This is a genomic window from Bacteroides sp. RCH18, from assembly GCF_058231005.1.
In genome coordinates, this window is the sequence record NZ_JBIPTC010000001.1 from 3,229,599 (window position 1) to 3,287,269 (window position 57,671).

Below are 57,671 nucleotides of genomic sequence, written 5' to 3' on the forward strand. Positions count from 1 at the left end.
GCATATCCGTGTACCGGGAAGCGACATTGACTATGTGGTCAACTCCGCCGCCTCCCTCGCACGAAAGGTAGAACCCATCGAAGGTACAAAGTTCTGTAGCCCCGAACCGGGTTTCTCCGTTTGCTCTATCGACAAGAAGGAGCTTAACCTGCGTATGATAGATAAAAAAGGAAATGTACTTTATACAGTAACCCGAAAAAAATAAGTTCTCTATTAAAGAAAGAAATTCTACTCTCAGAAAAAACACACACGACAAAGGGCGTCTCCTTCGCGATGAAGGGGGCGCCCTGATTTATTATAGTACTCCTTTGCCCCGACAGATGCAAAGAATAATATAAGTTCATTAAGTAATGAACTTATATTATTCTGATTGGTTACTCTGATTAGCAGTATCCGCAGGGTTACTCTTGCTTAGATCATCCTTGGGAGTCGTCGTTGCATTCCCGTCACGGACAGCCATGTAATGCGGAGACATAATCTCGATTCCCGCTTCATTAAACTTATCCTGAATAGTCTGATGTAAATCAGAATAAATCTGAGACATCTTATGCGCCTCCTTGATATAAGCATTGATCTGATACACCGGATACCAGTCGCTCAACGAGGTCTCCAGCACGAACGGGCGCGGGTCATCCACTACTCCGGGCGTATTCAACGCAGCATCAATCAGTATCTGATTGACCTGCCGCCAGGGGACATCATAACCGATGGATACCTCCGAATGGATAATCAAGCCATACTCCCGTGCCGATGTACTATAATTCACGGTATGTGAAGACATAATAAAAGAGTTAGGCACCGTCACCACCTCATTTTTCGGAGTGCGGATACGGGTGACAAGGGGTGTTTTCTCTATGATATCGCCGGTAGTATCGTTCAGTTTAATCCGGTCGCCCATTTTGAACGGGCGCATATAAGTAATCACCAGTCCGGCAATAATATTTCCGATAACGGTACTTGATCCGAGAGAGACAATCAATCCGACAAAGACCGAAATCCCTTGGAATACCCCTGAATCAGAACCCGGCAGATAAGGGTAAATCATCGCAATCATAAATGCGTAGAGCAGGAACCGGACGATGTGGAAGGTCGGCATTGCCCAATCCGGGTAAAAGCCGTTGAATTTAAGACGCCCCGCTTCTATCTCACGAGCTAGATAAAGTACCAGACGCACCAGATACCTCACCGCGTACCAGATAACAATAATTGTAAACAGATTGGGAATATAGTCTATAATATCCACAAAGATTTTCCGAATCGGATTCCAGATATAACCCAGCAAGCGGTATGCCAGTCCTTCGGTCTGCGGGAAGATGATAAAAATCAAAGGGACAGTAATCAACAGTTGTATCCCCATAAGGATATAACGTCCGATGCCTGCCAAGAAGACTAACAGATTGGCTTGTTTTTGAGCATCCAGCAACTCATATCCCTGGATAGACACAGGCTTTATCTTCGTATCTTTCAGACGCAGGATGCGTACTTTCAGTTTGCGAAATGCCCAGTTAGTCAGACGGAAAAGGAGATACTGACCGACAATCACCAACAGAAAATAAAGGATACGCTTCGCCATTCGCCAGATACTGTGCTCCGCTTTCATCTCATGCAGTTTGGTGATTACATTCTGCCGCCTCTCTTTGGCAAGGGAGTCACGGGAGACTCCTTCCCACAAAGCATCCTGATCTGTAAGAGATAACAATACTTTATTGCCATACATCAGGTCGGAAACAATATCCGAATGGTCGATGGAAACGGAATCGGGACGGAGATTAAAACGCTTTCCTATCTCTTCAATAGCGGCACCGGTCATCTGTGCCCGCTGCTGGGGAGTGTATCCGCCCCGTTTTGTAAAAAGATAAAACAGGGTATCCCCTTCGGCAACTACCGGTATTCCTTTCGTGAATTGACGCAGTGAGTCGATACGCTGCCGTTGCTGGGAGAATTTCACCGAATCGGCGGACAGCATCTGAAGCCTCATCTGCTCCATCTCCATACGCATATTGGCTTCATTGAGCCGCGCTTCTTCCAATGATTTCTGCAGATTTGCCACACGGGCAGAATCAGAATCCCGATGCAAAGAGACTGGATGCGTTGCTACTGTATCTCCGGCGAAAATCTTCTTGACTGCCTGCTCCAGTTGCGCCTGTACATTCACTGCAAGGGAAGCCATTATGAGCAGCAATGCAAACCGTTTTATTTTTTTCATATCCATATAGAATGATTCCAAGTTAGGTGAATTAACTTTAATTTCACTTTTTAATAAACATGGCAAACATACGGATTGTTTTTGACATAACAATTCCCTAAATGATTATCTTTGCCCCAAAAGAGAAAAATTATGAATATACTATTACTTATCGGAGGATTAATTCTCATTTTACTAGGAGCTAACGGACTGACAGACGGTGCCGCTTCCGTAGCCAAACGTTTCCGCATACCTTCCATCGTTATCGGACTGACCATTGTCGCTTTCGGCACGTCCGCTCCGGAACTGACGGTGAGTGTCGCTTCAGCCCTGAAAGGAAGCGCGGACATTGCCATAGGTAATGTAGTAGGAAGTAACATATTCAATACGCTGATGATCGTGGGATGTACGGCACTGTTAGCTCCGATTGTCATCACCCGGAATACCTTACGAAAAGAGATACCGCTCTGTATCCTTTCGTCTGTGGTGTTGCTGATATGCGCTAATGACATATTCCTCGATAATGCCACAGAAAATATACTGAACAGAGTAGACGGTCTGCTTTTACTCTGCTTCTTCGCCATCTTCATGGGGTATACGTTTGCCATCGCTTTTCCCAAATCTTCCGCTGTACCGGAACCGGCAGCACCGGAGGACACGGCACCGGAAGAAGAGATCAAACTACTTTCGTGGTGGAAATCCATTCTCTATATCATTGGTGGACTGGCGGCACTCATCTATGGAGGTCAGCTGTTCGTCAACGGAGCTACAGGGATTGCCCGCAGCATGGGAGTCAGCGAATCCATTATCGGATTAACGCTGGTAGCCGGAGGAACTTCCCTGCCTGAGCTTGCCACTTCCATCGTAGCTGCGCTAAAAAAGAATCCGGAAATGGCTATCGGAAATGTAATCGGCAGTAATCTCTTCAATATCTTCTTTGTATTGGGATGCAGCGCCAGTATCACGCCCCTCCATCTTAGCGGAATTACAAACTTCGACCTGTTTACACTGGTAGGTTCCAGTATTCTGCTCTGGCTGTTCGGGCTGTTCTTTGCCAAGCGGACCATTACGCGGATAGAAGGAAGTATTATGATACTTTGCTATGTGGCATATACGGTGGTGCTGATTTATAATTCTTGATAAGGTAATCCATACCCAACAATAAAAGGCTTCCGGTAATCATACCCGAAGCCTTTCACTTTTATCATAGAAACAAATCATTTATTCCACTTCAACCGCAGTCAATACATTCACACCATACTTTCCATCCTTAGAAATCCACCAGTCCGTATCTCCATTGGCACAATGGATGGCATAACGAGGATTATATCTGAGTCTCTCCGATCCGTCCGGTATCCACAGACCTAACTTATAAGTTCCGGCAGTCAGCGAGGCAGGAAGTTCAAGAGATACATCCACTGTATGCGTCAGCGAAGTATAGGTAGAATCCTTTGGTTCGAATGGTTGCCAATTCTTTGGATTGGCATCGGCCGGAAATTCCGTAACCTCTCCTGCATCATCAATCAATACGAAATAAACAGGATGTTCACCAAATACGGTGGCAAAACCTCTGTTCTTCAAGCTCAGTTTCAAGACGTTCTCCTTTCCACTCACGAATTTGGAAGGAAGCTGAAGTGATTGCAGCTCAATCCGGTAACCCAGATGATCGCGTATATAATCGAACACATTGCGTTTTACCTTCGTTCCGTCTTTCTTCCGGAAATAGCTGTCGGACACTGGCATATGATGCTGGAGAAGAGAGTCTTCCGTTATCATCGTTTTCTTCCAGACCACCATAGAGTATTCGGGCGGATTATTCTCGTCGAACCGCTTGTTGGGATGTTGCTCCTTATAGTTATGTATGATGCTTAACGAAGTATAATGCTGGAGGAATAAACGTCTTGCCACTTGCAGACCGTCAATAATCCATCCGGCAGAAGGACTGTCCGGATCAGCGCCCACACTCCAGAATCCCCAGGGCAGTTCACCGTCTACCACGAGGTAAGGAGATTCCGCCACTATCTGATCAAACTTCGGTGTCCCTTCGTGCATATCGGCATCCCATCTGTCGGGGCGTATGACAATGAAGTCATCATGGAAAGAAAGTCTCTTATACAGTTCCGGTTTATCTTTCAGCAGATTCTTAAATTCCGGGAGTCTGACTTGTACATTTCTCTCGGCAGGAACCACAGAAAGCAGTTTTTCCAATACGGCAGCTTTTGTTTCTTTCGAGTTTTCCAGTCCCTGAACCGAACTGTGCCATTCGCCCCATGCGCCAATCATTCCGGCTTGTACGACCAGAATCAAGTCTTTATTTTTCTCCAGGAAAGGTTTTAATTGATCCAAGTGCGCCAGTATCTGTTCGCCGGTAGGACCGACAGGCGACCGTCCCATAAAATCGCGTTCGTAGGCAAAGCGCAATACGGCCTTTTTTCCTTGCTTTTGCAGTTCATCAAAATATGCCTGCATGGTCCGGAAGTTTTCTTCAGACAGTTCTTTATCTATTAAATAAGTCAGATAAAAGTAGCTCTGTGAGAGTGAAACACTATCTGCTACATATTTAGCAGACAATTCATTCAGTTCTTCGGTAGGAGTCTCTTTTTCGTGCAGCACATCCACCGCAGTTTCCAGCCGGAATCCTCTTCCCGGGTTGTATAATCCATTTTCTCCCTGCGGGTCATCTACACAGATTCCACGAAACTCCAGCGTCCGTTGACTATGACCGCATCCGCCTGCCAATAAAGCAAAGAGTGCAACTATCATGCTGCTACCTATCCAATTCCTTCTCATAGTAATAATTTTGTTTACCGGACAAATTTATAACAATTCCGATGACAAGCATTATTTACTGGACATTTTGTATAAGAAAGTATCAGTATCGGATAAATAACGCAAAATTTGATGCTTTCGGTACGATTTTGAACCAAATGCGCTAAAAATACTCAAGACACAATTAGGAATAAAAGATAGATGATAGACTAAGGTGATAGGAATGAATAAAATTTGGGGGCGGTTACCTTGCTATTTTAAAACAGATGCATAAAATTTTTAGTTAAATATTTGCTTATATGTTTTATATAGTCTTATTTTGCGAAATATTTTTTAAAAAACTTAAAATCGTAAACTTAAGTTGGTGCTGTGTAGTTATGAAGAGGGTAAGAATTACATGTCATTTATTATTACTTTTTCTATTTATCCTACCAATACAGGCCATGAAAGTGTCAGAAGACACTTTGAAGGATACTTTGTATGTGCAAATAAGGTTTCAGCAAGGATATTCCTCTGTTGACACCTTGTTTAGTGACAATAAGATACATTTGGAACATCTGATTTCGTCATTGAACAATGCTGTCTCCGACTCATCGACTATTATAAAGTCTATCACTATAAAAGGCTGTGCCTCGCCCGAAGGTTATACTCCCATGAACCGTAAGCTCTCAGAAAAACGCGCTCAAAATGTGCGTACTTATATTATTGATAAGACTCTCCTGACAGCTTCTATAATCAAAGTAGCTCCTTCCGATGTGGATTGGGAGCTGCTGAGCAACATGATTGCCACTACCGAACAGCCGTGGCGCGACGAAGCGATTGCAATCATAGCCAACACCCCTATCTGGATTTTTGACAAAGATAAACGCATCATTGATGGCCGCAAAAACCGTTTATGTATGCTGCGGGGTGGACGTGCATGGAAATATATGAAGGAGAAGTTCTTTCCGGACTTGCGAAACGCACGGTTCCGCATCATATGCGAACGGGAGATATTATTGGCGAAAACTACGGACCAAGACTCGGTTACCCAGATTCCTGATACCATCGTAGAAGTTCATGTTCCGGTGTCCTCTTCCGAGGTGCTTTCCACTACAACAATACCACCGACGGAGAAAGAACACCGACGAATGAGAGCCTTGTTGAAAACCAACATGCTTTATGATATCGCCGCCATTCCTAACATTGGGATAGAAGTCGCCATCGGTCAGCGATGGTCGGTTGGAGCCAATTGGATGTATGCGTGGTGGAGCAATGACGCGAAGCATCGTTATTGGCGTGTTTACGGCGGTGATGTGGAATTGCGTACCCGTCTGGGACGTGTTCCCCGTGCTTCCGTGTCTCCTTTTGCCGGGCATCATCTGGGAGTATACGCCTCAATGGTGACTTACGATTTGCAGTTTGGCAATCGCACCGGAGTAATCGGCGATAAATATAACTACGCCGCAGGCGTCAGCTATGGCTATTCGCTACCCATTACGCACCGGCTTAATCTCGACTTTACGGCAGGCGTGGGCTATGCGTGGGGAAAATATAAAAAACATCATCCCATGGACGGCCATGATGTGTGGATGTCTACCCACAGATTAAAACGTTTCGGCCCTACACGTTTGGAAATAGGATTGCAGTGGCTCCTTGGCAAAGGCAATCACAACGCAAGGAAAGGAGGACGGAAATGAAATCGCTTTCACACCTGATAGTCGGTATACTGATGGCGGCTACCATCTTCTTGTCGGCCGCTTGCGAGCATCGCGATTTGTGTTACGACCATTCTCATTGGACCGATCTCAAAGTGGAGTTTGACTGGAGCGAGGCGCCCGACGCCACTCCGCATACGATGGTGGTTTATCTCTTTCCCCGCGATGGCAGTTTGCCGCGACGTTATGAAATTACCGATGTGAAGAATGGGACGAAAGTACGTGTGCCGTCAGGCGAGTTTGACGCTGTCACTTTCAACGGCGATACCGAGACTCTTAAAGAACAGGGAACCACTTATGCCAACTTCGTGGTGACCACCGCCAACGAGTCATTGCTAGCTCCGATGGAGCGTGACATTACCAATGTGCCGCCACCGCGTCCTGATGGTACTGAAAACGATCCGGTGAAGCAGACTCCCGATAAAGTGTGGAGTGGAAGTGTCGAAAACATATCGATAGTTCCCCTCGAAACGCCCCGACCGTTGAGGTTTACGCCCAAAGAAGCTACGGTGACGTACACTATCGTCTTGAAAGATGCCAAGAACGTCAATACAGGTATTGGCGTGAGCGTAGCCCTTACCGCTATGGCTGAAAGCTATTCGCCGTGGGCAGACGTGGCTGTGGGACGTGATGTCACTGTACCGATAGGACTTTCCGTAATCGACGATACCACGCTAAAAGGGGAGGTGACGGTTTTCGGTCATTGCCCGGTGATGAAGTCGGAGCGGCGGCACATCCTGACGGTATATACCTCAAAGATGAAGTATTACGAATACGATGTGACAGACCAGCTGCACGAAGCTCCCGATCCACACTATATCACCATTATCATTGAGGGCATAGAGTTGCCTGCTCCCGATGGAACAGGCATGACGCCGTCCGTGCCAGATTGGGACGATGTGGTTAATAACGACTTGGACATGGGTTGATACGGAATAAGCAAGAATGGTTTCTAAAAAATAACCTAAACAAAAGAATCATTTAAAAATAAAATATTAATTTAAATCTATCAAAGATGAACGTTTACTACAAAACATTGGCATTGGGATTTGGCTCAGTCCTTCTTGCCGCTTCTTGTTCAAACGATGAGATAGAACAAGTTAATCGAGGGCCGGAAATTACCTTTAACACTGCTGTGACTCGTGCTGCGGTGGAAACTTCTAGTACTCTTAGTGAATTCAAGGTATGGGCACAGGCTGATGGTTATACAGATACTAAGATTATTGATGGGCAGGTAGCCAAAAAAGTCACCGGTAAGAATTATTTTGAGATTGGCGACCCCGTATTTTGGCCGTCTGATGTCGCACAGATTAATTTCTGGGCAATTTCTCCTGCAACAATGAGCATTGCTGTAGACAAGCAAAATCCAACCATAGAGGATTTCACTCCTGCTGCAGAGCCTCAAGATCAGAAAGACTTGATTGTGGCCTATGAGGAGGCTTTTCGTTCGAATGGAACCAGTGTCAGTTTAAAGTTCAATCATGCCCTTTCACAGATTGTCGTTAAGGCCAAGAGAGGTGAGGTGCATAAAGGTGACAATGGATTGGACGAAACTAAGAAAGTCGATATAAAAGGTGCGTGGATTGTCAATGTGCAGCCCACCGGAACACTCGCTTTCAGCAAAAATGCGGGTGAGAGCAAGCATTATATGAGTTGGGAAGTGTCCGGTGACAAAACTCACTATGGAGGTGAATTCGAGAGTGTTGTGAATTTGACGGGACATGATGCTAAACCTGTATTAGCGATAAAATCAACGGAAACTGACGGTAAACCTGCCAATGGCAATAATTTGATGCTAGTGCCGCAGAAACTTGATGAATGGGATTTGAACAGCCAGACCGATAAGACTGCTAACGCTAAGAAAGGTGCCTATATTTTATTCCTCTGCCGCGTAACTACAGAGCATAAGGGAAGTACACACACGGGCACAAATAGTACCGGGGATGTGCAGGAAGGAGAAGGTAGTCATACACACCAGTTATTCCCTTTTACGGGCAAGTATAATGAAAATGAGTATGGTTTCTCCTGTATTCCTATCGATTCTAATTGGGAACCCGGAAAACTCTACATCTATACGCTTGAATTCTGTGGTCCTAAGAGTGGTGCCGGCGTATATCCTCCGCAAGATGATGTTAACAATATTTGGAAGGCATTGGGTGAAAAACCGAATTATATAACTGCCATTTCTACCATTCCTGGTGCTGATGGTAAAACGAAAACCGTTGGCGATCCTGTGCTTGACCTGCCTATTCGCTTCACGGTAGATGTGACAGAGTGGGACGATGTTTGGTCCAAAGAAGATGATAAAAATCACGATGGTCAAGACATCGAAATGAAATAATCGTAACACGCCTATTTAAGTGTTGCTGCCGTTTCTCCGGCAGAAAAAGGAAATAATATAATAAACCGGAAGACAGGTAACAAGTTGATGAGCTTATTGCCGTTTCTTCCGGTTTTATACCTAAAAAATCGTGATTATGCGACATTCTCGTATATTTCGTTCATCCTTTGAACATATGGTTTGTCTGTTTGTGGGCGCTGCGGCTTGTACTGTATCGTCCTGCACAGATGACACTTTCGATAAGTACGGACAGCAGGGAGCTTCAGGCATGCTTGCGTTCGATGTGGTGGCACCAGACAGTTGGACCAATGGCTTGGCGGCGGCAAACTCTGCCAACAAAGACATAAGCATCCGGAAAATAACACAGTCCGAAGGAGATGCCCCCCTTTATTTGGTTACCGAAATAGCAGAAGCAGCTGTGGATACGGCAGCTCACCGTGTAATGACCCGTGGCACGACGATAACCGGAGAAACCATTGAAAAGTATAGCTTCGGACTTTCCGCCATCTGTTATACCGGCGATTGGCCCGGAGAGGGTGAAGAAAACAAGTGGACCACCAACTTTGCCCATAACATAGAGGTGAACTATGCCCAAAATGCGTGGAATTTGAAGAAACCTCTACACTGGACCGGCTCGGGACGTATCAAGTTCTTTGCCTACTCCCCTTACTCTGCCGCTTCAGGTTCTTCTGACAACGCAAACAACGACACCATCATACATTCCAAACCGGATGCTACCGGTGTTCCCACACTGACCTACACCGTTCCTGAGGACGTAACCAAGCAGAAGGACCTTCTGTATGCCGTCGCTGATTGTGGCGGAGACGGCACAGGAGATATCCAGAAAGGTGCAGTACATCTACAGTTCAAGCATGCGCTGACCGCTGTCACCATACAAACAGGTAAAAACATGCTTGCCGGAAAAGTCACCGGCATAACGATTTCCGGAGTGCATGGAAAAGCAACTTGTCAGATAGGAACGGGAAACTGGATTCCCGATGGCGACGACCCCAATAGCAGTTTCAGCATAAACTATGATGAAGACGTAGAATTGGGTTGGAACGGAGATGACCTGATGACCAACCCCGACATTGTGCTGAATAAGGACGAAGAAGGATACACGTTCATGATGATTCCTCAAGCACTCACGGATAAAGCTATTCTGACAATATCCTTTACAGACAGTATTACGGAAATGAATCGTACTCTTACTGCCAAACTGAAAGATTTTACGAAAGACAAGACATGGGCGGCAGGAAAAAGATATACTTACTCTGTCAATTCCACCGGCATCGTGATAAAGCCGTTTATTGAGATGACCATCAATAAGACGTTATATCCTAATGGCGGTTATAGAGGGGGAGACTTTATAAACCTTAACGAAGAAAATCTGTACACGCCAATGTCAGATACGGAAAAACTGGTATATCTTCCGGTCAGCGGCTTTCTGAATGACGTAAACATTACTGCATACACCCATGTGGTGCAGGCCGGTGCGGCAGATGAAACGAAAGAACAGTATCGAAAGCTTGATTTTGAGATTCAATGGTCTTTTAACGGCACGGATTGGATATCGGAGAAGGGGCAAAAAGACTCCCATGATAACCCAATGGGATGGTGTCCTATTTCTACCCCCAAAACCATTGCAGACAATACCGACTGGAAATCTCCCGTAAGCGGAAGCATACTTCTGCCTGCTCAAGATCAATTTGCATACATGCAGGATTTCTTGTATGGAAAGCGGCCGTCTATAGAAGGTAGGACGTTGCCTGGTACAGTTACCCCTGCAGGAAAAGGGACGGAAACAGCCCCATTCAATTTGGTCACTGATAATAGCGTAAAATTTAAGGAAAGTGCCAACTGCTATATTGTGAATGATCACGGCTATTATACATTTCCGACTTACTATGGAAATACTTATAATGTGACCAGTACTTCATCTTACAAATATCAAGGCGATAGAGATAAAATTCCGGCAGCTGTTGATAGCCTTGTACTCAAGGATTTTGTAGACTATAACAACGATAAGATTGGTCAGGGTAGTATTAGTGGTATAACTGATGCCGTACTACTCTGGCAAGACAGTCCGGACCTGGTTACAGATGTGAAGTATAGTAACGGCAATGTATTTTTCCGTGTACCCAAAGAAACCATCAACCAAGGCAATGCCGTGATTGCCGTGCGCAACAACAAAAATATTTTATGGAGCTGGCATATATGGGTCACCCATCGCCAATGGGATGAAAACTCATGGATACAATTGTCAAGTATCAATGAATTCCAAAAGCCGTTTATCATAGCGCCTTGCAACCTTGGTTATTGCGAACCGCATAAAGGAGAACCTGAGAGAAGTATATTTATGCGTTTTGTCGCTGATCCCAAACTGGTAGGTGGAAATGGAGTTATACTGAATGAACAGCTAACAATCAACGGAGCATTAAGGAAATCTTCGGAGCCAAAAGAAGAAGCCGTCATTACGTTTACTCAACCCAAAATTGCAGCATCTGTAGCTGGCGACAATACATATTATCAATGGGGACGTAAGGATGCTATGCTACCGGGTATTCACAATGATGATACTTATAACAATGGTCTGGCTGATACTCACAAGCTTCGGTCAGAACTTGACATGGTGAATAAAATGTTCTATTCAACTGATAATTTTCGTTTCACTTCAGGAGAAACTGCGAGAAGTATCGGAGAAAGCATACAGTTTCCATATGAGTTTTTTATGCATCAGCGACCACATAACGATAACAATGTTGACGACAACTATAAACGACGTCACTGGCATAATGGATCAAATGTTTCTTATAGACTAAAAACCATTATGAATTATTGGAATACAGAATTGATTCAAAGTGGAAATGCAAACTACCTCAGTTATGACAAGAAGGATGATCCGGACTACAAGAAAGGCCCTAATGATAAATATGTTGTCAAAACAATATATGACCCCTCACCAGCTGGATTTAAAATTCCGCCTATTAAGGCTTTTGCTGATTTGTTTGATAATGTAAAGTTGGAAAAAATAGATCAAACAACTAAAGGCACACCAAATGCAACTGTAGTATCCCAGCCATTTGTAGGATGGACAGTTAATATTGGCGAAACAATGTTTTATTTCCCCGCTACCGGAGTACGTGATATGGGAATAGAAGACAAGAAAATAGACTATGGCACATTTCCAGGCTTCTCTTCAATAACATATATAGCAACATCTGGGTTTCACAAAAACGATGCTACTGCCACCAGCTCAAGTTGTTTGATATTCGCTATTGATAAAAGAACGAGTAATTTTCAAAATTGTACCGTTCCTATTGATGGAACCAACAACGCATACGGTTTCACCGTCCGTCCTATCCGCGATGGTCAAAAAGGAAACTAAAGCAGCCACGAAGAGTCTCCGACAAGGAGTGACTGTCTCTTTTTATAAAGCCACAGCTTTCCCAAAAGAGGGTGTCAAAAACCGGTAGTAACTGAATTCTCCTCCTTCAGGAAGCTACCCTTTATACACAAGTCTTAGCTGATTGGCTCATACAGTTCAAACTGTGTATAAAATCTATCCAGTCCATTCTTAAAGGTAATATATCCTGGAATGGACTGGCTCTTGTATGCACTCCATGTTCCTAACCTTGCAATAATCCATGCTGTCCATGCCATTATTTGTCTTTCTGTTCCGAAACAATATGCAATGCCATCTTCCTCAAAACAGAGATGTTTTGTGATGCGAACCCTTTCTTTGCTCTGCACGCATCTTTCTTAAAAGTAACCTCCAAATGCCAATGTAACTGGTTCTCGGTTGCCCTAATCGGATAAATAACGCAAAAGTATTAGTTAATGCTAAGATTGTATTTGCCCTGCTATCGGAATAATTCTACCTTTGCCATACGCTTCGGCTATGGCTCCTTAGCTGAAGATTTAATCTTAAAAATAAGGCAATACATGAAAAGACTTCATTGGATCTTACTATTAATGATTCTGCTGATCCCGACAGAAAGTATCAGCGCCAAAAAGAACACAGAGAAAAGCGACAGAGAAATCTGGTGCGACGTAATGTACCGGATGGCAGCTCCTGTATTGAGCAACATGAGCGAAGGCCTGCTGAAACAGAATATGCTCGTAGAATTAAGTCCGACATGGGACGGACGCGACAAGAACGTCACTTATATGGAATGTTTCGGGCGTCTGATGGCGGGACTGGCACCGTGGCTGTCATTGCCCGATGATGATACTCCGGAAGGACTCCAACGCAAACAACTGCGGGAATGGGCGTTGAAAAGCTACGTTCATGCAGTAGATCCCGCTTCCCCCGATTATCTGTTATGGCGTCAGGAGAATCAGACCTTGGTGGATGCCGCCTTCCTGGCAGAAAGTTTCCTGAGAAGTTATGATGCCTTATGGATGCCATTGGACAGTATCACCAAGCAGCGGTATATCGCCGAATTTACGGATCTCAGACGGGTCGATCCTTCCTATAGCAACTGGCTGTTGTTCAGCGCCACCGTCGAGTCCTTCCTTCGGAAAGCTGGCGCGCCCAGTGACACTTACCGCATCAGTTCCTCTCTGCGCAAGATAGAAGAATGGTACATAGGTGATGGCTGGTATTCGGACGGACCTCGTTTCGCATTCGACTATTACAATAGTTTCGTCATACATCCTATGTATATAGAAGCACTGGAAGTAATTACCGGAGCCGGCAAACGTGAGAAGATAGGAAATATGCCCGGCTGCAACTTCCATGAAGCGATCAGACGTGCCCAACGATTCGGAGTAATCCTCGAACGCCTCATCTCTCCGGAAGGTACACTGCCTGTTTTCGGACGTTCTATCACTTACCGTACCGGGTCTTTGCAGACATTAGCCCTGCTTGCGTGGCGCAACTGGCTTCCCGAAGAATTATCAAACGGACAGGTCCGCACAGCCATGACGGCTGTCATCCGACGTATGTTCGGAGACGGCCGCAACTTCAATGCGGCAGGCTTTCTGACACTGGGATTCAACGGTTCCCAGCCCGGTATTTCCGATTATTACACTAATAACGGCAGCTTGTATATGGCATCGCTTGCTTTCCTCCCGCTAGGTCTGTCTGCCGATGATCCCTTCTGGACGAATGCTTCACAATCCTGGACTTCGAAAAAAGCATGGGAAGGAGAAGAGTTTCCGAAAGATCATTCTTATCATAAAGAATAAGTGAGAATCAACGTCTTATAATAGTTTCCAGTCGCACTGGAAACTATTGTCCATTCACACCGGAAACTGTTTTATCACAGCCAACTCTTGACTTTTCCTTTTTTATTTTGTATCTTTGAAGGTAGTAAAAAGAAGAAAAGCAATATGAAACGTATAAAATATAAGACATAACAGCAGTCAATAAGGCATCTGTTTCCATCTATAAAGGAATGGGAAAGGGAGAAAATCAGCACTGATTTTCTCCCTTTTTGTTTATATAATTCCAAGGTTATTCAGAAATTCTCCCAAAATAGTTTTTAATAAACTTGGATACCGTTTATAATAAACCTTTCAACTATTTATTAAAAACGCTCAAACGGTTTATTATAAAACTGTAAGGATATTATCGCAGCTAAGCTGAAAGAATATTCATAGTTGGGCAGGACAGTCATTAAAATGGTCAATATTATAGACAAATAATCAAGGATAGAATTTGACAGCCAAAGAATCAATGCCAGGCAAAAGACAGAAATTCAAAAGAAATACCATAAAAGTATTAGTATCTGCTAATATTATATTTGTCTCCCCCTCAAAATAATCCTACCTTTGCTCATCATTAGTTATGCCCTTGGATTAAATAACGAATAAAACATTAACCCTATAAATAACAATATCATGAATAAACAAACCTTTTTAACACTACTTGCTACATTCGCACTCCTCTTCAGTTTCACTTTCTCCTGCCATGCCAAAGGAAAAGACAAAGCTAAACATGTTGTTTTCATCGGTTTGGACGGTTGGGGAGCCTACAGCCTTCCCAAAGCAGATATGCCGAACGTAAAGAAACTGATGGAGGACGGAGCTTACACACTGAAAAAGCGTTCTGCCCTCCCCTCTTCCAGCGCCATCAACTGGGCATCCATGTTCATGGGAGCGGGACCGGAACTTCACGGATACACCGAATGGGGATCTAAAACACCGGAACTTCCCTCGCGTGTATTAAATAAGAATGGTATCTTCCCTACTGTTTTTCAATTACTGCGTGATGCCCGCCCGGAAGCGGAAATCGGCTGCCTGTATGAATGGGAAGGAATTAAATATTTAGTAGATACGCTGTCTTTAAGTTATCACTATCATGTTGCCGACTGCAACAAGACTCCGAAAGAACTGGGCAATATGGCTTCTTCTTATATTAAGGAGAAACACCCCGCTCTTGTTGCCATCTGCTACGACGGCCCCGACCACACCGGACACACTGCCGGACACGACACACCGGAATATTATGAGAAACTTAAAGAACTGGATATGTATGTCGGCCAAATCGTTCAGGCGGTAAAAGACGCGGGACTGCTGGATGATACTATTTTCATATTAACTTCCGATCATGGAGGTATCGATAAAGGTCATGGCGGAAAAACAATGCAAGAAATGGAAACTGCTTTCATCATATCCGGCAAGAATATTAAAAAAGGACTCCGGTTTGACGATGTAAGCATGATGCAATACGATGTGGCGTCCACTATCGCCCGCATCTTTCATTTAGAACAACCACAAGTTTGGATAGGTAGACCCATGGAGATTGTTTTCAAATAATCATTCAGGATGATTAATAGGATAAGAAAAGGAGAAGCTAACTATATTAGTTTCTCCTTTTTTGATTTATCTTTCCACGCTCATAAATAGCGGATTACAAATACTTTTATTACAATAATATAGATTACATCTCCATAGCTGTTAATTGTCAAATAATACCTGCATCAAAACACATATGATATAAACAAGACTCTAACAGAATTCCCACATAACTAAAACATGCATAAAAAAGTATCAGAATGAGATAAAATAATACTTGTTTCCCGTAGCATTATCGCCTACTTTTGCATCATCAGTTATTGGTTGAAGTTTCCATGGATCAAGCAACAATTGAACAGAGTTTATAATCTAATACAATAAATTATGAGAAGAAAAATTTATTTTCTACTATTCTTTTTTCTTTGTCTGATTAGCATTCCACTAGCAGCCCAGGATATTGAAATAAAAGGAATGGTAACAGAAGCTACAACAAATGAACCCTTACCCGGAGTTACAGTCAGAGTGAAAGGTAAAGACACCGGCACAGTAACAGACATGGATGGTAAATACTCCATCAAAGCAAATAAAGGGAATATACTGGTATTCTCAACAATAGGTATGAAACAAATAGAAAGAGCGATCACGTCCGGAACTCCAATCAATGTATCTATGGAAGAAGACAATATCGCTCTCGAACAAGTAGTAGTGATCGGTTATGGTACAGTGAAGAAAAGTCATCTTTCGGGAGCTGTAGGCTCGGTCAGTGCAAAAGAGCTTAACGGTCAGGTTGCTTCTAACGCAGCCACAGCCTTACAAGGGAAAATACCCGGAGTATCAGTAGCCAGCTCCAGTGGTGACCCCAATGGAAGTATGACGATTAATGTTCGTGGTATCAGTTCTTTATCCAACAACAATCCACTTTATGTAGTAGACGGAGCATTTGGAGATATCAGTATGGTTGATCCTAACGATATTTCCTCTATCGAAGTTTTAAAAGATGCTGCCGCGGCAGCAATCTACGGTTCACGTGCAGCAGGTGGTGTTGTACTGATTACCACTAAAAGCGGTCGTAAAGACATGCCGACTAAACTAGATGTCAATTTCTTCACAGGAATCAGCCAGACTCCCAAAACACTGAAAGTTTTTAATGGAGAAGAATACAGCCGCTTCGCGCGCTACTACAAATTGGCAGGCGACGGTTATGGTGCAGAAAATGGAGCTACCCCTTTCATTGGAGAAGGCACAGACTGGCAAGATGTAATGCTGCGTACCGCCATGACTTATAAAGCCAATGCTACCATCAGCGGCGGTTCCAAAAACGGTTCTTACAGTTCGTCAGTCAGCTACCTTAATAAAGAAGGTATACTGCGCAACACTGATCATGAATCTTACAATATCCGTTTGAAAAGCGATTATTCATTCTTCGACAATCGCTTGACAATAGGTGAGTCTATGATTGTAAATCTGACAAAAGGTAGTGGATACATTCATCAGGATACCATGTTCGATATCTTTCAGTTCCCGTCAGTAGTACCGGTATACGATCCTACAAACGCAGGAGGCTGGGGTACTTCCAATGACATCAATTTACCGAATCCATTGGCTGAAATGACAGTCAACGACGAACGGACAGAAACAACCAAGATTTTCCTCAATGCCTATTTACAGGCTGAAATCATCAAAGGACTAAAGTACAAACTCAATGTAGGTATCAGAAAAGAGCATACTAAGTGGCGTTATTACAAGGATGTATACGATTTAGGAACATTCGGTAAAAACGACAAGCCCGACCTTGAAGAAAAATCGTCAACATGGGAATCATGGGTATTAGAAAACACCCTGAATTATGACCGTACATTCAGCAAACACAATTTGTCACTCCTTGCCGGATACTCTGCCCAGAAAGACAAAAGTTACAGCCTGTATGGTAAAAATGGAGATATGCCCCAGTTCATTGAAACAATGCCGGGCAATGTAGATCCTTCCAACCTGAAAGCATCCAGTTCGCTGAATGAACTTGCATTGGTATCTCTGTTCGGACGTGTCATGTATTCCTTTGACGACCGTTATTTATTCTCGGCATCTATTCGCCGTGACGGTTCTTCACGTTTCAGAAGTGGACATCAATATGGTGCATTCCCTTCTGCTTCTATTGGATGGAACATCAACCGCGAAAAATTCTTTAAACCTTTAGAGAATGTATTCGATCAGTTGAAGCTGCGTTTTAGTTATGGTAAACTCGGTAATCAGGAGATGACCAGCTACTATCCGACACAAAGTGTAGTATCGGACGGCATGAACTATGTGATGAATAATTCGCCTTGGTTTGGGTCTATGCCATATGTGCAGGCAATCTCACCCGCCAATTTAACATGGGAAAATACGGAGACCTATAACATCGGTTTAGATGTCAGTCTGCTAAACGGACGATTGACACTTACTGCTGATGCTTACGTTAAGAATACAAATGATGTGCTATTACCTATTCCTTCTACCGCATCTACCGGTATCAGCGGAAACTCTATTCAGAATGCGGGACAAGTACGGAACAAAGGATTCGAACTTGCGGTCAACTATCGCGGTGCCATCAAGGAAAAGTTCAACTATTATATCGGTGCCAATATCGCAGCCGACAAGAATGAAGTGACCAAAATAACATTAGGCGGACAAAACCTGATGATCTCCGGATACAGCGCACACGGTGCCGGTGGTCGCGGTATCAATATGTTTGCAGAAGGGCACCCGATGTCATATTTCAACCTGATCGAAACAGACGGATTATTCCGCTCGGCAGAAGAGATCGCTAATTATAAAAACAAAGACGGTGAACTCATCCAGCCCGCTGCACAAGTTGGTGACGTCCGCTACAAAGACTGGAACGGTGACGGCAAAATAAACACAGATGACCAGCATGACGTAGGAAGTCCGTTCCCCGATTTCACTTTTGGCATAAGACTCGGCGGCGAATGGAACAACTTCGACTTTAACCTTTTCTTTGACGGAATGGTAGGCAACAAGATATATAATTATCCCCGTTATCGCCTGGAATCAGGAAACTTCAACGGAAATATGAGTACCGTATTGGCCAATTCATGGAGACCAGACAATCAGAACACTGATATTCCTCGTTTCTCTAAGACTGACGGTGCAGACAACAAATGGGCATACACCGACAGATGGCTGGAAGACGGCTCGTACATACGTTTGAAAACATTGGACATTGGCTATACATTACCCAAAGTTCTGACAAAGAAAATCAAACTTGAAAACGTAAGAATATACACTTCAATGGAGAACCTGTTCACATTGACCAAATATTCCGGCTATACCCCCGACCTGGGTGAAAGTTCTGTCGCAGGTGTTGCTTACAATGTATTCTCAAGAGGTATCGACCAGGGACGCTATCCATTGCCCCGTACTATTTCTTTCGGAATACAAGTCAACCTGTAATACCTTAAATTAATATTAAACATTAAACAGTTTATGAACATGAAAAGAAATTGGTTATCATATATGTGCATGGCAGCTCTTTTTTCCGGAGCGCTGACATCGTGCAACGAATCCAGCTTTTTGAATCTGTCGGACCCTAATTACTTCACGGAAAGCAACTTCTGGAAAGATAAAGCAGATGCAGAAAGTGCTTTGGCAGCCGCCTATTCTCCGATAAAAGGAGCCATGTACGGATACTTCGGCGCATTTGACGGCTGGTTAAACTTAAACGGTCGTGGTGACGATATCTACACAATCAAAGGAGAAGAAGTTCCGATGTGGAATATTGCAAACTTCCTGAACTCGCCCTCTACCGGAAATGATCCTTACGGAGCGCTTTATTCAGGCATCCAGCGTGCCAACATCGTACTGCGGTATATTGATCAGATACCTGCATCAGGTATTACTGAAGAAGACCGCTCGATGATCAAAGGCGAAGCACTCTTTCTGCGTGGCTATCAATACTTCCTGTTAGTCAACAATTACAAAGAAGTGCCTTTGAGACTGATTCCTTCCAACGAAGATGAAACCAATAAAGCCGCTGCTACAGAAGCTGCATTATGGGCACAAGTAGAAGAAGATCTGGATAACGCCATCAAATGCAACCTGCCAGTAGAACGCTCTACTGCCAAAGAACGCATAACTAAAGGTGCAGCTATTGCAATGCTGGGCAAAGTATATGCCACCCAACACAAATATCCGGAAGCCAAACAGCTATTAGGTACATTACTGAAAGCTCCTTATTCTTACGAATTGATGGACAACTTCGAAAAGAATTTCACAAATGAAGAAGAGTTCAATAAAGAATCCGTATTTGAACTGGCATACAGTCCGGACGGAGACTACTCCTGGAGCAATGAAAGTGGTATCTGTTTAGGTTGCTACATTCCTCAGTTTATCGGTCCGGTAAAATCCGGCGGATGGGCTAAATTAATGCCGAACTCCCTGATCGTAGGAGAGTTTACAAAAGAAACACGTCCGAGTGATGCAGATACCAAGTTTGACAAACGTATGTATGCCAGCCTCTTTTTTGATGCTGCCAACTATGGAGATAAAGTTCCTAACGAGAAATGGTATGGCAATAATTACTCCATGGATGATCTTTGGGAAGGCAATGAAGGAAAAATGGCAGGCGGAGCACCAAGTTTCAACGTCAATGGGACAGCAGGTAAGTTCCTGATAAAGAAAAATACTGCATATTATGTGGATGACAAGGCACCGGACAACATGGGCAACAAAGAAGGAAGGTCCAGCAATTTGCGCGTAATGCGCTTTGCCGAGGTACTGTTGCTTTATGCTGAAGCATGCGCCAAAACCAATGATCCGGATGGTGCCAACTATGCTTTAAAGCAAATCCGCCAAAGAGCAGGACTTACGGAAAAGACTTTTGCACAAGCTGAATTAATGAATGAAATAGAACACCAATGCTTATTGGAGTTCTTTGCGGAAGGACATCGTTTTGACGATTTGAAACGTTGGTATTCGCCCAGCGAAATTCAGTTGATCTTCAAGGCGAATGGAAAACAAGGTGCGGAAAACTTCCAGGAAAAACACCTTTATTATCCTATACCGACAAGTGAACTAAACAATAATACTGCCATGGAACAAACCAGTTTATGGAAATAAAAAACCTAGCAAGATTAACTTAATAAAGAAACAACATGAAAAAGATATATTCATTATTATTCGTATCCCTCTTTCTATTCATTGGATACTCTTGTGACGATGGAAGTCTGAGTCACAGTGACGTCTACATTCCGGACCCGGTAGAAGAAACAGACGAGGATGACGGATTCTCAGCCGAACCCACCACAGAAGCTGTCATCAAAGTACAGTTCGGAGAAGGGCACGAACATCAGATAATCGATGGCTTCGGATGTGCCTTTGCAGAGTGGTCACATCGTATATGGAACAACATGATGCGCGAAGATGTAGTCAATGATCTTTTCGGAGAAAATGGCTTGAAGCTGAATATTTTCAGAGGTGAGGTATTTCCACACTATCAGAACCCTACCACGAACGTCATTGACTTCGGAATGAACCGTACCTTCAATCTTGCAGCCAACGATCCTTCTATGATCAATGATTACTGGAGAGACTTTAACGGTTCCGGATGTGGCGAACAAGTACAATTAGGTCAAATGTGGCTGGTAGATATCCTGCAGAAAAAATATAAAGATGTGAAATTTATATTCTCTACCTGGAGTCCTCCCGGAACTATGAAATCTAACGGAAAGCCCTCAGGCGGTAGCCTGGCGTCCGGTGCGGAAGACGCATATGCTAACTATCTGATTGACTTCATCAAAGCATACACTGAAAAGTTCGGCATTGAGATATATGCAATATCACCATCTAATGAGCCTAACAGCAGTGGAACGGGATGGAACGGTTGTAGCTGGAGTTATACCAATCTGGCTAACTTCTGCCAGAAGAATCTTCGCCCGGCTTTAGATAAAGCAGGTTATCAAGACATGAAGATTATCTTTGGAGAGCACTCGTGGTGGAAAGCAGGAGTCACTTTTCTTGAAAATGGCTTGAAAGCCTGTCCCGATCTGGTTAACTCCAACATTATTGCAGCAGCTCACGGATACACATTAATTGGCAACACTGAGTTTGTACAATCACCACTCTGCGCTGAAAATAATATTCATTTATGGAATACGGAAACCAGTTCTACAGACACATACGATCCATCCTGGAAAAAACGCGATGCAATGGGCTACTACTTTCCATAATTATCTGGCAGTTTCCAACCTAAACGCATTTATCTGGTGGGCAGGTGCACGTCCTTGTACGAATAATGAAGCGTTGATCAGACTGGAAGAAGCACTTCCCGGAACCAATTATGAAAGAGCGTCCCGCTACTACAGTTACGGACAATTTACTAAGTTTATCCCGGAAGGAAGCCGACGTGTGGATATCAAGACTGTTGCTCCCGAAGGTGACGAAGAAGCATTCCCGAAAGAACTGTTGATGACAGCTTACATCAAGGACGACAATTATACGATCGTACTGGTAAACAATTCTACAAGCAAGGCCTTCGAAACCAAACTGGAAATTGAAGGAAAAGAGTTTCAGACCATGATCTCGTATACATCAGATGAAGGAGTTAAGTGGCAACGCAAAAAAGTAAATCCATCTCTCAGCGGATTGCGCTCCATTACAGTCCCTAAGTTTAGTGTAGTAACCATCACTGGTAAAATGAAAGATATTGAAGCTGAATAAATAGTCTAAATAAACAATGAATATCATGAAAAGAAATCTATTATATTTGGCAGGATTCCTGCTTGCAGCCGCTACTGTTTTCTCCGGCTGTAATGACGATGATCCATCCTATCACGACTTAGTGCCGAATACGCAGGAGTTGATCATTAATCTGGATGAGACCCCGGAAGGAATCATTCAAATAGTTCAAGGCAACGGCAATTATAAAATTACAAGTTCCAATGAAGATGTAGCAACCGCCATTGCCGAAGGTAACAAAATTAAAGTAACAGCTCTGAAAGCCGGTAGTACCGACTTATCTATTACCGACTGGGCTAAAATGAGTACCAATGTCAAAGTCATCGTCGATCAGTTAAGTGAACTGGTTTTGTCCAATTCGGCTACAACAATGTATCCGGGTGAAAACAAGACAGTCAATGTTTATACAGGAAACAGAGGCTACAAAGTAACAGTTGACAAAGAATCTGTCGTGAAAGCTACAGTAGATGAAGAAGGACATATACAGATAGAATCTCTGGCACCAGGCAATGCAACAGTTACAGTGACCGACAGACTGAACAAGAGTGCAGAATTTTCAGTAAAAGTAATAAAGAAACTTGTAGTTGACAATAGTGAAGAAATTGCTTATTTGACAGTCGGTGAACCTTTGACAATCAAGATTCTGGACGGTAACGGAGGCTATACCTGCACAAATAATGGTTCTGCCACTTATCTGAAATGCACGATAGCGGAAAATGGAACAGATGTTATCATCGAAGGTCTTAAAAGATATCGTTTCAACAAGACGGTAACAATCAAAGACCAGGAAGGAGAGTCAATCAGCATCAATATAGTCTATATCGACGACCTATATCTGGAGAATCCATCATATCGTTACTTAATAGCAGGTTCATCTTCTTATCAGTCTGTCTCTACCTCGGCAGTGGGTTCCATTACTCATTCGGAAGAGTTCAATATGTCCGAAATTGTTATAAAAGGAACAGGAACTTATGCCAGCGGTTTTGCAGTTCAGTTTACAGGTGATTTGACGAAAGGCAACAAAGGTGATGCGGTACTGTATAAAGTAACAAGAAATGCAGTGGACAAAAAAGTGAAATATCCGATAGAAGATTGCCGGATCGATAAAGTGGAAGATGGTTGGTACTGGGTCAGCTTCTTAGAACCCAATTGTACCATCCGCTCTTATATGATTACCAAACAATAGTTTATAGACTTGACACATGTATTTTTTGAAAGTACCCCCATACTTTCAAAATGACAAAAGTACAAAGAGACTGTCCCTACAACACCGTATATCTCAGGTATGTCTGGCTTGTAAACAGTCTCTTTTGTCCTGTCAAGTAATACAAAAAGGATCGCAAGCCGATGCTTTACTCTAATTTTATGAATTGATATGAATAGATATGATAACAGACTACATATTCTCACTAAAGAATATGATGAGCTCATCTCACGTGAAAATGAAAAGATACTGCCCGGCAATGGTGTTTTTGAACGATACAAATACCCCATTCTGACAGCAGACCACCCCCCGCTGGAGTGGAGATACGACTTCAATCCGGAAACAAATCCCTATCTGATGGAACGTTTCGGCATTAACGCCGTATTCAATGCAGGCGCTATCAAATTCAACGGGAAATATCTTATTATGGCACGAGTAGAAGGGCATGACCGCAAATCATTCTTTGCCATCGCAGAAAGTCCCAATGGTATCGACAACTTCCGCTTCTGGGAATATCCGGTACAACTGCCGGACCTATATCCGGAAGAAACGAACGTCTACGATATGCGTCTGACAAAACACGAGGACGGATGGATATACGGTATCTTCTGCTCGGAAAGCAAAGATCCGGACGCACCCGCAGGAGACCTCACATCGGCCATTGCAGCAGCAGGAATCATACGCAGCAGGGACCTTAAAAACTGGGAACGCCTGCCCAACCTCGTCTCCCAAAGCCAGCAACGGAATGTGGTGCTGCACCCCGAATTCGTAGACGGCAAATATGCATTGTACACCCGTCCGCAGGACGGATTCATCGATGCAGGCAGCGGAGGCGGTATTTCATGGGCATTGATAGACGATATCACTCATGCAGTGGTCAAGAAGGAAATCGTTATAGAACAGCGCCATTATCACACGATCAAAGAAGTGAAAAACGGTGAAGGGCCTCATCCCATCAAGACTCCCGAAGGATGGCTACATCTGGCACACGGAGTCCGTGCCTGTGCTGCCGGACTCAGATATGTCCTATATCTGTATATGACGTCTTTAGATGACCCCAGTAAAGTGATAGCCCAGCCGGGAGGTTACTTCATGGCACCCGTGGGAGAAGAAAGAACCGGAGATGTATCCAACGTGTTATTCTCCAACGGATGGATCGCAGATGAAGACGGAACGGTATACATCTACTATGCTTCCTCCGACACACGGATGCACGTAGCGACTTCTACGATCGAACGGCTAATCGATTACTGCCGGCATACACCGGAAGACAGACTCCGTTCCACGACTTCCGTGAAAAGCATATACGATATCATAGAAGCCAATAAGCTCGTGATGTCGGAAAATGCCGTTATATTATAGTTCCGGAAGCAGTATTATCATCTGTCTTTCAGGATGTTCCATTCTGCATGATGGATATTAACAACTGAGTTGCAGGGTATTAACATCTGACACGTCAAGTCTTAACACCTGACGTGTCAGCTATTAAAGCCTGAGAAGTCAGATAAATAGTATCAGATAGTATCAGTATGAGTTAAAATAATATTTGTTTCTTCCCCACATTCGACCTACTTTTGTACCTGATAGATTATTAATGTACAAAACCTAATCAAAATAGCAACATGAAATTACACACATCCGATCTTCTGATCATCTGCGCCTACCTCATTGCCATGATTGTCATCGGACTCATACTGAAAAAACGGGCCGCACAAAATATGGACTCCTATTTCCTGGGAGGCAAATCACTGCCCTTCTATATGCTTGGCCTGTCCAATGCATCCGGGATGTTCGACATCACTGGTACGATGCTAATGGTTTACTGGGCATTTGCCTACGGATTCAAAAGTCTCTGGATTCCCTGGCTGTGGCCAGTATTCAATCAGATATTCCTCATGGTTTATCTGTCGGTGTGGTTGCGGCGTTCCAATGTGCTCACCGGAGCCGAATGGATCAAAACCCGCTTCGGTAAAGGCAAGGGAGCGACACTCTCTCATACCATCGTTGTCGTATTTGCGTTATTAAGCGTACTCGGATTTCTGAGTTACGGATTCATAGGAATAGGCAAGTTCATGGAAATCTTTATTCCCTGGGAAGTCATTTCACCCTACATTCCTTTCACGGTATCACCGGAGTATGTTCCGCATGTATACGGTATCTTCTTCACAGCTATCGCTACCTTCTACGTCATGTTGGGAGGAATGCTGAGCATCGTATGGACGGATGTCGTACAGTTCCTTATCATGACGGTGGCAGGCATCGTTATCGTAGTGATCGGTATGCAGATGGTGGCGCCGGATATGATACACTCCTTTGTACCTACCGGATGGGATTCCCCTTTCTTCGGATGGACGCTCGATATTGACTGGAGCAGCCGGATGAGTTTGCTGACCGAACGAATGGCGAACGAACCTTACAGTCTGATAGGCATCTTTGTCATGATGGCGTTGCTCAAAGGCATCTTCATGAGTATGGCAGGGCCTGCGCCCAACTATGATATGCAGAAAATTCTGTCCTGCAAGTCTCCCAAAGAAGCGGCGATGATGAGTGGTTCCGTATCCGTAGTGCTGTTGATTCCACGCTATCTGATGATTATGGGATTTGCATTACTTGCCATCTATTTCTTCAAGGAAGACGGCGGACTGACACAGATGGAAGTGACCCGCACAGACTTTGAGACGATTCTTCCCCATCTGATCACACGATATGTTCCGGCAGGACTTGCAGGATTATTATTGGCAGGTCTACTGGCAGCTTTCATGTCGACCTTTGCCTCTACCGTCAATGCAGCCCCTGCATATATCGTAAATGATATTTATCTGAAATACATCAATCCGAAAGCAAGCGTGAAAACTCAGATACGCAGCAGTTATGTCATCTCTGTGGCAGTAGTGGTGGTGAGCACTGTCATCGGATTCTTCCTGAAAGATATCAATGAAATCTTCCAGTGGATTGTAGGTGCACTGTTCGGAGGATACATCGCAGCCAACGTACTGAAATGGCATTGGTGGCGTTTCAACGGTGAAGGTTACTTCTGGGGAATGACTGCCGGAGTAGTGGCAGCTATTGTAATGAAATTTACCGTTCCGGACGCATGGGTACTTTATTTCTTCCCCGTACTGTTCGGCGTCTCTCTGATCGGATGTATCATCGGGACTTACAGCGCTCCGGCTACAGATGAAGAGACTCTGATCAACTTCTATGTCAATGTACGCCCGTGGGGATGGTGGAAACCGATTCAGGAGAAAGCAATCGCCCGCTACCCGCATATTCAGGCGAATAAAAACTTCAAAAGGGATGCCTTCAATGTGGCGATAGGAATCATCTGGCAATGTACGCTTACCATCATCCCGATGTACCTCGTTGTCCGCGAACAATTAGGACTCTGGAGTTCTATCGCCTTGCTTCTGATTACCACGCTGATATTAAGAAAGACCTGGTACAAGCCTTTGTGTAAGGAGGAAGCGAGATACAACGAAGAGATGAAACAAATACGATAAGTATCAGCATAATTAATTTATATCATAAATTTAGGCACGGATGACACGGATTTCACGGATTTAAAAGATCGGTCAATTAAAAACCACGTTAACCCGTGTCATCCGTGCCTAATAAAACAGAGAACCGACCATGAAAAGACTATCCGTAATACTCTTGTCATTTTTACTATATCTTCCGCTGTGCGCACAATTTAAAGGAACCGTCTATGTCGACACCAATCAATCGGGCACATTCGACAAAGGAGACAAACCGCTGGCAGGAGTGATGGTAACAGACGGAATGAACGTAGTAAAAACAGATAAAAAAGGCCGGTTCTCACTATCGGGATTCAAGAAAACCCGATTTATCAGCATTACTACACCTGCCGGATTCGAGACACAACAATTCTACCTCCCTGTCAAGGAAGACAGAAAAAGCTATGATTTTATAGTGACCGAAAGCGAACGGACCAAGACCAGAGAACACTCCTTTATCCATATCACCGACACGGAAGTGACCGGAGGAGTGGGGCGTTGGGTCACCGACCTACAACAATACATAAAGAACGAACAACCGGCTTTTCTGATTCATACCGGAGACATCTGCTACGAACCGGGACTCACAGTGCACAATCAAATTGTGAATGCACAAACAATGGACTGCCCCGTCTATTACTGCATAGGCAACCACGACCTGGTGAAAGGCAACTACGGCGAAGAACTTTATGAATCGATTTATGGCCCGACATGGTATTCGTTCGATGTCGGCAACGTGCATTATGTCGTTACTCCCATCGACCACGGAGACAACCCGACCGATTACACGCAAAGGGATGTATACAACTGGCTGAAGAATGACCTCGCCCTGATGAAGAAAGATCAGGCGCTTGTTCTTTTTAACCACGACCTGTTTACTCCCGGCGATAACTTCGTATTCAAGGCAGACAAAAAGGATATCCTCGACTTTCGTACCTTCAACACGAAAGCACAAATTTACGGACATATGCACTACAACTACGTCCGCAATCAGAAAGGCATTTATACCATCTGCACCGGCACACTGGACAAAGGAGGCATCGATCACTCCCCTTCTTCATTCAGAGACATAAAGATAGATGCCAACGATCACCTCACAACGCAACTGCGTTATACTTTCATCGAACCGCAAATCGCTATTGTTTCTCCGATGAAGAATCAAGCAGCCCCCATACATCCGGAAACCGGCTATCAGCTTCCGGTCTCGGTCAACACCTATAACTCACAGGCAAAAACATCGTCTGTTTCTTATGTGCTGAGCAATCCGGAAGACAACCGGGAAATAGCCAAAGGCAACCTGTCGCCCCTCACCGACTGGAACTGGAGCGGAAATATTCAAATACCCGCTAACGAAAACGGAAAGAAACTGAACCTGACAGTGACTTCATCCTTCAACGACGGAAAGGAAGCGACTGCCACCAGTCAGTTCCTTTATCAGAAAGATTTCAAATCGACTGCTATCGCAGGGAAGGACTGGAATACCCTACTTCAGAACGCAAGTCACTCCGGTGGAATAAATGACTCCCAAATCAAACTCCCCCTGCAACTACAATGGACAGCGAACACAGGAAGTAACATCTTCATGACCTCCCCCCTCATCGCCGGACAAAGAGTATTCATTGCCACTACCGATGATAACACGTCGCTCAACACTTATATCTGTGCATTCGACTTCCATTCCGGCAAACAACTATGGAAGTTCCGCACGGAAAACTCGGTAAAGAATACCATTGCCTGCGAAAATGGAATCGTTGTAGCCCAGGATGCCTCCTGCAATCTGTACGCCCTCGACGCAGCATCCGGAAAACCACTGTGGCAACAATACATCAACTTAAAGAACTATCCCTATCTGACCGAAGGACTGACAATTGACAAAGGAATCGTTTATGCCGGAATCGGCGCCGGACTTTCAGCCTACGACCTGAAAACAGGAAAAGTGATATGGACCAACACGGACTGGAAACAACGGGAAGGCTCGACCACCACGTTAACCATCGCCGGAGACGTACTAATCAGTGGCACCCAATGGGGAGGACTGTATGGCAACGACATCCGCACTGGCAAACAACTCTGGAAGCTCTCCGACAACGGACTCGGCAACCGAGGTGCCTCTCCGGTCTACAAAGACGGAAAATTATGGATCATCTCCTCCAAAAGCTTTTTCCTGATAGAACCTCAAACCGGTAAAGTACTCCAGCAAAAGGAACTGTCCGCTAATCTGGACGTGACATCTACCCCGCTTGTCACCGAACATGAGATTATCTTCGGTAGCGCAGACCGTGGAGTTTTCGCTCTCGACAAACCGACTCTTTTCATCAAATGGAAAGCCGAGACTTTGCCTTCTCTTGTATACACCGCTCCTTATTCTTCCACCCCACAGGCGGGAGTAGAAACAAGCCCTGTATCTTCACAAGGAATGGTCTATATCGGAGCTTCCGACGGGTATTTATACGCCATCGACCAGTCAACAGGGATTATCAAAGACAAGTTGTACTTCGGAGCACCTGTTTTCTCAACGATAGCCGTATCGGGAAACAGGATGATTGTTTGCGACTTTGCGGGTAATGTTTATTGCCTGTCGTCAAAAGCGGCAGAAGAATAAAGTACATCCCGCCTCACGCAGTTTTCTCCACCCGCAGCGTTGTAATTTAAAGATTATCACGTATCTTTGCCCCTCAATCATAAATACGAGATATGGCTATTACAATCAAGAAAGTCTCTACAAAGAGAGAACTTAAGAAGTTTATTCGCTTTAATTACAGGATGTATAAGGGCAATCCATATTCCGTGCCCGACCTTTACGACGATATGCTCAACACATTCAACAAAAAGAAGAATGCGGCATTCGAGTTCTGTGAAGCCGATTACTTCCTGGCATACCAAGACGACAAAATCGTAGGTCGTGTGGCCGCTATCATCAATAACCGCGCCAACGAAAAGTGGGAATGCAAGAACGTCCGTTTCGGATGGATAGATTTCATTGATGACCCCGAAGTATCATCCGCACTCATCAAGACCGTCGAAGACTGGGGAAAAGAGCGCGGCATGACTCACATCACAGGTCCTCTGGGATTCACCGATTTCGATGCGGAAGGAATGCTGATCGAAGGATTCGACCAGCTCAGCACAATGGCTACTATCTACAACCACCCGTACTACCCCGTACATATGGAGAAACTCGGCTTCGAGAAAGACGCCGACTGGGTGGAATACCAAATCTACATCCCCGAAGCCATCCCCGACAAGCACAAGCGTATCTCCGAACTGATTCAACGAAAATACAACCTGAAGATAAAGAAATACACCTCCGGAAGAAAAATAGCCAAAGACTACGGACAGGAAATCTTCGAACTGATGAACGAAGCATACAGCCCGCTCTACGGCTACTCTCCGCTGACGCAACGACAAATCAACCAGTACGTAAAGATGTATCTCCCGATTCTCGACTTACGGATGGTTACCCTCATCACCGACACCGATGACAAGCTCGTTGCAGTAGGTATCTCCATGCCGTCTCTTGCCGAGGCCCTGCAAAAGTCACACGGCCGTCTGCTCCCTCTCGGATGGTTCTATCTGCTGAAAGCACTGTTCATGAAACGCCGTGCCAAAATGCTTGACCTGCTGCTTGTAGCAGTCAAACCGGAGTACCAGAATAAAGGTGTTAACGCTTTGTTATTTTCCGATTTAATTCCAGTTTATCAAAAATTAGGTTTTATCTTTGCGGAAAGCAACCCCGAACTGGAGCTGAACGGAAAAGTTCAGGCACAATGGGATTACTTTGAGACTAAGCAACATAAGCGCCGCCGTGCGTTCACCAAAGAGATTAAATAACAGCTATGGAAGAGAACGAATTGATATCTGTAAACAACAATGCAGTAGAGTACACTGACGACAACATCCGCCACCTGAGCGACATGGAACATGTGCGCACACGCCCCGGTATGTACATCGGTAGGCTGGGCGATGGCGCGCACGCCGAAGACGGAATCTATGTCCTCCTCAAAGAAGTCATTGACAACAGTATCGACGAGTTCAAGATGCAAGCCGGTAAGAAAATCGAAATTACCGTTGAAGAGAACCTCCGCGTCAGCGTACGCGACTACGGACGAGGCATCCCCCAAGGAAAACTGGTAGAAGCCGTAAGCGTACTGAACACGGGTGGTAAATACGACAGCAAGGCATTTAAGAAAAGCGTCGGACTGAACGGTGTCGGTGTGAAAGCCGTCAACGCATTGAGCTCTCGTTTTGAAGTACGCAGCTACCGTGACGGTAAAGTGCGTATCGCCACATTCTCCAAAGGCAACCTGCAGACCGACGTGACGCAGGACACCGAAGAGGACAACGGAACCTTTATCTTCTTCGAACCGGACAATACCTTGTTTGAGAACTACGTTTTCCGTCCCGAATTCATCGAGACCATGCTACGCAACTACACATACCTCAACACGGGACTTGCCATCATCTATAACGGTCACCGCATCCTGTCGCGCAACGGTCTGGTAGACCTGCTGAACGACAACATGACGGCAACCGGCCTCTATCCTATCGTCCACCTGAAAGGAGAAGACATCGAAATCGCCTTCACGCACACCGGACAGTACGGAGAAGAGTATTACTCCTTCGTCAACGGTCAGCACACCACACAGGGGGGAACCCATCAAAGTGCTTTCAAAGAACATATCGCCCGCACCATCAAAGAGTTCTTCAACAAGAACATGGACTATACCGACATCCGTAACGGACTGGTTGCCGCCATCGCCGTCAATGTGGAAGAGCCGATCTTCGAAAGCCAGACCAAAACGAAACTGGGATCTACCAACATGACTCCCGGCGGCGTGACAGTCAACAAATACGTAGGCGACTTCATCAAACTGGAAGTGGACAACTTCCTGCACAAAAACGCGGACGTAGCGGAAGTAATGCAGCAAAAGATACAGGAATCGGAAAAGGAACGGAAAGCCATCGCAGGCGTCACGAAGCTGGCACGCGAACGTGCCAAGAAGGCCAACCTGCACAACCGCAAGCTGCGCGACTGCCGCATCCACCTCAACGACCCGAAAGGGAAAGGAATGGAAGAAGACTCCTGCATCTTCATCACCGAGGGAGACTCGGCGAGCGGTTCCATCACCAAAAGCCGTGACGTAAACACTCAGGCAGTATTCAGCCTTCGCGGTAAACCGCTGAACTCGTTCGGACTAACGAAAAAGGTAGTCTACGAAAACGAAGAGTTCAACCTGCTGCAAGCTGCTTTAAATATAGAGGACGGCATAGAAGGACTCCGTTACAACAAAGTGATCGTTGCCACCGATGCCGATGTGGACGGTATGCACATCCGTCTGCTGCTCATCACGTTCTTCCTGCAATTTTTCCCCGACCTCATCAAGAAAGGTCACGTATATATTCTGCAAACGCCGTTATTCCGCGTGCGCAACAAGAAGAAAACGGTGTACTGCTACAGCGAGGACGAACGGGTGAACGCCATCAACGAACTAAGCCCCAACCCGGAAATCACCCGATTCAAGGGACTGGGAGAAATATCACCGGACGAATTCAAGCACTTTATCGGCAAGGATATGCGCCTGGAACAAGTGACATTGCGTAAGACAGATGCCGTAAAAGAACTCCTGGAGTTCTACATGGGCAAGAATACAATGGAACGACAGAACTTTATTATAGACAATCTGGTTATAGAAGAAGACTTGGCATCATGAGAAAAGCAATATTTCCGGGTACTTTCGACCCCTTCACCATCGGTCATTATTCGGTAGTGGAACGTGCACTCACCTTTATGGACGAGGTAATCATCGGGATCGGTATCAACGAAAACAAGAATACCTATTTCCCCATCGAGAAAAGAGAAGAAATGATCCGGAATCTCTACAAGGACAATCCCCGCATCAAAGTGATGTCTTACGACTGTCTGACGATAGACTTTGCCCAACAGGTAGAAGCACAATTCATCGTTCGCGGTATCCGCACGGTCAAGGATTTCGAGTACGAAGAAACAATCGCGGACATCAACCGTAAACTGGCGGGCATCGAAACCATCCTGCTCTTCACAGAACCGGAACTGACCTGCGTCAGCTCAACGATTGTACGCGAGCTGCTGACTTACAACAAAGATATCAGCCAGTTTATCCCCGAAGGAATGGAGATAAATTGAAAGTCGGTAGTATCTCTATTGAGGCTGACTAAAAAGTCGGCAGTATCTTAAATCTCCTCCTTCCGGAAGGAGGAGTGGTCGAAGACCGAGGTGGTAGGAAAAATGATGTGTATTCCTATTTTATTGTAAATAACAGAGTTATGTATCCACCTACCACCTCCCCCTACGGGTACTCCTCCTTCCCGAAGGAGGAGAATGAAGATAGTATCGACTTTAGCCTCAGGGGAATTAAGATAGTTTGGATAACGCAAAGGTAACTTGCGAAACTTAAAATAATAATTAATGATGATGAAGAAGATTAAAGTATATGCCCTCCTGGTTTGTCTGTTGGCAACGTCCGCTGCACAGGCCCAAAGTTTCGGCTCCGCCGCCATGCGCAAACTCCAAATGGCGGAATTCGCGATTTCCAACTTCTACGTAGACAAAGTAGATGAAGACAAACTGGTAGAAGAAGCTATCATCAAGATGCTGGCACAGCTCGACCCGCACTCCACTTACTCGGATGCCGAAGAAGTGAAGAAGATGAACGAACCGCTTCAAGGCAACTTCGAGGGCATCGGCGTACAGTTCCAGATGATCGAGGACACCCTGCTCGTCGTACAACCCGTCAGCAACGGACCTTCCGAGAAAGTGGGCATCCTTGCCGGTGACCGCATCATTGCCGTCAACGACTCCGCCATCGCAGGAGTAAAAATGAGCACGGAAGATATCATGAAGCGTCTGCGTGGCCCGAAAGGTTCGAAAGTCAACCTGACCATCGTCCGCCGTGGAGTACAAGACCCGCTCGTGTTCACCGTGAAAAGAGATAAGATACCTATCCTGAGTCTCGACGCTTCCTACATGATTCAGCCAAAGATCGGATACATCCGCGTCAACCGCTTTGGCGCAACCACCGCCGAAGAATTCAAGAAGGCAATGAAAGACCTGCAACAGCAAGGCATGAAAGACCTCATCCTCGACCTGCAAGGCAACGGCGGAGGATATCTGAACGCCGCCATCGACCTTGCCAACGAATTCCTCGGACAGAAGGAACTGATTGTTTACACCGAAGGCCGGACCGCACAGCGCAGCGAGTTCTTCGCCAAAGGAAACGGAGAGTTCCGTGACGGCCGCCTCATCGTATTGGTAGACGAATACACCGCTTCCGCCAGCGAAATCGTGAGCGGCGCAGTGCAGGATTGGGACAGAGGTATCATCGTAGGCCGACGTTCTTTCGGCAAAGGACTGGTGCAACGTCCTATCGACCTGCCGGACGGCTCTATGATCCGACTGACCATTGCACGGTACTACACCCCTGCCGGTCGTTGCATCCAAAAGCCTTATGACAGTTCGACCGATTACAACAAAGACCTGATAGACCGCTTCAACCACGGAGAACTGATGAATGCCGACAGCATCCACTTCCCCGACTCGCTGAAAGTGCAGACCAAGAAACTGAAACGTACCGTCTACGGCGGAGGCGGCATCATGCCGGACTACTTCGTTCCGATTGATACGACACTCTACACGGACTATCACCGGAAGCTGGTCGGCAAAGGAGTCATCATCAAATTCACGATGAAATTCATCGAAGATCACCGCAAGGAACTGGCCGATAAATACAAGAAGTTCGAAAGCTTCAACGAAAAGTTTGTTATCGACGACGATATGCTCGCCACCCTCCGCGAAATGGGTGAGAAAGAAGGGGTGAAGTTTAACGAAGAGCAGTATCAGAAGGCACTTCCGCTGATCAAGACACAGCTGAAAGCACTGATAGCCCGCGACCTCTGGGATATGAACGAGTATTTCCGCGTCATGAATACAACGAACGAAAGCGTGCAGAAAGCATTAGAAATCCTCCGTTCGGGCGAGTATCAGAAGAAATTGAAATAAGAAAACGCAATAGTTTCGTATTCACACACACAAATCAATTCTAAATACTGGTACGACATGAGCAGACATTTTCTTTTTATTTCGCTATTACTGTCGGCATCGTTGGCTGGTAAAGCACAGAGTGGAAAAGCAATGTATCACATGGATATGAAGACAGAATCGGTTTCCCCTATTACGGCTATGATTGATGAAACAGAGGATTGTAATATAGTTCACAATAGTTTTCAATCTACTCAAAGTGTTTCTGTAGGAAAATCAGATTTCCTTATAAAAACGGCAGCAGACGATGACCCGGTCGCAGGCTTCAATGTAATCTGCGTTTATAAAGGGAATGATAAGCTAATAGAATTAAAAGATTACGATATGTGGACTTATATGTATGATGGTCTCTCCTCCATTGACTACAAAAAATACACAGACAACCGATATTACATTCCTCTTGACCTGAATGCTCAAACCAAAGCCTTATGTTTTGTAGGTTGGCCCTATGGAGGAGACCTTTCCTATTTAACAATCATCATTCTAACAGAGAATGATGCTAAACTTGTCTTCCATAAAAATGTAAGCATTGAAGATATCATCAAAACAGATGATGAATATTCCATCAAGATACAAACCACTCTAGAAGAATATGATTCCTGCGGAAAACTCACTACAAGTCCTACTTACGGAACAATCTATTCAAAAAGTGGAATCTTGTACATCGAAAAATAAAACGGATCAACCGTACCCGATCAGACACCTTGGTTGTAGTATAAGTAAAATCATTAAAACAGAAGTATGATACGACAGTTTGGTTTTACTTGGACAGCAATCAGCTGGTTACTGATGGGATACGGTTTATTTTTTGCCCTCTCCCCTTTGCAGGCGCAGACCGCCATCAAGAAATTCTCACTAGAGCTAAAGAACGAAAGCCTGCCCGAAGCACTGAAGCAGTTGGAAAAGGCAGGAGGAAAAAACATCCTCTTCACCTACAACGGAACAGAAAGTTATCGGGTGACCGTCAGCATCTGCGAAAAGACGGAACGCGAAGCCATCGACCTTGTACTGACCGGCAAACCCTTCCTTTGCATCGAACGGGAAGAGTATTTCGTCGTGCAGCGGAAGAAATCGGACAAAGCCATCGCCATAGAAGGCAAAGTATATGACGAAAAAGGAGCCCCCCTGCCCTTTGTCAACATTCTCGCCCTTGCCGCCGATTCCAGTTTCCTTGCCGGAAGCGTGACCGAAGAAGACGGCTCCTTCCATCTGCCCCCGGTAGCGGGAGAAGACTGTCTGCTGAAAGCGACCTACATAGGATATCGCCCGCAAATCATCCCCTGCCGGCAACAAAACACCATCCGCCTGCAACCCGACACAGAGTTACTGAAAGAAGTCGTCGTCACCGCCTCCCGCCCGCTGATAGAACGGAAAGACGGAACGTTGAAGGCCAATATAGCCGGAACGCCCCTTTCACTGATGGGATCGGCCAAAGAAATGATCTCCCACCTCCCTTTTGTCACCGGCTCGGACGGAGAATTTACCGTACTGGGCAGAGGCACTCCTGAAATCTATATCAACGGCCGCAAAGTCAGAGACAAGACCGAACTGGACCGTCTGCAAGCCAATGAAATACTATCGGCAGAAATCATCACTACACCGGGCGTACAATATGGCTCTTCGGTAGGCGCCGTCATCCGTCTGCGCACCATCCGCAAACGCGGACAGGGAATGAGCGGCAGTTTCTACACCGACTACTCGCAAGGACGCGAACCGATCGGCAACGAAGGCATATCCCTGAACTACCGTACCGGCGGACTGGATATTTTCGTAAAAGGTGACTTTGCGGAAATCAACAATCACACAACCAACATCTCCAGCCAGGACATTTATGCTTCGTCCGACTGGAACCAATCGACAGAAAACAAAAGCAAACAAACCTACCGCACCTTCAACGGCGAACTGGGATTCAACTACGAAATCGACGAAGACCAGTCATTCGGTATGCGCTATATGCCCGGCACGAACATAGGCAATGCACACACTACCAATGAAGGGACCACCCTCATCCTGCAAGATGGCAAAGAAGTAGACCACCTGCACGCTCTCCGCCAAACAGATGCCCACACCGGCTGGTGGCAGGCAGCCAACGGATACTACAACGGCACTTTCGGCAAATGGAACATCGACTTCAACGCCGACTACCTGTACGGCCGGGACCGCATCCGTCAATATGCCGAAAACAACGGAACCGAAGACGCCACTTCGAGCAACCGCGTACGCAACCACCTCTATGCCGCCAAGCTCCTGCTCACCGCCCCACTCTGGAAAGGCAAACTCAGTTTCGGCACAGAAGAGACATTCACCAACCGCCACGATGTATTTCTCCAAAGCGGCTTCTCCGCCGATGCCGACGACCGCATCAAACAAACGATGCTCTCCGGCTTCATCGACTACAGCCTGCCATTGGGAAAGTTCAACATCCTTGCCGGACTGCGCTATGAATTTCAACAAACAGATTACTACGAGAAAGGGATTCACCAAGACGACCAAAGCCCCACCTATCGCGACTGGATACCGGTAGTCAGCATCAGATACACTTCCGGCAACTGGTTCTTCGCCCTTTCTCACCGGACGCTGAAATACAGTCCCAGTTATGACATGCTCACCAGCGCCGTCACCTATCAGAACAAGTACTCCTACCAGAGCGGAGACCCGTTTCTCGTTCCTCAGATACATCGTGCGACTTTCTTTGATGCCGGATGGAAATGGATCAACTTCAGCCTCAACTACGACCATTGCTGGAATATGTACACCAGCTACACCCGACCGTATGACGACATCAACCATCCCGGTGTATTGCTGTTCGGCAGGGCAAGCATTCCGCATTCCAACCGATACGGAGGCAGCATCGTCCTTTCGCCAAAGATCGGCATATGGCAGCCTCAGTTCACCACCGGTATTGACTGGTTCAACTCTCACGCAACCTCCATAGGCATTACCCAAAACTGGAATGAACCGCGATTCTATTTCATTTTTGATAACAACTTCAGTTTCCCTAAAGGTTGGTTCTTCAACATCAAAGGAGAACTGGCGCCCGGCGCCAAACAAAGTTACGCCATCTGGAAAACCGAAGGAAGAGTAGATGCCCAACTGACCAAATCGTTCCTGAAAGACCAGGCGCTGAAAGTATCGGTAACCGCGAAAGACATCTTTCACACCGGCTACAGATACTTCACCATCTATGGCGACCGTACCTTCAGTTCCAACCGTGATTATACCGATCAGCAGCGTTTCGGCATCCGGCTGAGCTATCAGTTCAACGCCACGAAGAGCAAATATAAAGGAACCGGAGCCGGAGCAAGCGAAAAGTCACGTTTGTAATTCCCGGTTTCACAAAGATGACCAACAAGTCGGTTCCATCACAAGAGAGGCTGACTAAAAAGTCAATAGTATTCCCAATCTCCTCCTTCGGGAAGGAGGAGTACCCGTAGGGGGAGGTGGTAGGTGAATACATTAAAGTTACTACTGATTTTTTAGTCGAACTCGGGGAAAAGTACTATTTTTGCAGCTTCAGAATCCAGATAAAGAATGTTCCTGTTCCATAAAAACCAGACAAAACGAGAAGCCTTCGGGCAAATGTTTACGGAAATGTACCCGCGAATGGTCCGTTACGCCTCACAATTGATGGGCGACGGAGAGGAAGCACGGGACATCGTAAGCGAAGTAATGGAGCAGGCTTGGAAACACTTCGAACAATTGGACGAGGCCGACCGCGGAGGCTGGATTTATACAGCAGTCCGCAACACCTGCCTCAACCGGATGAAGCACCTGCAAGTGGAACGTGACAATGCAAAAGCCCTTTACGAAGCAACGCTGGCCGATGTAAAAAGCAACTATCGGGAACACGAAACACTGTTGCAGAAAGCGGAAACGATAGCCCGAAGCCTGCCGGAACCGACTTGCACCATCCTGCGGCTATGCTATTACGAACATCTCACCTATCGGGAAGTCGCCCAACAACTCGGCATCAGTCCCGACACAGTAAAAAAACATATATCCAAAGCATTGCGTACACTACGCGAAGCCATGAAAGAATAAAGAAGGAGGATACGCTATGGAAGAAAAAGAAAAACGTACCAGCAAAGAAGAAGATTCCGGCTACGGACTGACAGCAGACAACGACAGTTACGAACTAACAGATGACAACGGTTGCGGACTGACAGACAGCGACCATTGTGAACTGGCAACAGACGACCGTACCCCATTCTCCGAAAACGCAGAAACACGCCGTCTGCAAAATGCCTTTGGCGAAGCGTTGGGTGATCTGCCTCTGCCGGACGAAGTCCGGGAAGAATGGACCACATTCCTGCAACGGCAAGCACAGCAGAAGCGCAAACTTTATCTCCGCATCTGTTTATCCGGTGGTGTGGCAGCAGCCATCGCCCTGCTATTGTTACTTTGGTCCCCTTGGCACATCACAGACAAGGACGGCATCCTGCAGAACATCGAAATCTTCACCGCCCTCCATGCACCGGAACAAATTACCACTGTCGAAGAGAACGGCAGAATCATCGTATCTACCCCACCCGCCACGACCACCCGCCTCACATTGGAGGACGGAAGTCACATTCTTTTAAGCGCAAATAGTCGTCTGAAATACCCCAAAGAGTTTTCCTCTCAGGGAAACCGCACCGTAAACCTCACCGGAGAAGCACGCTTCGAAGTGACCAAAGACGCCCACCGCCCCTTCATCGTCTCCACCGATAAAATGCAGACACAAGTGCTGGGCACCGTATTCGACGTAAATGCCTATCCCGGCAATGCCCCCGCCGTCACCCTGTATCAAGGACGAGTAAAGGTCGGCAAAGCAGCCTCTCCCCTTGAGAAAGAAATAGTACCCGGACAATGTGCCACATTGACCACAAGCGGGGACATCCGTCTGACGAAAGCCACACGGACAGAAAAAGAAGGATGGACCAAAGACGAGTTTTATTATGACAACACCGAAATGATAACCGTACTGCAAAATATAGGGACCTGGTATAATATCAGCGTCATCTGCCATTCTGCAGACCTTTTACACAAACGAGTCCATTTCCGTTTCAGCCGGAATGTTCCAATAAAGACTTTACTGAATGTACTGAATGATTTAGGCATTGCACACTTCCAGTATAAGGATAAGCAGATAGTAGTAGAATAAACAAAATCACCTCCTGACGAAAAAACAAACTTTCATCTGTCATCTTTCACCATTGGTCGCCAAACTCCTTATTCATCGGGGCTTCCGATGAGGCTGACTAAAAGTCGGTAGTATCTCAAATCTCCTCCTTCGGGAAGGAGGAGTGGTCGAAGACCGAGGTGGTAGGTAATACAATGTTTATACCTATTTTATTGTAAATAATAGAGTTATGTGCTCACCTACCACCTCCCCCTACGGGTACTCCTCCTTCCCGAAGGAGGAGATTTGAGATACTACCGACTTTTTAGTCAGCCTCCGATCTTTCATCTTTTACCTTCAAGCACCTTTTACCTTCGGTCAAATCCCGTCTATTCTTGTTTCCCGTTTACTTTCGATAGCATGCGCAGTATGGCACCATAAAAGAAAGAAATTCCTCTTCTCCGGATTTCGTTCTTCCTGCTCAATCCGTTCTTCTTTTCCCATGTACAAAAGCCCTTCATCAACTTCGAACGTATTTCTTCTGTCTCGCATAGCTCACACCTATTCTGCACATAGGTACGTGTCAATACCAAACGAATGATTTCCCGATTCGGACAGAAACATTCATCTTTAGCCAAAGCAGCCAGCACCACATCCAGCAGGCAAAGGGTACATCGTAACTCTGTTTCCGATAATTGGTCGATACTTTCAATCTGTCCAAAGCTGGGCCAGTTGTCTTTCATAAAGGCAAGTTTATTGGTGGAGCTTTGTAAATCAAGCTTCATCAGGCAGGGACGGGGACAAGTAGAATCATTCATCACTACTATTTTTTATTTGTTTGTGTATTTGCGTATCTCCAAAAAGAAGGCGCAGAAACTATTACTATACTATCTCATGAGAGGCTCTGGCAAGCCCGCACTAGAATAATAAGCAATAGCTCCACGCCCATTGAGATATATAACAAATATATATACAATGTGGACGTGGAGACTGACCGCCTATTACCTGCTAGTGCTAAATGTGCCAGATTTCTCATCACAGATAATAAAAACGTTATCTCCAAATCAATAAAACATATCTTTGTTTAGAAGATACGCCACAAATATAGGCATATTTTCCTAATAAGAATACCATTATGGAAGTAAAATGAGTAAATAGAAGGGAGATGAACAAAATCGTCTACAGCCAACAGACCATGTTCCTTCATCGCACGAGATACAAGAATGATTTCCCCTTCTTATTGCCTCTGCACAAAGAACAAGCTGCACGAATACCCAAAAGAAGCAGGAATACTTTGTTTATCTCCCTATTATAGTTTATCTTTGCTACTGATATAGCTAGTTGTTCACGACCGTGAGCAGCTCTTACCACGGCCGTGATCAACGCTCTTCACGGACGTGAGCAATGCTTACCACGGCCGTGAACAACTAATGATGCAAGCACCTTCATCCAACAATGCAGGCATCATAAACCAAAGATAAAGGCAGAATAACTTATGTATGAACGCTTGACAGCAAGCAGACAATCACTATATAACCTGAGTTCTGTCCAAGTCCGGAAACTAATGATTAGTTTTGCGGATTAAAGGTTTCGCCATGGACGAATACCGAAAATATCATGTCAAAACCCTGTCGCCTGTAGAAGAAGCATATTTTGACAGTATCAAAAAAACAGACAACCGAAACAAAGAAGAAAAAGAAATAAAATACAATAAACAGTATCATGGCAATACAATTTGAACTCTACAAGTCTCCCAACCCCAAGGACGAAGAAGACAAGGAACTCTACCACGCACGGGTAGTCAACTTTCAGCATATCGACACCGACTATCTCGCTAAAGAAATACAACAAGCGACTTCGCTGACCGAAGGAGATGTAAAAGCGGTCCTCGAATCACTGAGCCACTTTATGGGATCACGCCTCCGGGAAGGGGAACGTGTTCACCTCGACGGCATCGGCTACTTTCAGGTAAAGCTGAACAGTCTGGAACCGATCACCTCGCCCAAGCTGAAAGCAAACCAAATGAAACTCAAAGCAAACATCGGCTTCAAGGCGGATAAAAAACTGAGAAGTTCGGTGAGTGTCGTCAAAGTGGAACGCAGTAAACTGAAGTTACACTCAGTGCCACGCTCCAACGAAGAGATAGACAGACTGCTGACCGCGTATTTCAGTAATAACCAAATACTGACCCGCTCGGACTTTCAAGGACTTTGCAAACTTACGCTTACCACTGCCGCCCGACATATCAAACGACTGAAAGAAGAAAAGAAGTTGCAGAATATCAATACTCGTCAGAGTCCGGTTTATGTTCCGATGCCGGGGTATTATGGTAAGCCGGAAGTAGAAAACACCGTAAAATAAGGGAAAGACAGAAAAATATAGCTTCAATAAGGGTGAGAGATGCTGCATCAGAACAAGAAAAGCAATGAGAGATGTCCTCTATCTGAACATGTGCAATTTTTGCACATGTTGAATCCTTCACCAATTCTTCCGACTTATAGATGTTATTAACATGCTTCACTATTGAAGTTCTGTCCGTTTGGAACAATTCTGCCATTTGAGCCTGAGTCAGCCACACTGTTTCATCCTCCAACTTCACATCAATCGACGTTTTCCCGTCTTTTGTCTGATAAATGACAATATTACCTCTATTGTCCATGAAATGCCTCCTTTTTTATGCATTGCGCCCGTCCATTGCCTTGGTTAGCAATGGACGGGCGTACAAATGTAATACTTTAAAAAAGAAAAAGGCGACATACCGGCCTTTTATTCGACCGGACAAACCCATAATTGACTCTTATATTAAAGCGATTGATTCAATAAAGTTATAATCGAACGTGCCGGAATCCGGACTGTTTTTCCACTCTTCACTTTCTCAACGGGTAGCAGATCTTCTCCTTCTACATCCGAAGTGCGATACACCTGCCATCGAGTTTTCTTGCCATTTATCTTATTGATTGAAAACTCTTTGTCTTCCTGCGCATAGTTAATGAGAACAACAGCGTATGAGCCGTCCGCATTTTGATAAGCAGAACACATCAGTCCTTTTTGGTCCGTATCGCCTCCGGGGATTAAATTCCCCGCTTGATCGAAAGCAGAAACCGACAGGCGGACAGCTCCCGGACGGATGAAGCGACTATAATTACCCAAAGCCCACATCAGTTTGGAATCTTCCACACGTCCATCTCTGAGATCTTCATCGGTATATTCCCGAATCAATCCGTCTTTATAATCGCCGCCGATGGCACGCCACCACTGCCAGCTCTTCGCTCCCGCATATACGATGTCATGATGGATGATACGGGCAACGTAAAGTGCCGTCTTCATCGTACGGTCGAAGCCGTGACCGCCACCTATCTCTTCGTCATTCCCCATGATACAGGTTTCTGACTGCCAGAAGCCGACGTTGTATTTATCCAGAGCTTCACGCAGTTGGCAGCGCATGGCACGCAGTTCACTCAGAGGAGTCGTTGTCCAGTAACTATGACCAAGCATCAGTCGGGGCACATTGGGCGTATCACCCAAATACGTATCCACACTGTCCGGGCAGAAGAAAGCCTGAATCTGATAGCCACGCTGCCAGTCCGTCTGATGGGTACGGAGCATACAGCGATAGTCCGAAGATTCGTTCACCATAATCTGTGTATCCATTTTCCGGTTCACAAACTCCCGGCTTAGCAGACGGACGGTTCGGGCTACTTCCCGATTGGTTGCCGGAGAGCCTTCCTGCTTCGGTCCTACCCAGTTCCAATGCCCGTCCGGTTCGTTGAAAGGACAGATATAGTTGAACTTTATTCCGTCGTGCTTCTCTACTCCTTCTACTACATCGGCCAGGAAACGGGCATATTTCTCGTAACATTCCGGCTTCAGATTGGCGGTTCCTCCACGACCGGTATTGGTAGCCAGACCGTTCTGAGTATAATAGACAGGAGGGGAGTTCAGAAATGCGAGGAATTTAGTGACGCCCCGTTCTTTTGCCAGTTTCAGAAAGTTGCGTTGCCCCTGTTGCTTGTTCCAGTCGTAGGTTCCGTCGGCATTCATAAAGCATTCGGTACGCATCCACGAAGAACCGATCTGACTGGCTTCTCCCTGCTCGGTACTGCCTGCACCGACGTTGAAACGCCAAAGAGACAGGCCGATTCCTTTCGGTTTTCCATTCGCATCGTTCTCTGTGCTGAACAGCCAGTCGGCTATCTGGTTTTGTTTCTCCTGTGGCCATAAGCCAAGGATGTGCATACTCCAGGCATCGGAAGCGCCGAAGTGCTCCATTGTCTGTAGCGGTTTGTCCACTTCAATCTGATAACGTAGGTCGGGGGCGGGCTGGGAACACCCGCCTGTCATACCTATATATAAAAAAGCTAAGGCGACTGACAGTAATTTATAGTTCATCGTGAAATTTGTTTTTTATAATTTTAAAGTGATAGTACAAAAATACGTGATTACAGCTAACCTTGGAGAACACAAAACGACCAAAAACTACCACAAATCTTGCAATGTCACAAGTTATAAGGCTGAATAAATTAAATGGCAGATTTAAGTATTCCTTAAACCTGCCATTTATTATTTCATCGACTTAAAGCAGCTCCTTTTTCTACCTTGCTGATAACCTAATTTAGTTACTAGATTTACAAGCCCATTTAGTTGCTACCTGCATCTTCATCCTGATAGGTAAACGTACCCACCATCTGATAAGTCTTGCCATCCGCAGTATACTTATAATCTACATTAAAGACTTTCGAGTTCTGATTATAAGTACATGTACCGTCAATCAAGTCAAAATCCTCCCATGCCGAGATAGTGACATTGTTACCAGCATCAACTTTCAGTACAACAGCATGTTTCTTGATATTGGCAGTTGTTTCCGCCTGTTGCTCGTTATAGAAACGTACTGCATTTTCTTCTGTAGCTTTCAATGTTCTGACTATAGTAATAGAAGTGGATGCAACTATTTCATCATTACTATCCAGTTCGTGCCGAAGAGCTTTGAAGATGTAATTACCTGAGTATTTATTTACCAGATTGAAGGATACAATAAGTGCCGAGTCCTTCTGGTTGATCTCATAACCGGCAGAAGAAGAAGCAATCTTGAAAGTTATCGCATAGAGCGAATCGCACTCCAGACCTTCTGTTTTAACTTTAAAGGGAACTCTCGCATAAGTTTCGCCGGCTTTCAATGTAGTAGTATAAGAAGGTACCTCAAAAGCACTGGTAGCAAGTCCCTGATATTTGATATCAGTCGCAAGGAACTTGAACTTTTTATTATACCAGTCAATTACACTGTTATGGCTTTCCAGAGTCACATCCACATTCCCGTCAATCAAAAGAGAGCCACTTACACCCACTGTAATGAATCCTTCCTGCACTTCACTGCTATAAGCAAGTTCTTTAGTCACAAGATTGCTGGAAGCGCCGATCAGATAGAGCGTCTTCTTATATTGCTCCTTATCAAGCGGGCTTTCATAATCACAGCTACTTAAAACGACCAATAACAAAAGTATCGGATATAGTATTTTATTGATATTCATAACAAACGTTTTTTACTTAATTATTAATTCTGTACTTCGTGTGCAAAATTACCATCCCGGATTCTGAACCAGTTTCGGGTTCTTATCCATCGTTGTACGAGGGATAGGCAGGAAGTAATCTTTATAAGAGAATACACGATGCGAACGAGTATTATTGATCACTGTTTCCGTATGGAATGCTTTACGGTCTGTGCTACGTGCAGCAATGTTCATACCTGTTACAGGCTCATTGTATGCATCGATTGCATCTCCCCATCTACGCAAATCGTGATAACGTCTGCCTTCACAGAAAAACTCCACACGTCTTTCACGCTTAATCAAATCCCGCATCGTAGTCACATCCCTTGCATCATCTGCTGTAATCCCCGGCAAACCGGCTCTATAGCGAACCATATTAAAGTATTTCACCATCTCGTCTACATCACGGCTCACTGTAATCCCATTCTCTTCGTCAGTATATGTATTACTTCCCAACTCATTCAATGCTTCCACGTAGTTGAGCAGCACCTCTGCATAACGCATGATCGGGAAAGTTTTCGACTTCATCATACCTTTCAGCTGATCCTCTACATAATGAATGTACTTCTTGCAGGTAAAACCGGTATGGTTATAGTCTTCCGGATGATCGGATGACGGTGCAGCAGTACCATTAGCATAGTAAGTAACTGTCTGCTTAGTCTGATTACCTTCGGTTCCGATGTAAGAAAGTCCGCTCCAGTAGCAATGATTAAAACCTACGCTGGCATAGAAACGCATTTCCATCTTATCAAACATCTTAGCAGCATCGGACGGAAGTGTATAGTCAGAGAAAGACTGTGAACTACCACCAATGGCTTCCCAGTAATTTGTGGGATAAAGTGGTGAGTTATTGATGTCGCTACCGTCTTCCATACGGAAAGCTTTCACAGTCGCATAAGTAATATTCAACCCATTACCACCACCCAGGCTCGTAGGAGTAGCGATCCATGCCGGAGAGTCGCCAGCTGTACTAGAGTAGCCGCACATATAAATAAACTCGTCATTATTGTATGCCGGAGTTTCACCATTGAACATAAAAGCATAAGAACGAAGCGCATCTATACCTCCCGCTCCATTAGGGTAGTTTTCGTCAGGCACATTTTCCGGCAGCGGCTTCGTGTCTAGTTTTCTCTCAACAGTGTGCAGCTTATATTTAAAGCTACCAGCTTCCGAACCCTTTATCAAACGTTTGGCAAGAAGAGCGGCTGTTCCCCATTTGGATTCGTCTTTGACTTGAGGCATAAAGTTGGTACCGTCCGAACGCTTCCAATCAGCATAAAACTCATTTCCGTTGTACCAAGGACTTGCTTCGATCAGTCTGACTCTTCCCATCAATGCCAATGCTGCTCCCGAAGTAGGCAGGTTGACCAGGGTAGACGTACGGCTGGAAGGAAGATATGTGTATGCTTTCTCGAAATTCTCGCAAATATAGTTGATGCAGTTTTCGTATGTATCTCTTTCCAGTGACATGCTTTCCGCACTGGCATCCACGTCATAAGTCGTTTCGGGAACAATGGGCACAGGACCGTATGCTTCTACCAGTTTATAGTAGAAATAAGCTCTCAGGAAGTAACAACGTCCCATAAAGTCACGCAAATCGCTCGTAGTAATATCCTCACATTCATTGATTCTCTCCAAGACGAGGTTGGCTTTACGGATACCTTTATACCAAGTACCATAGTTATTATAGAAATCACTCTGTGGAGTCACTTCGTCCACCATCAGCTGGATAGCTTTGTGACGGGAGTCATTCCACGACGTAAAGTTCTCATCCGAAGCTCCTTGATAAGGCGACCAAGCACTGGTCCACAAATCTCCTTCGTTAGGTAATAACTTTCCGGCACCATTGATATATTCTTCCAGATATTCCTTACGTTTAAATACAGAGTCTAACTCAAAAATCTCATCGAAGTATGAGTCTACATCCAGGTAATCGTCGCAGGAAGTAAACATACTTCCTGTGCAACACATCAGTGCCATAGCGGCTATGCAATATATTTTTCTGAAATTCATAATTATACGATTTATGATAATGTTACAATTGAAACAGGATTAAAACGTCACATTAAGCTGAAGGGTAAATTTCCGTTGCAAAGGATACACGGCACCGTTTGAAGATGCTTGCTCCGGGTCCCAAAGTTTCACCTTATCCCATACGTGCAGGTTTTCGCCTACAAGACTCAGGGTAGCGTTCTGTACACTAATCTTATCTCGCAACCATGCGCTGGTGAATCTGTAAGACAGCTCGATATTTTTCAATCTGAAATAGCGGCCATCTGCCAACCAAAAGGTAGATGCACGGTTATTGTTCTTATTCTCACCATAAGTCAGACGCGGGAAACGCGCGTTCGGATTTTCCGTACTGGCGTCACCGGAATATTCTCTCGGTATCCAGCGATTCTTTTGATCAGCCACAATGTTAAGTACATTGCCTCGCGTTTCCCAAGCAAACGGATAGTATCCTGAACCCCCATAGAAATATTGTACTTTACCTACACCTTCAAAGAAAATGCTGGCAGTAAACTGTTTATATCTGAATTCAGCAGCAAAACCATATTGAAGAGTCGGAGTATTCGAATAGGATAACGGTACAATATCATCATCATTGATAACACCGTCACCATTGACATCTTTATACTTAATGTCACCTGGACGCACATCAGAAGAATAGGTTTGAACAGGACTACTTTCAATATCTGCCTGATCTTTGAACAAGCCTAAAGATATCAAACCGCGTTGCACACCATAAGGAACGTCAATAAAAGACTGGTAAGGATATACTACGCCCGATTGCTCCCAATAGGTTACGTTATTGCGGGCAAATGTCCAGTTACCACGAACTGTCATTCCAAAATCTTTGGTGAAATTATGGTTGAACGTTATGTTTCCATCAAATCCCCACGATTCCATTCCACCGATATTAGTGTACGGATTCGTCACAAAACCAGCCTCTTCCGGAATATTGGCACGCTGTTGAAAAATACCTTTATTCTTATCTTTAAAGATGTCGGCAGTCAGTTCCACTTTGTCATTAAACATTTTCAGGTCTACACCAATATCCATCTTGGTAGTCTCTTCCCAATTCAAGTCATTGGCACCTACACGAGTTTCGCCAACGGTGCTACCAGGCCATGTTACTGAGCTATAATCGGTAGACACAGTAGAAAGATACGGGAAGCGAATTTTCTTGATACGGTCATTACCTACTTTACCCAAAGAAGCTCTGAGTTTGAAGAAATCGAGGAACGGAAGTTTTTCCCGCGTCCATTCATATTGAGTAGGCACCCATCCCAAAGCCACTGCCGGGAACCATCCATAGCGATTGCCTTTCTTGAATTGCTCGGAACCGGTATATCCTACATTGAATTCAAACATATAAGTATCCTTATAAGAATAGGTAGCACGAGCAGAAATAGCCTGATAACGTTTAGGAATAGAACGAATTCTTTCATCCAATGTAGTGTCATCGTCTTCATTATTCAGATAAGAGTCCTTATTTTCCTGACGATAGGCATTAAGTAATCCGGTCACACGATGGTCTTCGCCAAAGATTCTTTCGTAATTGATATTTCCTTCAAAATAATACTGACGGGCAATGCGGCGATAATCGCTGTAAGTCATATCAGTAGCACTCCATGTACGCTTAGAGATTAATGCTCCATTCTGCTTTCTTCCTGTGGCGTAATATAAGTCCGGAGTCTTGGTACGATACTGGTCAAAGTAGCCGGTATAGTTAAATGAGAATACGCCTCTTGCAGACAGTCCTTTTGTGATGAAATCCAACTTCTGATTCAGACTGGCATTCATACGAGTAGCCTGTGTTTCGCTTATCTTATAACCTGTATAGTTCAGCTGTACATAGGGAGAAACCTCATCTGAATTTTTACCAAATGAAGGAAGAGTACCATTAGAGTATTTCACCGGCACAATGGTCGCCGGGAGATTGGCTTGCGCTGCCCACAACGCATTGTTATTATCTCCATATCCCGGAGAATTACGCTTGGTGATAATCGTTTCCATATTCAAAGAGAGCAAAGTTGTCTTAGTCATATTAGCGTCTACATTCGCTCTGAAATTATATTGATGGTAATCAACATTAGTGTTATGTTTGCTCGCTGACTTATCTTGTTTGAAAACAGCTCCCTGGTTCATGATACCCATACTTACATAGTAGCGTGCATTTGTTCCACCACCGGAAAGACTTAAGTGATGCTGGTTATTAATCACATAATCGTTCAGAATCACATCTCTCCAGTTTACATTCGGATAAAGGTCCGGATCAAGTCCGGAACGGAACAGTTGGATTTCAGAATTAGTATAAATCGGATTCTTACCTCTGACAACACGTGCTTCATTGGCAAGGTTGGCATAATCCACTGCGTCTACATACTCTGGCATACGGGGAGAATAGGAATATGTGGCATTTGTCTTGAAGTTAACAGTTAACTTACCGGCTTTACCCCTCTTGGTAGTTACGATTACTACGCCATTAGCACCACGCACACCATATACGGCAGTTGCCGAAGCATCTTTCAATACAGAGAAACTTTCAATATCTGCAGGGTCGAGTGTATTCAAGTCACCTTCTACACCATCAATCAAGATCAGCGCCGAAGCATTTGCCCCAAACGTACTGATACCACGTACCCAAAATTCAGAGAAGTTATTGCCCGGCTCACCACTACGAGTCACACCAATGATGCCCGGCACACGACCTTGAAGCATATTGGATACGGAAGTAGCAGGAACCTGTAATTGTGCCGGATCAACAGAAGTAATAGCTCCCACAACAGAAACTTTACGCTGAGAACCACGACCTACTACCACTACTTCATCCAAACTACTGATACTTTGTTTCAAAACAATAGTCTCACGCTCTTTAGATTCGGTTACTTTCACTTCTTTATTCTCAAAACCTACATAGGAGAACACAACGATAGATTTAGGAGGAATATTGTTTAAGCGGAACTTTCCGTCCAAGTCGGTGATTACTCCAATAGATGTCCCTTTCACAGCAACACTCACGCCTATGAGTTCCAATCCGTCTTCACCGATGACAGTACCGGAATATGTCAACCCTCCCTGAGCGTATGCCATAGAAGAAAAGAGACTGCATATTATAAATAAAATGCTTATTATTTTTTTCATGATTAAATTCTGATTAATGTGTTTATTCTATTGAATACTTTCTTAATGCCGGCTGGTAGCGCATAGCAATCCAGTAACCACCATTCCCGTCATAGCTAATATCTTGAGGTCCATCAAATAAAGCAATATCAGGTGAACCATCATCGGTTCCATATACAGTGGATGTACCCAATACAGTAGTTACATATCTTTTCTCCATATTCTCATCATAAGCGATTTTACGTATTACGTGACTATTATCCCCCTGACAAACGAAAATATTACCATCTTCATCTATTGTAAGACCACGTAAATACTGGAATTTTGCTTCATCAGCCAAAAAACCGTCTGTAGTTCCTGTATTATTCTGGTTAATCTGCTCGTAAGCATGTGTACCATCTTCTTTTACCCAAACTTTCAGAATCTTATTTTTATCAGTAGTTACATAGAAACAATCTTCAAAAGCACTATAAGCGATGTAAGCGAAAGGACCGCCACTAAAATCATTATGTTCAAACAAAATCTCATTATTAGTTGGATTATCTACTTCAATACGTCCTAAACGACCATTTCTCGTAACATAATACAACCATTTATTGTCACCATCCAAAGCGACAGCCCAAAGGTCAGTACCTGAACTGATATCACAAAGCCGAGAAGGAACCCATGCCTGCGATTTCTTATAGACATAAACAGTATTAGCACCATTAATGGTAGCACCATAAGCCAATGTTTTATCATTAGATATCGCCACTTTCCCAACGACAGGTCCATTCTGTATAGTAATCACAGCATCTTCATCTATGGAAACATAACGTACACTGTTATTATTCCATGCCTGGCCTATGATACCCGACTGCTCATCAATACAAGCTACACCAAACATCTGCCCAAAAGTTGCCTCAGCCAGACTTCCATCTTTACCGGCACCATCAGCTTGTACAAAATCACCGGCAATAGTAGATACATTCTCAGAAACAGAATACTTAAAAGTCTCATCAGCCACCACAGTCTGATCATTCACCTTAACCGTAATCTTATTGAAACCTTCTGCCTGACGTGGCGCCATACAATAAATCGTAGTATTATCTACTCCCACTACGGCAGCCTTGTTCTCCTTTTCCATATTATCAGTGAATAATACAGTTACCGCAGATTTGTCATTTCCAAAGTTATTACCTATAATAATCACTTTCTCTGCTACCCGACCGGTGTCCGGCGTAAAATAGTCAATGGTGACTGGCTTGTTCGGGTCGTAGGAATCATTACCAGACTCCTTGTTGTCATTACAGCACATCAGTACCAATGACAAAAACCCTAATAAGGGAAGAAATAGTCTTTTCATAACGTTTTTCTTTTTACATATTAAATTATTGGTTCACTAAAAATTCTTTATTGGCATATCAGCGTTATGAACGCAAGAAGATAAAACAGCACATATAATCAGGAAAAAGACACCGATTGATGAATGACTTTAGTTTTTTAAAGATTATATTAGTTTTCATTTTCATAATATTAGTTTCATTCGTTGTTATCTACAGCAAAGATACGAATGAGTGTAGATTTTACATTATAAAAATCATTCAAAAAACGTAGAGAATCATTCATAAACGATTTACACACGTTGGCTGCAAGAAACACAACTCCTTTCTTCCTCTTTAACAGGACTTTATATAAATATGAACTATAATATAGATCAGAGTTTAATAACCCATAGAGTAGATATTCAATGATGACGGACTACCTTTATACAATGTCTCTACATTTATTATTAACGGTGCCGAATTATCGGAGTTATAGCATTGAATGACTGCTTCACCCTTTTCATTCGTTTTCACATTCGGATTCCAGTATAGTGTGCGGCGAGAATCTTCCGTATAAAGAGGAGCGCCATCAGGATAAGCTGGTGAATAAAATTCCAAAGGCTCATTATATCCTTGTATATAGGTATGACGAATCCCCCGCCGGGCTTTATAAGTTTTGTTCGGGTCCCAGTCATCAATCGTAGTGATGGAGCAAACTACTACTGACGATTTCTGCAACGGACTTTTCTTCATAGTCTTTCTATCTTTCTCACCCCAAAGTGCATCTGGTCCGGAATCCGCACCTATAGCATCCTGCAAAGGCAAATCACTCAAATCTCCATCCTGCCAGCGACCACTCCAAAAATTATTTGCTGTAAATTTCGTCACTCTATTACTCTGCTTGTTCATCACAAAAACAGATTCCCCTCCTGCCTGATCATAATAAAGCATGATAGATTTAATAGCATCCACATCTTTGTCCAATACATAATCCGTTTTACCATAAGATAAAACCCCGCCGTTGACTATAAATAAAACTCTTGAGTTATTATAGTGCAGGCTCAGCGAATCACTCAATCTGAAATTAGGATTTAATTCTTTCAACAGCATAGGTAGATTGTACACTGCTTCTCCTTTATCACGCATTTTATCTACCACCTGCGTTATATTATAATAACCCAGAATCTCTTTTTCAAAGCGTTCAGTTTGCTTCAATAACAAGTTCAGACGTTTGGCGTTCACCACCACTTCATCCAGCAAATGATGATCCGGCCCGAATACAGAATCTTTATAAGCAATATCCAAGGTGTCCAACAACTGTTTCAAATCACCCGTCTCTTTCCATTCCGGATTCAGCTCATAATAATCAAGCTTCCGTAAGAGAGGCTCAAAATTACGGAACAACTTCACGACTGCCTGCTTGTTCCACTTCTTTCCCTCGTTCCGTGTCTGTATCAGAGCATCCATAGAACCGCTAAAACCATCTACCGGCGCACTAAAATACCCCAATGAATCCGTTTTTGTCATACCTGCAATAGAGACCGAATCCCTGCGCGCAAGAATACTCACCCCGACATTCCGTAACGCCTTACCGAAATAAGATTCGACCTGCCCATACAGGGTCAGCGAGGTCTCCGGAAGATACCGAGGCAAGAAAGGACGTTTACCTATCAGTCGGGAAAGGTCATACTTCCGCCAGCCACGTACCAACAGAAGGACATCCAACATTTTGAAACGTTCGGCAGACTGGTTCTCAAAATAAAAACCGGGTTGATGAATATAGCCTTTCAGATCGGAGACAAGCAACAAATCCGTATAAATGGAATGATCGTATTCCTGAAAATCAGACTCCACACCGTTGCGGATAGATACAGAAAGATTGGCCTGTACCGGACGATTCAGATGATCTCTCACTTTAATCCGGCAAGTCACCGGCTCAAAAGGACGATACAGGGCGTGATCCGTTTTACAGGCAAGGAGCATGGAGGAACGCGGCATCACATAACAAAAACGCTCGCATAACGTTTCCCCTTTCAGATTGACCAGAGATATCTGTTGCACTCCGGGCGGTAGTTCTTTAGTCGAAATCCGAAATTGACAGCTCAATTCATCTTCAAAGTCCAGTGTCATACATTTGTAAGGTCGCCCCTGAGAAGATACAAAAACAGCCAGTGTGTCTTTCATTGCCTGTGAACTGCGGGCCACGGTGATATCCAACATTTCCCGCCGGTTATCGATTCGGAGTACATATCCTTGTGGAAGAGCTTCCGGAAGGTCAAACTGATAAGTGGAGCCTTCATAATCAATTTTTGCCACACCCGCCTTTTCTTCGGGCTTATACTCAAAGTAACCCATCCCGTCATGCAATGAACGGATATGCGCCAGTTCTTCACCACTCGGCGAAACCACTGTTCCCTCTACATCAGCAGCTCCTTTGTCGCGGCTGGTGGCTTCAAAAGCTACAATCGAAGATATGCCTTTCACCAATTGTCCGCCCTCCGGAAAAAAGCGGACTGTAAACTTCTTCTCTTTATCCTTCGGCCGCTGTTTCATCGAAGCGTCCATACGATAGGTAGCTATACTCCGAGGAGTCTCTTTATCGCTCAGCCGTTTCCGATAGACGGGTAATACACGGGAAAAACAGGAAGGGTTATCAAAAGCAAGCATCCACTTTGTATAGGCACGCATTTCATAATAACCGGTAAAGAAGGTATTGTTCAAAATGATTTGTCCCGTTCCCTCCCCATCCGTAAGCTGAATAATTTGCCGCTCTACGACATTTCCCAACTGGTCCAGTAGTTCTACATACAAAGGTTTGCTGATCGTCGTCGGTAAGTTTTGTTCAGCCGTCACTACATACGCTTTGAACCAAATCGTATCACCAAGGTAATAACTTGCATTATCCAAATGAAGACTCACTTTCTCGCGAGGGTACGAATCTGCGAAGTTCTGTGCATAACGGAAATATCGGGAAAAGATTGTATCGGATGACTGCGCATAAGCGTTCACTGTACACAAGATGAACAGAGTGGTAATAAAAAATGCCTTCCAGCTTTTATCATGTTCGTGTAAAGAATCAGATTCCATTTTCTGCAAATATTAGATTCGGTTATTTGATTGATTGCAAAATTACAGCTGTTTTATTTTATTCGCTGTAAAAATCATGCAGAAAGGGTAGAAAATCATGCAATGAATCATTTGTCTATACTAAATACAAGATTTATTTGTACTTTTGAGAGTGAATATCAAGGAATACATAATATCTGAAACGATGAAAACATACATTGCGGCTTTCTTCCTCCTGCTATCCGCCACATTTGTGGCAGCCCACCCTTACCTCATCCAAAGATTGGGAATAGAACAAGGCTTATCCAACAATTATGTATTGAGTATCACGCAGGACAAGCAGGGATTTCTGTGGTTCGCCACCGAAGAAGGGCTGAATAAGTTTGACGGAACCCGCTTTATCACCTACTATAAAGAGGAGCAATCTTCTTCTGTCCAAAGCATTACCGGCAACGAACTCAATGAAGTGTATGCCGATCCCGTGCAGCCTGTCATCTGGATAGCCACCCAGCGGGCAGGACTCAATGCTTATAATTACGAGACGCAGAGTTTCAACGTCTACCAATATAATCCGGAAGACCCGCAAAGTCTGATTACGAACGATGTCACTCACATTACCTCATCCGTGCAAGCCGGCAAAGGGTTATGGGTATGTACTTATTACAGAGGTATAGAGTATCTGGACATCGCTACCGGGAAATTCACTCATTATAACAAAAGCACAGTACCCGCCCTTCCCTCTGAGCAGACCTGGACAGCCACGGAGGCTGAGGATGGCAAACTATACATCGGACACGTAGAAGGCGGGTTGAGCATCCTCTCCCTGAATGACAAATCCGTGAAGCACTTCGTCCATGATCCTCAAAATCCGAACAGTCTTCCGGGGAACGATGTGCGTTGTATCTATAAAGATACCAACGGAAATATATGGATCGGAACCAGCAAAGGTCTGGCCCTGTTCAATGCCAATACAGAAACATTTACCAACTTTCATAACAATCCGGGGAATATTCACGGAGCATTGTCAAGCTATATCTTCTCCATCAAGCAGCTCAAAGACAACAAACTCTGGATTGCAACAGAACTGAACGGAATCATGATACTGGACTTACAGCAAAATCAGTTTCTGCTGCCCGAACAAATACGCTTTGAGTTTATCCGCGAAGGGGACAACAACTACAGCTTGTCCAACGCCAGCGCACGGTATATTTTTCAGGATTCTTTTAATAATATCTGGATAGGTACCTGGGGAGGAGGAATCAATTTTATCAGCAATGCTCCTCCCGCATTCCATACATGGAGCTATTCACCTACCCAAATGAATGAAAGTTCGCTGAGCAACAAAGTCGTTAGCAGCGTCTGCGATGACGGACAAGGAAAGTTGTGGATAGGAACTGACGGAGGAGGTATTAACGTATTCGAAAACGGAAAACGGGTGGCCATTTACAATAAAGAAAACAGAGAACTCCTGTCCAACTCGGTGCTTTGTTCGTTGAAAGACTCGGAAGGCAACCTATGGTTCGGCACCTATCTGGGCAACATCAGCTATTACAATACAAGACTGAAGAAGTTTCAGATCATCGAACTGGAAAAGAATGAGCTTCTCGACGTACGCGTCTTCTATGAAGACAAGAATAAAAAGATATGGATAGGAACTCACGCAGGGGTGTTCGTTGTAGACCTTGCCAGCAAGAAGGTGATTCATCATTATGACACCTCCAACAGCCAGTTGCTGGAAAATTTTGTACGCAGCATTGCCCAAGACAGTGAAGGACGTTTCTGGATAGGAACTTTCGGAGGAGGAGTCGGGATATATACGCCGGATATGCAACTGGTCAGGAAGTTCAACCAATACGAAGGTTTTTGTTCCAATACGATTAATCAGATATACCGGAGCAGTAAAGGCCAGATGTGGCTTGCCACCGGTGAGGGGCTGGTATGTTTTCCTTCGGCCCGTAATTTTGACTATCAGGTCTTTCAAAGAAAAGAAGGACTGCCCAATACACATATAAGAGCTATCAGTGAAGATAAGAACGGCAACATCTGGGCAAGTACCAATACCGGTATCAGTTGCTATATCACCTCTAAAAAATGTTTCTATACCTACGATCACTCCAACAACATCCCACAAGGAAGTTTCATCAGCGGATGCGTTACCAAAGATCATAACGGGCTCATCTATTTCGGCTCTATCAACGGATTGTGTTTCTTCAATCCCGATATTGCCATAAACAGTCCGCAGATTCCTCCTGTGGTTATCACTAAAGTG

General features: G+C 44.6%; 33 protein-coding genes and 3 pseudogenes (2 of these 36 cut by a window edge). 25 read left to right on the plus strand and 11 right to left on the minus strand.

Translation table 11 applies throughout. The annotated features are described in order from the left end of the window. Positions 1-205, plus strand: the 3' end of a protein-coding gene (locus ACHLI0_RS12770; protein WP_221647100.1) for a metallophosphoesterase. The gene continues 728 nt to the left of window position 1, outside the view; 205 of the gene's 933 nt are visible here — the last part of the coding sequence; its start codon lies beyond the left edge, outside the window; it ends in the stop codon at positions 203-205. Between the two features lie 156 nt (positions 206-361). Here the strand turns inward: ACHLI0_RS12770 and ACHLI0_RS12775 are convergent, their stop codons facing one another. Further along, positions 362-2,212 carry a mechanosensitive ion channel family protein gene (locus tag ACHLI0_RS12775; RefSeq protein ID WP_221647099.1) on the minus strand — a complete coding sequence of 617 codons (1,851 nt, stop codon included), beginning with the start codon at positions 2,210-2,212 and terminating at the stop codon, positions 362-364. 126 nt (positions 2,213-2,338) lie between these two features. Between ACHLI0_RS12775 and ACHLI0_RS12780 the strand changes: the two genes are divergently transcribed. Further along, positions 2,339-3,325 carry a calcium/sodium antiporter gene (locus ACHLI0_RS12780; RefSeq protein WP_490749311.1) on the plus strand — a complete coding sequence of 329 codons (987 nt, stop codon included), beginning with the start codon at positions 2,339-2,341 and terminating at the stop codon, positions 3,323-3,325. 81 nt (positions 3,326-3,406) lie between these two features. On the opposite strand, the gene ACHLI0_RS12785 is transcribed toward ACHLI0_RS12780, so the two are convergent. Next, the gene (locus ACHLI0_RS12785; protein ID WP_490749312.1) at positions 3,407-4,975 is read right to left on the minus strand and encodes a DUF4832 domain-containing protein; all 1,569 of its coding nucleotides are present in this window, start codon (positions 4,973-4,975) and stop codon (positions 3,407-3,409) included. 422 nt (positions 4,976-5,397) lie between these two features. On the opposite strand from ACHLI0_RS12785, the gene ACHLI0_RS12790 reads away from it, so the two are divergent. The 4 genes from ACHLI0_RS12790 (at position 5,398) to ACHLI0_RS12805 (ending at position 12,380) form a co-directional block, all read left to right on the plus strand. Beyond that, positions 5,398-6,633, plus strand: a complete 1,236-nt coding sequence (locus tag ACHLI0_RS12790; RefSeq protein WP_490749313.1) for a DUF3575 domain-containing protein — start codon at positions 5,398-5,400, stop codon at positions 6,631-6,633. Positions 6,634-6,665: 32 nt separating this feature from the next. Further along, positions 6,666-7,580 (plus strand): DUF5119 domain-containing protein, encoded by a 915-nt coding sequence (locus ACHLI0_RS12795; RefSeq protein WP_490749580.1) that lies wholly within the window; start codon positions 6,666-6,668, stop codon positions 7,578-7,580. Between the two features lie 86 nt (positions 7,581-7,666). Next, positions 7,667-8,992 carry a fimbrillin family protein gene (locus tag ACHLI0_RS12800; protein WP_258970604.1) on the plus strand — a complete coding sequence of 442 codons (1,326 nt, stop codon included), beginning with the start codon at positions 7,667-7,669 and terminating at the stop codon, positions 8,990-8,992. Positions 8,993-9,128: 136 nt separating this feature from the next. Next, on the plus strand, positions 9,129-12,380 hold the full coding sequence (locus ACHLI0_RS12805; protein ID WP_490749314.1) for a fimbrillin family protein: 3,252 nt from the start codon (positions 9,129-9,131) through the stop codon (positions 12,378-12,380). A 134-nt stretch (positions 12,381-12,514) separates the two neighbouring features. On the opposite strand, the pseudogene ACHLI0_RS12810 reads toward ACHLI0_RS12805, so the two are convergent. Next, positions 12,515-12,667: pseudogene (locus tag ACHLI0_RS12810) on the minus strand (IS4-like element ISBthe3 family transposase); the annotation flags it as partial. Beyond that, a pseudogene (locus ACHLI0_RS12815) lies at positions 12,658-12,792 on the minus strand (ISAs1 family transposase); the annotation flags it as partial. The pseudogenes ACHLI0_RS12810 and ACHLI0_RS12815, both read right to left, overlap by 10 nt. Positions 12,793-12,937: 145 nt before the next feature. On the opposite strand from ACHLI0_RS12815, the gene ACHLI0_RS12820 reads away from it, so the two are divergent. From ACHLI0_RS12820 to ACHLI0_RS12900, 17 genes and pseudogenes are all read left to right on the plus strand, one after another. Continuing rightward, the gene (locus ACHLI0_RS12820) at positions 12,938-14,185 is read left to right on the plus strand and encodes a DUF2264 domain-containing protein (RefSeq protein ID WP_490749315.1); all 1,248 of its coding nucleotides are present in this window, start codon (positions 12,938-12,940) and stop codon (positions 14,183-14,185) included. A gap of 654 nt (positions 14,186-14,839) precedes the next feature. Continuing rightward, positions 14,840-15,757, plus strand: a complete 918-nt coding sequence (locus ACHLI0_RS12825) for an alkaline phosphatase family protein (protein WP_008761765.1) — start codon at positions 14,840-14,842, stop codon at positions 15,755-15,757. A 363-nt stretch (positions 15,758-16,120) separates the two neighbouring features. After that, on the plus strand, positions 16,121-19,186 hold the full coding sequence (locus ACHLI0_RS12830; protein WP_490749316.1) for a SusC/RagA family TonB-linked outer membrane protein: 3,066 nt from the start codon (positions 16,121-16,123) through the stop codon (positions 19,184-19,186). Between the two features lie 39 nt (positions 19,187-19,225). Next, positions 19,226-20,851 (plus strand): RagB/SusD family nutrient uptake outer membrane protein, encoded by a 1,626-nt coding sequence (locus ACHLI0_RS12835; RefSeq protein WP_008767302.1) that lies wholly within the window; start codon positions 19,226-19,228, stop codon positions 20,849-20,851. A 35-nt stretch (positions 20,852-20,886) separates the two neighbouring features. Then, positions 20,887-22,450: pseudogene (locus ACHLI0_RS12840) on the plus strand (glycoside hydrolase family 30 protein). A gap of 25 nt (positions 22,451-22,475) precedes the next feature. After that, a complete protein-coding gene (locus ACHLI0_RS12845; RefSeq protein WP_016269078.1) occupies positions 22,476-23,654 on the plus strand; it encodes a hypothetical protein in 1,179 nt (392 codons plus the stop codon). Positions 23,655-23,843: 189 nt separating this feature from the next. Beyond that, on the plus strand, positions 23,844-25,034 hold the full coding sequence (locus ACHLI0_RS12850; RefSeq protein WP_016269079.1) for a glycoside hydrolase family 130 protein: 1,191 nt from the start codon (positions 23,844-23,846) through the stop codon (positions 25,032-25,034). Between the two features lie 260 nt (positions 25,035-25,294). Then, positions 25,295-27,172, plus strand: coding sequence for a sodium:solute symporter family protein (locus ACHLI0_RS12855; protein ID WP_118337075.1), 1,878 nt, complete (start codon positions 25,295-25,297; stop codon positions 27,170-27,172). 130 nt (positions 27,173-27,302) lie between these two features. Then, positions 27,303-29,789, plus strand: coding sequence for an outer membrane protein assembly factor BamB family protein (locus ACHLI0_RS12860; RefSeq protein WP_490749317.1), 2,487 nt, complete (start codon positions 27,303-27,305; stop codon positions 29,787-29,789). Between the two features lie 92 nt (positions 29,790-29,881). Further along, on the plus strand, positions 29,882-31,018 hold the full coding sequence (locus ACHLI0_RS12865; RefSeq protein WP_490749318.1) for a GNAT family N-acetyltransferase: 1,137 nt from the start codon (positions 29,882-29,884) through the stop codon (positions 31,016-31,018). Between the two features lie 5 nt (positions 31,019-31,023). Beyond that, on the plus strand, positions 31,024-32,898 hold the full coding sequence (locus ACHLI0_RS12870; RefSeq protein ID WP_490749319.1) for a DNA topoisomerase IV subunit B: 1,875 nt from the start codon (positions 31,024-31,026) through the stop codon (positions 32,896-32,898). Further along, positions 32,895-33,350, plus strand: coding sequence for a pantetheine-phosphate adenylyltransferase (gene coaD, locus ACHLI0_RS12875; protein ID WP_022470555.1), 456 nt, complete (start codon positions 32,895-32,897; stop codon positions 33,348-33,350). Before ACHLI0_RS12870 ends, coaD begins: the two co-directional genes overlap by 4 nt. A 288-nt stretch (positions 33,351-33,638) precedes the next feature. Continuing rightward, the gene (locus tag ACHLI0_RS12880; RefSeq protein WP_490749581.1) at positions 33,639-35,222 is read left to right on the plus strand and encodes a S41 family peptidase; all 1,584 of its coding nucleotides are present in this window, start codon (positions 33,639-33,641) and stop codon (positions 35,220-35,222) included. Between the two features lie 57 nt (positions 35,223-35,279). Then, positions 35,280-35,936 carry a hypothetical protein gene (locus tag ACHLI0_RS12885; protein WP_490749320.1) on the plus strand — a complete coding sequence of 219 codons (657 nt, stop codon included), beginning with the start codon at positions 35,280-35,282 and terminating at the stop codon, positions 35,934-35,936. Between the two features lie 66 nt (positions 35,937-36,002). Then, complete coding sequence (locus ACHLI0_RS12890; RefSeq protein ID WP_490749321.1) at positions 36,003-38,585, plus strand: outer membrane beta-barrel family protein; 2,583 nt, start codon at positions 36,003-36,005, stop codon at positions 38,583-38,585. Between the two features lie 207 nt (positions 38,586-38,792). Then, positions 38,793-39,302, plus strand: coding sequence for an RNA polymerase sigma-70 factor (locus ACHLI0_RS12895; protein WP_258970638.1), 510 nt, complete (start codon positions 38,793-38,795; stop codon positions 39,300-39,302). A 16-nt stretch (positions 39,303-39,318) separates the two neighbouring features. Continuing rightward, on the plus strand, positions 39,319-40,404 hold the full coding sequence (locus tag ACHLI0_RS12900) for a FecR family protein (protein ID WP_490749322.1): 1,086 nt from the start codon (positions 39,319-39,321) through the stop codon (positions 40,402-40,404). Between the two features lie 347 nt (positions 40,405-40,751). Here ACHLI0_RS12900 and ACHLI0_RS12905 read toward each other — a convergent pair whose 3' ends face one another. Further along, positions 40,752-41,180 (minus strand): hypothetical protein, encoded by a 429-nt coding sequence (locus ACHLI0_RS12905; protein ID WP_055218933.1) that lies wholly within the window; start codon positions 41,178-41,180, stop codon positions 40,752-40,754. A gap of 904 nt (positions 41,181-42,084) precedes the next feature. Between ACHLI0_RS12905 and ACHLI0_RS12910 the strand changes: the two genes are divergently transcribed. Further along, a complete protein-coding gene (locus ACHLI0_RS12910; RefSeq protein ID WP_055218955.1) occupies positions 42,085-42,723 on the plus strand; it encodes an HU family DNA-binding protein in 639 nt (212 codons plus the stop codon). A 441-nt stretch (positions 42,724-43,164) separates the two neighbouring features. On the opposite strand, the gene ACHLI0_RS12915 is transcribed toward ACHLI0_RS12910, so the two are convergent. From ACHLI0_RS12915 to ACHLI0_RS12940, 6 genes are all read right to left on the minus strand, one after another. Beyond that, positions 43,165-44,751 (minus strand): glycoside hydrolase family 30 protein, encoded by a 1,587-nt coding sequence (locus ACHLI0_RS12915; protein WP_490749323.1) that lies wholly within the window; start codon positions 44,749-44,751, stop codon positions 43,165-43,167. Positions 44,752-44,999: 248 nt separating this feature from the next. Next, positions 45,000-45,887, minus strand: coding sequence for a BT_3044 domain-containing protein (locus ACHLI0_RS12920; protein WP_008767316.1), 888 nt, complete (start codon positions 45,885-45,887; stop codon positions 45,000-45,002). Positions 45,888-45,935: 48 nt separating this feature from the next. Then, complete coding sequence (locus tag ACHLI0_RS12925) at positions 45,936-47,918, minus strand: RagB/SusD family nutrient uptake outer membrane protein (RefSeq protein WP_490749324.1); 1,983 nt, start codon at positions 47,916-47,918, stop codon at positions 45,936-45,938. Positions 47,919-47,957: 39 nt separating this feature from the next. Further along, complete coding sequence (locus tag ACHLI0_RS12930) at positions 47,958-51,053, minus strand: SusC/RagA family TonB-linked outer membrane protein (protein WP_490749325.1); 3,096 nt, start codon at positions 51,051-51,053, stop codon at positions 47,958-47,960. A 22-nt stretch (positions 51,054-51,075) separates the two neighbouring features. Then, positions 51,076-52,377 (minus strand): IPT/TIG domain-containing protein, encoded by a 1,302-nt coding sequence (locus ACHLI0_RS12935; RefSeq protein WP_490749326.1) that lies wholly within the window; start codon positions 52,375-52,377, stop codon positions 51,076-51,078. 358 nt (positions 52,378-52,735) lie between these two features. Then, positions 52,736-55,423, minus strand: coding sequence for a hypothetical protein (locus tag ACHLI0_RS12940; RefSeq protein ID WP_490749327.1), 2,688 nt, complete (start codon positions 55,421-55,423; stop codon positions 52,736-52,738). Between the two features lie 184 nt (positions 55,424-55,607). On the opposite strand from ACHLI0_RS12940, the gene ACHLI0_RS12945 reads away from it, so the two are divergent. Further along, on the plus strand, positions 55,608-57,671 hold the 5' portion of the coding sequence (locus tag ACHLI0_RS12945) for a two-component regulator propeller domain-containing protein (protein ID WP_178309817.1). Its footprint extends 2,067 nt past the window's final position; 2,064 of the gene's 4,131 nt are visible here — the first part of the coding sequence; it begins with the start codon at positions 55,608-55,610; the stop codon falls past the right edge of the window.

Bases quoted from the DNA above. Each gene is read 5' to 3' on its own strand.
- ACHLI0_RS12775 (WP_221647099.1), bottom strand. From the start codon at position 2,212: ATGGATATGAAAAAAATAAAACGGTTTGCATTGCTGCTCATAATGGCT.
- ACHLI0_RS12780 (WP_490749311.1), top strand. From the start codon at position 2,339: ATGAATATACTATTACTTATCGGAGGATTAATTCTCATTTTACTAGGA.
- ACHLI0_RS12785 (WP_490749312.1), bottom strand. From the start codon at position 4,975: ATGAGAAGGAATTGGATAGGTAGCAGCATGATAGTTGCACTCTTTGCT.
- ACHLI0_RS12790 (WP_490749313.1), top strand. From the start codon at position 5,398: ATGAAAGTGTCAGAAGACACTTTGAAGGATACTTTGTATGTGCAAATA.
- ACHLI0_RS12795 (WP_490749580.1), top strand. From the start codon at position 6,666: ATGGCGGCTACCATCTTCTTGTCGGCCGCTTGCGAGCATCGCGATTTG.
- ACHLI0_RS12800 (WP_258970604.1), top strand. From the start codon at position 7,667: ATGAACGTTTACTACAAAACATTGGCATTGGGATTTGGCTCAGTCCTT.
- ACHLI0_RS12805 (WP_490749314.1), top strand. From the start codon at position 9,129: ATGCGACATTCTCGTATATTTCGTTCATCCTTTGAACATATGGTTTGT.
- ACHLI0_RS12820 (WP_490749315.1), top strand. From the start codon at position 12,938: ATGAAAAGACTTCATTGGATCTTACTATTAATGATTCTGCTGATCCCG.
- ACHLI0_RS12825 (WP_008761765.1), top strand. From the start codon at position 14,840: ATGAATAAACAAACCTTTTTAACACTACTTGCTACATTCGCACTCCTC.
- ACHLI0_RS12830 (WP_490749316.1), top strand. From the start codon at position 16,121: ATGAGAAGAAAAATTTATTTTCTACTATTCTTTTTTCTTTGTCTGATT.
- ACHLI0_RS12835 (WP_008767302.1), top strand. From the start codon at position 19,226: ATGAAAAGAAATTGGTTATCATATATGTGCATGGCAGCTCTTTTTTCC.
- ACHLI0_RS12845 (WP_016269078.1), top strand. From the start codon at position 22,476: ATGAAAAGAAATCTATTATATTTGGCAGGATTCCTGCTTGCAGCCGCT.
- ACHLI0_RS12850 (WP_016269079.1), top strand. From the start codon at position 23,844: ATGAATAGATATGATAACAGACTACATATTCTCACTAAAGAATATGAT.
- ACHLI0_RS12855 (WP_118337075.1), top strand. From the start codon at position 25,295: ATGAAATTACACACATCCGATCTTCTGATCATCTGCGCCTACCTCATT.
- ACHLI0_RS12860 (WP_490749317.1), top strand. From the start codon at position 27,303: ATGAAAAGACTATCCGTAATACTCTTGTCATTTTTACTATATCTTCCG.
- ACHLI0_RS12865 (WP_490749318.1), top strand. From the start codon at position 29,882: ATGGCTATTACAATCAAGAAAGTCTCTACAAAGAGAGAACTTAAGAAG.
- ACHLI0_RS12870 (WP_490749319.1), top strand. From the start codon at position 31,024: ATGGAAGAGAACGAATTGATATCTGTAAACAACAATGCAGTAGAGTAC.
- coaD (WP_022470555.1), top strand. From the start codon at position 32,895: ATGAGAAAAGCAATATTTCCGGGTACTTTCGACCCCTTCACCATCGGT.
- ACHLI0_RS12880 (WP_490749581.1), top strand. From the start codon at position 33,639: ATGAAGAAGATTAAAGTATATGCCCTCCTGGTTTGTCTGTTGGCAACG.
- ACHLI0_RS12885 (WP_490749320.1), top strand. From the start codon at position 35,280: ATGAGCAGACATTTTCTTTTTATTTCGCTATTACTGTCGGCATCGTTG.
- ACHLI0_RS12890 (WP_490749321.1), top strand. From the start codon at position 36,003: ATGATACGACAGTTTGGTTTTACTTGGACAGCAATCAGCTGGTTACTG.
- ACHLI0_RS12895 (WP_258970638.1), top strand. From the start codon at position 38,793: ATGTTCCTGTTCCATAAAAACCAGACAAAACGAGAAGCCTTCGGGCAA.
- ACHLI0_RS12900 (WP_490749322.1), top strand. From the start codon at position 39,319: ATGGAAGAAAAAGAAAAACGTACCAGCAAAGAAGAAGATTCCGGCTAC.
- ACHLI0_RS12905 (WP_055218933.1), bottom strand. From the start codon at position 41,180: ATGAATGATTCTACTTGTCCCCGTCCCTGCCTGATGAAGCTTGATTTA.
- ACHLI0_RS12910 (WP_055218955.1), top strand. From the start codon at position 42,085: ATGGCAATACAATTTGAACTCTACAAGTCTCCCAACCCCAAGGACGAA.
- ACHLI0_RS12915 (WP_490749323.1), bottom strand. From the start codon at position 44,751: ATGAACTATAAATTACTGTCAGTCGCCTTAGCTTTTTTATATATAGGT.
- ACHLI0_RS12920 (WP_008767316.1), bottom strand. From the start codon at position 45,887: ATGAATATCAATAAAATACTATATCCGATACTTTTGTTATTGGTCGTT.
- ACHLI0_RS12925 (WP_490749324.1), bottom strand. From the start codon at position 47,918: ATGAATTTCAGAAAAATATATTGCATAGCCGCTATGGCACTGATGTGT.
- ACHLI0_RS12930 (WP_490749325.1), bottom strand. From the start codon at position 51,053: ATGAAAAAAATAATAAGCATTTTATTTATAATATGCAGTCTCTTTTCT.
- ACHLI0_RS12935 (WP_490749326.1), bottom strand. From the start codon at position 52,377: ATGAAAAGACTATTTCTTCCCTTATTAGGGTTTTTGTCATTGGTACTG.
- ACHLI0_RS12940 (WP_490749327.1), bottom strand. From the start codon at position 55,423: ATGGAATCTGATTCTTTACACGAACATGATAAAAGCTGGAAGGCATTT.